The 57,671-nt window shown below is 41.4% G+C and carries 52 protein-coding genes and 1 riboswitch (2 of these 53 only partly in view); of the genes, 14 read left to right on the top strand and 38 right to left on the bottom strand.

All coding sequences use genetic code 11. The features are described 5' to 3' along the window. From AAYR28_RS18070 to AAYR28_RS18120, 11 genes are all read right to left on the bottom strand, one after another. Positions 1 to 521: the beginning of a glycoside hydrolase family 1 protein gene (locus AAYR28_RS18070; RefSeq protein ID WP_111926977.1), read on the bottom strand. It extends 898 nt beyond the left edge of the window; the window shows 521 of its 1,419 coding nt (coding positions 1–521); its start codon is at positions 519 to 521; its stop codon lies off the left edge, out of view. Next, positions 493 to 2,400, bottom strand: coding sequence for a beta-glucoside-specific PTS transporter subunit IIABC (locus AAYR28_RS18075; RefSeq protein WP_111926979.1), 1,908 nt, complete (start codon positions 2,398 to 2,400; stop codon positions 493 to 495). The genes AAYR28_RS18070 and AAYR28_RS18075 overlap by 29 nt, the downstream gene beginning before the upstream one ends. Positions 2,401 to 2,727: 327 nt before the next feature. After that, the gene (gene licT / locus AAYR28_RS18080) at positions 2,728 to 3,561 is read right to left on the bottom strand and encodes a BglG family transcription antiterminator LicT (protein WP_034281373.1); all 834 of its coding nucleotides are present in this window, start codon (positions 3,559 to 3,561) and stop codon (positions 2,728 to 2,730) included. Between the two features lie 235 nt (positions 3,562 to 3,796). Beyond that, positions 3,797 to 4,612, bottom strand: coding sequence for a YwqG family protein (locus AAYR28_RS18085; RefSeq protein WP_034281374.1), 816 nt, complete (start codon positions 4,610 to 4,612; stop codon positions 3,797 to 3,799). A 168-nt stretch (positions 4,613 to 4,780) separates the two neighbouring features. Next, positions 4,781 to 5,620 carry a methyl-accepting chemotaxis protein gene (locus AAYR28_RS18090; protein WP_034281375.1) on the bottom strand — a complete coding sequence of 280 codons (840 nt, stop codon included), beginning with the start codon at positions 5,618 to 5,620 and terminating at the stop codon, positions 4,781 to 4,783. Between the two features lie 150 nt (positions 5,621 to 5,770). After that, entirely contained in the window at positions 5,771 to 6,505 is a 735-nt protein-coding gene (locus AAYR28_RS18095; RefSeq protein WP_120207977.1) for an energy-coupling factor transporter transmembrane component T family protein, read from the bottom strand. After that, positions 6,495 to 8,093 carry an ABC transporter ATP-binding protein gene (locus AAYR28_RS18100; protein WP_061110278.1) on the bottom strand — a complete coding sequence of 533 codons (1,599 nt, stop codon included), beginning with the start codon at positions 8,091 to 8,093 and terminating at the stop codon, positions 6,495 to 6,497. The genes AAYR28_RS18095 and AAYR28_RS18100 overlap by 11 nt, the downstream gene beginning before the upstream one ends. Next, complete coding sequence (locus tag AAYR28_RS18105; protein ID WP_120207979.1) at positions 8,068 to 8,667, bottom strand: ECF transporter S component; 600 nt, start codon at positions 8,665 to 8,667, stop codon at positions 8,068 to 8,070. Before AAYR28_RS18105 ends, AAYR28_RS18100 begins: the two co-directional genes overlap by 26 nt. Next, positions 8,664 to 9,350, bottom strand: coding sequence for a thiaminase II (tenA, locus tag AAYR28_RS18110; RefSeq protein ID WP_106025428.1), 687 nt, complete (start codon positions 9,348 to 9,350; stop codon positions 8,664 to 8,666). The genes AAYR28_RS18105 and tenA overlap by 4 nt, the downstream gene beginning before the upstream one ends. Positions 9,351 to 9,437: 87 nt before the next feature. Further along, positions 9,438 to 9,541: riboswitch (TPP riboswitch) on the bottom strand. Positions 9,542 to 9,597: 56 nt separating this feature from the next. Then, positions 9,598 to 10,725 carry a hypothetical protein gene (locus tag AAYR28_RS18115; RefSeq protein ID WP_065214972.1) on the bottom strand — a complete coding sequence of 376 codons (1,128 nt, stop codon included), beginning with the start codon at positions 10,723 to 10,725 and terminating at the stop codon, positions 9,598 to 9,600. Positions 10,726 to 10,866: 141 nt separating this feature from the next. Then, on the bottom strand, positions 10,867 to 11,523 hold the full coding sequence (locus tag AAYR28_RS18120; RefSeq protein WP_034281379.1) for a type 1 glutamine amidotransferase domain-containing protein: 657 nt from the start codon (positions 11,521 to 11,523) through the stop codon (positions 10,867 to 10,869). A 255-nt stretch (positions 11,524 to 11,778) separates the two neighbouring features. Here AAYR28_RS18120 and AAYR28_RS18125 point away from each other — a divergent pair, with 255 nt between their 5' ends. Continuing rightward, entirely contained in the window at positions 11,779 to 11,943 is a 165-nt protein-coding gene (locus AAYR28_RS18125; protein ID WP_003214630.1) for a hypothetical protein, read from the top strand. A 34-nt stretch (positions 11,944 to 11,977) separates the two neighbouring features. Here AAYR28_RS18125 and AAYR28_RS18130 read toward each other — a convergent pair whose 3' ends face one another. The 11 genes from AAYR28_RS18130 to AAYR28_RS18180 all read right to left on the bottom strand — a co-directional run bounded on the left by AAYR28_RS18130 (position 11,978) and on the right by AAYR28_RS18180 (position 22,303). Next, positions 11,978 to 12,349: a DUF1304 domain-containing protein gene (locus AAYR28_RS18130; RefSeq protein WP_034281380.1), complete on the bottom strand. Its 372-nt coding sequence runs from the start codon at positions 12,347 to 12,349 to the stop codon at positions 11,978 to 11,980. A gap of 5 nt (positions 12,350 to 12,354) precedes the next feature. Then, the gene (locus tag AAYR28_RS18135; protein ID WP_012011773.1) at positions 12,355 to 12,609 is read right to left on the bottom strand and encodes an ORF6C domain-containing protein; all 255 of its coding nucleotides are present in this window, start codon (positions 12,607 to 12,609) and stop codon (positions 12,355 to 12,357) included. Between the two features lie 206 nt (positions 12,610 to 12,815). Then, the gene (locus AAYR28_RS18140) at positions 12,816 to 15,197 is read right to left on the bottom strand and encodes an immune inhibitor A domain-containing protein (RefSeq protein ID WP_061110283.1); all 2,382 of its coding nucleotides are present in this window, start codon (positions 15,195 to 15,197) and stop codon (positions 12,816 to 12,818) included. 189 nt (positions 15,198 to 15,386) lie between these two features. After that, a complete protein-coding gene (locus AAYR28_RS18145; RefSeq protein ID WP_024423933.1) occupies positions 15,387 to 15,680 on the bottom strand; it encodes a putative quinol monooxygenase in 294 nt (97 codons plus the stop codon). Positions 15,681 to 15,705: 25 nt separating this feature from the next. Further along, positions 15,706 to 16,344, bottom strand: a complete 639-nt coding sequence (locus AAYR28_RS18150) for a nitroreductase family protein (protein ID WP_041118286.1) — start codon at positions 16,342 to 16,344, stop codon at positions 15,706 to 15,708. A gap of 13 nt (positions 16,345 to 16,357) precedes the next feature. After that, positions 16,358 to 16,801 carry a MarR family winged helix-turn-helix transcriptional regulator gene (locus tag AAYR28_RS18155; RefSeq protein ID WP_080701179.1) on the bottom strand — a complete coding sequence of 148 codons (444 nt, stop codon included), beginning with the start codon at positions 16,799 to 16,801 and terminating at the stop codon, positions 16,358 to 16,360. Positions 16,802 to 16,992: 191 nt separating this feature from the next. Beyond that, entirely contained in the window at positions 16,993 to 18,294 is a 1,302-nt protein-coding gene (locus AAYR28_RS18160) for a pyrimidine-nucleoside phosphorylase (RefSeq protein WP_101676632.1), read from the bottom strand. A 25-nt stretch (positions 18,295 to 18,319) separates the two neighbouring features. After that, positions 18,320 to 19,501, bottom strand: coding sequence for a NupC/NupG family nucleoside CNT transporter (locus AAYR28_RS18165; RefSeq protein ID WP_034281385.1), 1,182 nt, complete (start codon positions 19,499 to 19,501; stop codon positions 18,320 to 18,322). A gap of 166 nt (positions 19,502 to 19,667) precedes the next feature. Beyond that, positions 19,668 to 20,339: a deoxyribose-phosphate aldolase gene (deoC, locus tag AAYR28_RS18170; protein ID WP_061110284.1), complete on the bottom strand. Its 672-nt coding sequence runs from the start codon at positions 20,337 to 20,339 to the stop codon at positions 19,668 to 19,670. Positions 20,340 to 20,423: 84 nt separating this feature from the next. After that, the gene (locus tag AAYR28_RS18175) at positions 20,424 to 21,368 is read right to left on the bottom strand and encodes a sugar-binding transcriptional regulator (RefSeq protein WP_041118292.1); all 945 of its coding nucleotides are present in this window, start codon (positions 21,366 to 21,368) and stop codon (positions 20,424 to 20,426) included. Positions 21,369 to 21,427: 59 nt separating this feature from the next. Further along, positions 21,428 to 22,303, bottom strand: coding sequence for an aldose 1-epimerase family protein (locus AAYR28_RS18180; RefSeq protein ID WP_034281388.1), 876 nt, complete (start codon positions 22,301 to 22,303; stop codon positions 21,428 to 21,430). A gap of 226 nt (positions 22,304 to 22,529) precedes the next feature. Between AAYR28_RS18180 and AAYR28_RS18185 the strand changes: the two genes are divergently transcribed. Beyond that, positions 22,530 to 24,353: an acyltransferase family protein gene (locus tag AAYR28_RS18185; RefSeq protein WP_345808988.1), complete on the top strand. Its 1,824-nt coding sequence runs from the start codon at positions 22,530 to 22,532 to the stop codon at positions 24,351 to 24,353. 27 nt (positions 24,354 to 24,380) lie between these two features. Here the strand turns inward: AAYR28_RS18185 and AAYR28_RS18190 are convergent, their stop codons facing one another. Together AAYR28_RS18190 and AAYR28_RS18195 are read right to left on the bottom strand one after the other, a co-directional pair. Continuing rightward, positions 24,381 to 25,478 (bottom strand): saccharopine dehydrogenase NADP-binding domain-containing protein, encoded by a 1,098-nt coding sequence (locus AAYR28_RS18190; RefSeq protein WP_345808894.1) that lies wholly within the window; start codon positions 25,476 to 25,478, stop codon positions 24,381 to 24,383. After that, entirely contained in the window at positions 25,475 to 26,182 is a 708-nt protein-coding gene (locus AAYR28_RS18195) for a class I SAM-dependent methyltransferase (RefSeq protein WP_034281390.1), read from the bottom strand. Before AAYR28_RS18195 ends, AAYR28_RS18190 begins: the two co-directional genes overlap by 4 nt. A 129-nt stretch (positions 26,183 to 26,311) precedes the next feature. On the opposite strand from AAYR28_RS18195, the gene AAYR28_RS18200 reads away from it, so the two are divergent. Continuing rightward, positions 26,312 to 27,319, top strand: a complete 1,008-nt coding sequence (locus AAYR28_RS18200) for a helix-turn-helix transcriptional regulator (protein ID WP_061110287.1) — start codon at positions 26,312 to 26,314, stop codon at positions 27,317 to 27,319. A gap of 35 nt (positions 27,320 to 27,354) precedes the next feature. On the opposite strand, the gene yidA is transcribed toward AAYR28_RS18200, so the two are convergent. Further along, on the bottom strand, positions 27,355 to 28,167 hold the full coding sequence (gene yidA, locus AAYR28_RS18205) for a sugar-phosphatase (RefSeq protein WP_061110288.1): 813 nt from the start codon (positions 28,165 to 28,167) through the stop codon (positions 27,355 to 27,357). A 301-nt stretch (positions 28,168 to 28,468) separates the two neighbouring features. On the opposite strand from yidA, the gene AAYR28_RS18210 reads away from it, so the two are divergent. After that, positions 28,469 to 28,828, top strand: coding sequence for a MerR family transcriptional regulator (locus AAYR28_RS18210; RefSeq protein WP_061110289.1), 360 nt, complete (start codon positions 28,469 to 28,471; stop codon positions 28,826 to 28,828). 129 nt (positions 28,829 to 28,957) lie between these two features. Further along, positions 28,958 to 29,941 (top strand): Gfo/Idh/MocA family protein, encoded by a 984-nt coding sequence (locus AAYR28_RS18215; protein ID WP_061110290.1) that lies wholly within the window; start codon positions 28,958 to 28,960, stop codon positions 29,939 to 29,941. A 40-nt stretch (positions 29,942 to 29,981) separates the two neighbouring features. Here the strand turns inward: AAYR28_RS18215 and AAYR28_RS18220 are convergent, their stop codons facing one another. Then, positions 29,982 to 31,496, bottom strand: coding sequence for a methyl-accepting chemotaxis protein (locus AAYR28_RS18220; protein WP_041118306.1), 1,515 nt, complete (start codon positions 31,494 to 31,496; stop codon positions 29,982 to 29,984). Positions 31,497 to 31,810: 314 nt separating this feature from the next. Between AAYR28_RS18220 and AAYR28_RS18225 the strand changes: the two genes are divergently transcribed. Next, positions 31,811 to 33,148 carry an amino acid permease gene (locus tag AAYR28_RS18225; protein ID WP_061110291.1) on the top strand — a complete coding sequence of 446 codons (1,338 nt, stop codon included), beginning with the start codon at positions 31,811 to 31,813 and terminating at the stop codon, positions 33,146 to 33,148. 31 nt (positions 33,149 to 33,179) lie between these two features. Here the strand turns inward: AAYR28_RS18225 and AAYR28_RS18230 are convergent, their stop codons facing one another. The 6 genes from AAYR28_RS18230 to AAYR28_RS18255 all read right to left on the bottom strand — a co-directional run bounded on the left by AAYR28_RS18230 (position 33,180) and on the right by AAYR28_RS18255 (position 39,281). Beyond that, the gene (locus AAYR28_RS18230; protein ID WP_061110292.1) at positions 33,180 to 34,268 is read right to left on the bottom strand and encodes a hypothetical protein; all 1,089 of its coding nucleotides are present in this window, start codon (positions 34,266 to 34,268) and stop codon (positions 33,180 to 33,182) included. A 110-nt stretch (positions 34,269 to 34,378) separates the two neighbouring features. After that, positions 34,379 to 35,707, bottom strand: a complete 1,329-nt coding sequence (locus AAYR28_RS18235; RefSeq protein WP_061110293.1) for a GntP family permease — start codon at positions 35,705 to 35,707, stop codon at positions 34,379 to 34,381. A 24-nt stretch (positions 35,708 to 35,731) separates the two neighbouring features. After that, positions 35,732 to 37,276, bottom strand: coding sequence for a gluconokinase (gene gntK, locus AAYR28_RS18240; RefSeq protein ID WP_024423954.1), 1,545 nt, complete (start codon positions 37,274 to 37,276; stop codon positions 35,732 to 35,734). A 185-nt stretch (positions 37,277 to 37,461) separates the two neighbouring features. Further along, complete coding sequence (locus tag AAYR28_RS18245) at positions 37,462 to 38,319, bottom strand: MurR/RpiR family transcriptional regulator (RefSeq protein WP_120207986.1); 858 nt, start codon at positions 38,317 to 38,319, stop codon at positions 37,462 to 37,464. A gap of 164 nt (positions 38,320 to 38,483) precedes the next feature. After that, on the bottom strand, positions 38,484 to 38,822 hold the full coding sequence (locus tag AAYR28_RS18250; RefSeq protein ID WP_098677071.1) for a DUF3969 family protein: 339 nt from the start codon (positions 38,820 to 38,822) through the stop codon (positions 38,484 to 38,486). Positions 38,823 to 38,825: 3 nt separating this feature from the next. Continuing rightward, the gene (locus tag AAYR28_RS18255; protein ID WP_120207988.1) at positions 38,826 to 39,281 is read right to left on the bottom strand and encodes a hypothetical protein; all 456 of its coding nucleotides are present in this window, start codon (positions 39,279 to 39,281) and stop codon (positions 38,826 to 38,828) included. Between the two features lie 398 nt (positions 39,282 to 39,679). Between AAYR28_RS18255 and AAYR28_RS18260 the strand changes: the two genes are divergently transcribed. Continuing rightward, positions 39,680 to 41,356 carry a hypothetical protein gene (locus tag AAYR28_RS18260; RefSeq protein WP_098677070.1) on the top strand — a complete coding sequence of 559 codons (1,677 nt, stop codon included), beginning with the start codon at positions 39,680 to 39,682 and terminating at the stop codon, positions 41,354 to 41,356. 15 nt (positions 41,357 to 41,371) lie between these two features. On the opposite strand, the gene AAYR28_RS18265 is transcribed toward AAYR28_RS18260, so the two are convergent. Then, positions 41,372 to 42,271 carry a LysR family transcriptional regulator gene (locus AAYR28_RS18265; protein WP_034281399.1) on the bottom strand — a complete coding sequence of 300 codons (900 nt, stop codon included), beginning with the start codon at positions 42,269 to 42,271 and terminating at the stop codon, positions 41,372 to 41,374. A 172-nt stretch (positions 42,272 to 42,443) separates the two neighbouring features. Between AAYR28_RS18265 and AAYR28_RS18270 the strand changes: the two genes are divergently transcribed. The 7 genes from AAYR28_RS18270 (at position 42,444) to AAYR28_RS18300 (ending at position 52,027) form a co-directional block, all read left to right on the top strand. Beyond that, positions 42,444 to 43,439, top strand: a complete 996-nt coding sequence (locus tag AAYR28_RS18270) for a LacI family DNA-binding transcriptional regulator (protein WP_044334886.1) — start codon at positions 42,444 to 42,446, stop codon at positions 43,437 to 43,439. Between the two features lie 172 nt (positions 43,440 to 43,611). Then, entirely contained in the window at positions 43,612 to 44,877 is a 1,266-nt protein-coding gene (locus AAYR28_RS18275) for an extracellular solute-binding protein (protein ID WP_345808895.1), read from the top strand. Positions 44,878 to 45,044: 167 nt separating this feature from the next. After that, positions 45,045 to 46,262 (top strand): carbohydrate ABC transporter permease, encoded by a 1,218-nt coding sequence (locus AAYR28_RS18280; protein ID WP_285854721.1) that lies wholly within the window; start codon positions 45,045 to 45,047, stop codon positions 46,260 to 46,262. 1 nt (position 46,263) lies between these two features. Beyond that, a complete protein-coding gene (locus AAYR28_RS18285) occupies positions 46,264 to 47,106 on the top strand; it encodes a sugar ABC transporter permease (RefSeq protein WP_012011808.1) in 843 nt (280 codons plus the stop codon). A gap of 11 nt (positions 47,107 to 47,117) precedes the next feature. Next, positions 47,118 to 48,326 carry a glycoside hydrolase family 53 protein gene (locus AAYR28_RS18290; RefSeq protein WP_061110302.1) on the top strand — a complete coding sequence of 403 codons (1,209 nt, stop codon included), beginning with the start codon at positions 47,118 to 47,120 and terminating at the stop codon, positions 48,324 to 48,326. Between the two features lie 23 nt (positions 48,327 to 48,349). Then, positions 48,350 to 50,419 carry a beta-galactosidase gene (locus tag AAYR28_RS18295; protein ID WP_345808896.1) on the top strand — a complete coding sequence of 690 codons (2,070 nt, stop codon included), beginning with the start codon at positions 48,350 to 48,352 and terminating at the stop codon, positions 50,417 to 50,419. Between the two features lie 279 nt (positions 50,420 to 50,698). After that, positions 50,699 to 52,027, top strand: coding sequence for a CitMHS family transporter (locus AAYR28_RS18300; protein WP_120207994.1), 1,329 nt, complete (start codon positions 50,699 to 50,701; stop codon positions 52,025 to 52,027). Positions 52,028 to 52,068: 41 nt separating this feature from the next. On the opposite strand, the gene AAYR28_RS18305 is transcribed toward AAYR28_RS18300, so the two are convergent. The 5 genes from AAYR28_RS18305 to AAYR28_RS18325 form a co-directional block, all read right to left on the bottom strand. Then, the gene (locus AAYR28_RS18305; RefSeq protein WP_120207996.1) at positions 52,069 to 52,497 is read right to left on the bottom strand and encodes a DUF4064 domain-containing protein; all 429 of its coding nucleotides are present in this window, start codon (positions 52,495 to 52,497) and stop codon (positions 52,069 to 52,071) included. Between the two features lie 24 nt (positions 52,498 to 52,521). Continuing rightward, positions 52,522 to 53,472: an ABC transporter permease gene (locus AAYR28_RS18310; RefSeq protein ID WP_087978092.1), complete on the bottom strand. Its 951-nt coding sequence runs from the start codon at positions 53,470 to 53,472 to the stop codon at positions 52,522 to 52,524. Next, positions 53,469 to 54,398 carry an ABC transporter ATP-binding protein gene (locus tag AAYR28_RS18315; protein WP_025093740.1) on the bottom strand — a complete coding sequence of 310 codons (930 nt, stop codon included), beginning with the start codon at positions 54,396 to 54,398 and terminating at the stop codon, positions 53,469 to 53,471. The genes AAYR28_RS18310 and AAYR28_RS18315 overlap by 4 nt, the downstream gene beginning before the upstream one ends. Positions 54,399 to 54,718: 320 nt before the next feature. Further along, the gene (locus AAYR28_RS18320) at positions 54,719 to 55,057 is read right to left on the bottom strand and encodes a zinc ribbon domain-containing protein YjdM (RefSeq protein WP_024423969.1); all 339 of its coding nucleotides are present in this window, start codon (positions 55,055 to 55,057) and stop codon (positions 54,719 to 54,721) included. A 67-nt stretch (positions 55,058 to 55,124) separates the two neighbouring features. Continuing rightward, a protein-coding gene (locus tag AAYR28_RS18325) for a CDP-glycerol glycerophosphotransferase family protein (protein ID WP_259455920.1) crosses the window boundary here: on the bottom strand, positions 55,125 to 57,671 show its 3' portion. The gene runs 564 nt beyond the window's last position; only the last 2,547 of its 3,111 coding nucleotides appear in the window; the start codon falls outside the window, past its right edge; the stop codon is at positions 55,125 to 55,127.

The following is a 57,671-nucleotide window of genomic DNA, read 5'->3' on the forward strand; positions in this document are numbered from 1 at the left end:
TTGAAGGTCATCCAATATTTTACTTTGTCTTTAAAGCGGGTGAACAATGTTTTCGCGTATGTTTCATAAAGATCCACAAGCTTACGGTTTCTCCATCCGCCGTAGTTTTTCACAAGTGCGAGCGGCATTTCATAGTGAGAGATGGTGACAACTGGCTCAATTCCATGCTTATGCAGTTCATCAAATACTTTTTCATAAAAAGCGAGGCCTGCTTCATTCGGTTCCGCATCGTCGCCATTTGGGAAAATACGCGGCCAAGAAATGGATAATCTGAAGCACTTGAATCCCATTTCTGCAAAGAGTGCAATATCTTCTTTATAGCGATGGTAGAAATCGATTGCATCATGATATAAGTTAAGGTCTTTCATTGATTCATCGAATGGGTGCATAATACCATTTGGTGATACATCAGCTGTCGATAAGCCTTTTCCATCTTGATTATATGCGCCTTCAACTTGGTTGGCTGCAACAGCGCCGCCCCATAAGAAACCTTTAGGAAATGTTTTTTCTAACTTGTTCATGTTGAATACCCTCCTCTTTTTCTTCAACACTGACTGTAAGCAGTGTCTCTTTCACTGTAATCGTTCCATCTGTTTTCGCATCAACTTGTGCAAAATCGTTTGTGTTGGTGACAATAACAGGTGTGGTGACATCATAGCCTTCTTGCTGAATGCCCTCGATATCAAAATCAATGAGTACATCTCCTGCTTGAATCAGATCACCTGACTGCACATGACTTGTAAAATACTTTCCGTCAAGTTTTACCGTGTCAATCCCCACATGAATGAGAAGTTCTGTACCTTGTTCACTCTTCAAACCAATGGCATGTTTTGTGTGGAAAATGGTTTCAACCTTGCCGTTGAAAGGTGCTACAACACGCCCAGCTGTTGGTACAATGGCTGCACCTTTACCCATGATTTCATTAGAGAATGTTGCATCATTTACTTGATTGAGCGGCTTTAGTTGACCTTCAAGCGGGCTTTGTACCACTTCATTTTGAAGTGCTGCTGTGTCTTTCTTTTCTTCTGGTTTGTCTGCTTTTGTATCATCTTTCACTGGTACATCTTTGAATCCGAGAACAAGTGTCATGATCGTTGCTACGACAAAGGCGATTACTAAGCCGATGATTGAGTAGACAAATGTTGGTCCAATGAATGTTGGGAGACCTGGAAGGCCTGCTGATCCAGATATCACATATGATTTTACTTTAAAGATTGACATGAACACGCCGCCTGCTGCTGCACCAATAAGGGCTGCAAGGAACGGTTTTTTCAATCGCATGTTCACACCATACATAGCAGGTTCAGTAATACCCATTAAGGCTGTGATACTTGTAGACATCGCCAATGATTTAAATGTTTTGTTTTTTGATCTTAAGAAGACACCGAATGCTGCGCCTGCTTGTGCCATATTTGCTACAAACATCATTGGAAGAATGAAGTCAAAACCGTTTAACGTAATGTTGTTGATCATGATTGGAAGCAGTGCATAGTGCATGCCCGTAATGATCAATGGTGACATGAAGCCGCCGATCAAGAGTCCGGCCAAAAGACCTGCATGTTTGAACAATAAATCAATTCCACCTGAAAGGCCACTTCCGATAATCCCGCCAAGCGGTCCAACCGCGATGAGCATAACTGGTACAACGACTAGAAGTGTGACTGTTGGAACAAGGATGATCTTTAATGATTTCGGACTATATTTTTCTGCGAATCTTTCAACATATGAACCGAGCCAGATGGTGAGCAGAATTGGAATCACCGATGAAGAGTACACAACGGCAACCACTGGCAAGCCTAGAAATTCTGTATTTCCCGCGCCCAGTAAAGCGGTTAACTGCGGGTGCAGTGCTGCTGCTGCAATGGCAGCCGCGATATACTGATTTGTGCCAATTTTTTTGGCTACGCTTACAGCAAGCAGAATCGGTAAGAAGTAAAAGGCTCCATCTCCAATGGCTGTTAAAATCGCATACGTACTGCTTTTATCTGATATCCACTGGAATGTGAGCATCAGTGCCAAAATCCCTTTGATCATACCGGCCCCAGCGATGGCTGGAAGAATCGGTGTGAAGACACCAGAGATAAAATCGAAAAGCTTTGATATCACATTTTGCTTTGACGCTTCTTCTGTACCGCCTGACTTTACATCAGATGATAGACCTGAGTCAGCGATCATCGCTTGATAGACATTTGAGACATCATTGCCGATAATGACATGATATTGGCCTCCGCTTTGATTCACGCCCATGACGCCGTCTGTTGATTGCAGCTTCTCTTTATCTGCCTTGCTTTCATCGTATAAGTTGAAGCGAAGTCTTGTCATACAATGCGTAACTTGCTTAACATTCTTTTCACCGCCGACAAGTTCTAGCACTTCTTTTGCTGTTTGTTTGTGGTTCATTGTATTACCCTCCAATCGTTGATTTCATCTTGATATAGAAAAAACCTAAACATCCATTAATGTCCGAGAAATAGCGATTCAGACATTAATCGATATTTAGGTTTTGCCTGCTTAACCAGTAACAATCCTTCATAGCGATTGATCGTTATTTAATTTTTATAAGTCTTTAGATATAAAAAAACCTAAATCACGCCTTATCATAGATAGGGACAATGATTTAGGTTTTGCCTGCTTGACCAGTAACAATCCTAAAAGATTGTGGTTATTTAGTTTATAGTTATAAATTATCATGTTAATTTTGTGATGTCAACGCTTTCTTTTTTGAATTTATTTTCTTTTTATTACTCTGTCTATATGCAAAGTTAAATATAGCATTTCATCTTCTATGAGACTTCGGTTGTATTCTTTTTGAACATAATCGTTAATTTTTTCTGCGCACTGAAAAGCTGCGGTGTTTTTCTCTTTTACCACTTCATACAGAAACTCGTTTTGATTTTCCATCTGTGTTTCGTTAAACAGACGCTGACCAAAAAACTTCAAATGCGTAACAAAACGGAAATAATTTAATGATTCCTCGTCCAAATCAATTTGAAAGTGATACTTAACGATGTTTAAAATGTCTTGAATGAGTTTGGTGATTTGAATAACGTTTGGCATTTCTTCATTGAGCTCTGCATTGACAATATGCATGGCAATAAAGCCGGCTTCATCCTCAGGAAGATGGATGCTCAGCTTGTCCTCAATGATCCGAATAGCTTCTAGACCGCATCTGAACTCATCTTTATACAGCCGTTTGATTTCCCAGAGCAAGGCATTTTTGATGTCCATTCCTTTTTGATGACGTTCAATGGCAAAGGTGATATGATCCGTCAGCGTCACATAGATGCTGTCATTTAAATTTTTGTTAAGGGTTGTTCTCGCATGCTCAATAATCGCCTCACACACTTGCATATACTCGATTGGAATATCATAAAGCAGGGTTTTGAATTTTTCTGATATATCTTTATTTTGAATAGAAAATACTTTTTCGATTCGTTCTTCGTCAATCGGGTCTCCGCTTTTCTTTTGAAACGCGATCCCTCTGCCCATAATGACCAGCTCATGCTGCTCGTCATCATACGCACTGACAACATTATTATTGATTACTTTAGAAATGATCAATTGATACCCCCCAGTACATTCCGCTTTTTCGAGCATTTTATCGTTGATTCATATGTCATGTTATTATTATTTTCAAAAAAGAGGACTTTAAGATGATTTTACATTTTTTTTTGATACGGTCAACTAGAAAGAATGACATATTACCTCTCAAAAATGACGAAATAGGGGCAAAAAAGTCTAAAAAAATACACAAAAACACTCTAAAAAGAGTGTTTAAAGTGTGTATTTTACAAAATCAAGAGCAGTCCCAATTATAGACGACATTCTCGAAATTTCTTCGTTTAAGGTCTTCTGGTTTGATAAAAAAGTTGGCAATACCGCAATCTCCCCACATCAGATCTACTTCATCATCTGAGTCAATTTGTAATAACAGAACGGTATGTTCTTGATCTACATAGGTACGCGGATCTTCTTGTGTAAACCCTGGATACCCGCCCAATTTGTGACCAAAGCCACTCGCTGTTTCATAAAACTCATCCAGCAGGGCATCTGCTTCATCGCCATTAACACCATCTGCATCTTCGAATAGGTCCCAGCTGTTCTTTCCTGTGACTTTTTCAAAGCGGAAATCTCCTACACTGATCGTTTCGCTTGATAATTCACCTGTGATCGCACCTTCCTTCGTCACAGGAAAATAAAAATCATCTGGAATTTCCACAAAAGAAAAATCAGTCATTAACTCTTCTTCTGCCAAGAAAGGTTCCTCAATAAATTTGATGCGAAAATCTTTTTGCTCTGTTTTATGGTCAATATTCATCCCATAAAGATCATCATGCACAGAAATAAATACTTGCAAAAGTCCTGTTTCTGGATAATCCTTCAGCTTGGGCAGCTGGCCGAAATTAATTTGGGCCAAAAGTTTCATAGGATGTCCTTCGCCGTCAACTGGATATTCGTCGTTTTTGGGGAAGTAAGGATCACCAGCTATTTTGCTGTCGTATGGTCCTGTTTTTCCTTGTTTCATCTGTAATTGAATCATTGGTTTTTCCGTTTCATCTAACAACGGACGGTAGGGTGCAAGTATTTCCTGCAGCTTCGCTGATTGTGTCACGATGATCTTCCTCCTTATGAATAGGTCTAATGCCAAAACTTGTCTCTCTTTTTCTATCATACAGAAGTGTACCCTGGCTGTCAGTGATAAATCGGTCAAAATCCTAACAAGTTTCTCTTCTTAAAATGTAAAAAAACCTCCGATTCAGCTGGAGGTTTTGTCGTTCTTTTATTTCACTTGATAGTTTACTAAGTCGTTTGCTAATGCTTTCATCGTTTCGTTTGTTTCGTGAAGACCTTCAATAATTTTTGTGAAAGTGCCTACTAGCTCTGCCTGATGCTCAGAGGAAGCGACAATTTGCGCAATTTCTTCTTCCATTCCTTTGATCGATCCCTGCACATCTTTTAGGGCTGTTTCAATATCAGTCGTCGCTTGTTTCGCGTGAGTTGACAGCTTTCTCACTTCTGTTGCGACCACTCCAAAACCTGCTCCTGCTTCCCCTACTCTTGCAGCTTCTATTGATGCGTTGAGTCCAAGTAAGTTCGTTTGATCAGAGATACCTTTGATGAGATTGGACACTTGATTGATTTTAGAGGAATTTTCGACAGTGGTTTTCGTATTTTGTAGAATTTGTTCACTTGTCGCTTGTAGTTCCTCTGAATGTGCGGCAACCTGCTGTACCATTGCGACTAGTTTTTCGGAAGCTTCGTTGCTCTCCGTCATGATGTGATCTAATCGTTGTTGATTCGTTTGGTCATATGCCACACAGAAGGCAGCAACCACTTGACCTGATTCATCAGAAATTGGAACGGCTACGATATCCATTGGAATCCCGTATACTTCTTTTGGAATTTGAATAAACGATGGTTCTCTCCCATTTTTCAACATCGCAAAGTTTTGGAATCCAGCATCTAGTGCATCACCAGCTTTAAATCCTAAATCAATATTCCCATGCTGCTGATAATAAAGAACCTTCTCTTTCCCTAAAACAGAAAAGGTTAGCTGCTCTCTCATAGCAAGTCCAATGATTGGTAAAGCGTCTATTATGTTATCAATTCTCTGTGACATTCGCTTACGTTCATCCTCTCTATTTCTCAGTACACCTTCTTTATCGGTTCGTTATATGATCTATTACAGCCTGTAATGTGCACTAATATCAATCAAATGACCTAAGACATATAAAAAGCCCACATTCTATCAAGAGAATGTGGGTGTTTTTTAAACAAAGTAAATGCACATGAAGACACTGATACCGATGAGAAAAAGATACATATAGTCAATCCATGAGGTGCTGATGTTATGATAATACGTTCGCTCTTTCGTCCCTATGAAGCCCCTGGCTTCCATCGCAATCGCTAAGCGCTCTGATTTTCGTACACCTTGTGTAAAAAGGGGCAAAGCATAACGCATAAAGGCTTTCCAGCTGTTTTTTTGTTTGTAGCCTCTGATTTTATGTGCAGCTTTCATTTGTTTTAATTCACTTTGAAATAACGGAATAAACCGGAAGCCGGCAAGCATGCCATACGCCCATTTTGGGGACAATCGGCATTGGTGAATCAGACTCATCATAAATGCCGTCAAATCTGTTGTGGACGTAAAAAGGAGACCAAATGTCACAAATCCAAGCATTCTAAAAGCGATGGTGAGCCCATTTCTTAAACTCTCCTCTGTGATATGAAACCACGCCCACTTCCAAACGGTATGATCCCCCTTGCCGAAGGCCGCCATCATCCAGAACACGAGAATAAAAAAGAGCAGATAAGGGACAAGCCTTGTAACGAGATACTTCATATTCCATCCACCTAAAACAACTCCAATGCCAAGAGCAAACAGCCAAATGATAAAGGTTGTTTTAGGGTCAGAAATCGCCATAAGACAGCCCATCGCAAGCAGATGAGCGAGTAATTTCATGACTGGATTCACAGTAGAAAGAAAGGAATGATTACTTTGCAATCGTCAGCACGTCCTTTCTTTCTGCCACATAGCGATAATGCAAAGGAGCTCTTAGCCGATATGTATCAACAAGTTCCTGATTTGAAAATAAATCATAAGGAGTGCCATCATACACATGCTTCCCTTGATGAAACAGAAGCACTTGATCGGCACACTCATCGACAAGCTCCATATCATGTGTGACCATCACAATGGTAGTGCCTTGGCGCTGACGCTCTTTTAAACGCCTCATTAATTCCTTCGCCGTTTTTTCATCCTGCCCGAAAGTCGGTTCATCTAACAGCAATACATCTTGATCAAAGAGGAGCATCGTGGCAACACTCAATCTTCTTTTTTGCCCTAAACTTAAGGTGAAGGGATGTGCTTTTGCATGCTTCTCTAAACCGAACTCTTCCAGCAGCTGAACCGTTTTTTCTTGTACGACAGATTCTGGCCAGTTTCGCTGTCTGCCGCCAAAGGCAATTTCATCGAATACTGTGTCTTGTATAAATTGAAGCTCTGGATTTTGAAACACAAAGCCTGCTTTTTCATAAAGTAGTCGGTCAGACCATTTTTTAAGGTCTGTTTCTTTTAAGAAAATATGACCTTTTTTAGCTGGCTCTAAGCGGATCAAATGTTTGAGACACGTACTTTTACCGCTTCCATTTTCTCCAATAATCGCCACCCAATCTCCTGCTTTGATATCCAGCTGAAGGTTACTCATAATCCTCTTTTTCCCGTAGCTTAATTGAAGATTTTCTGTACGAATCATTGTCTCTCGACTGATTGACGACATTTCTTCATGTTGCTCTTTTCTTGTTTCAAAGGTTTGCATAAGGGTTTGACTCAGTGGGTGAAATGGATCTTGAATGATCGTGGACCATTTCTCGGGAAATAATTTTGGCCGCCAAATTCCTGCCTCTTTCATTTCTTCCTCATATGCCGCGAGCACATCATTTGGAGCTCCATCTGCTAAAATGCTGCCTTGATCATCTAATAAAATCACCCGGTCCATCCATTCGATGACACCATCAAGCACATGCTCTACAACAATCATGGTCTGATGCTGATCGGCTGCAAGCTGCTGCAGCAGTTGAAATATGTCCATTCTACCTGCCGGGTCAAGCTGTGCGGTCGGTTCATCAAAGAATAGAACATTCGGCTGTAATGCGAGTAGACAAGCAAGTGCCAATCGCTGCTTCATGCCGCCAGATAAAGTGTGAATCTCTGTATGCGGATCGACATTCAGTTGGACTTTTTGCATGAGCTGCTGAATGATGTCATCCATCTCTTCACGAGGGACGGAACGGTTCTCTAAGCTAAAAGCAATTTCTTCATTGACGCGGTGCATACAAAACTGAGAGTCTGGATCTTGAAACATGACGCCTGTATGTCTTTGCAGCACCACTTCACCCTGCATGTCTGCTTCCACATGCTCTGGAATGATTCCAGCCAGAACCGAAATGAGCGTGGATTTCCCGCTTCCGCTCGGTCCTAAAATAAGCACCTTTTCCCCTTTTTGAATCGTAAGGGAGATTTGATGCAAAACGGGCTTAGGCTGTTCATAAAAACGGACAGAGAGTTCATTGCACGCGAGAAATGAATTCATGCTGTTCACCTTTGTTTCGTTTTTCTTTCATGATGGCATATTGATTCAGTACACCTGTTTTGGATAGTGCGTCCACCACCACTTTCGCAAGGCAGCCGCCAAGTATCATTCCACTAATGATTTGAGTCACAAGCGTCATAAGTAAAACTTGAGGCGTGTAATATCCAAAGCCTTTTGCCACGAAACTGTAAGACATCGCTCCGATAGCGGCAAAGGCACCAGAGAGCATCAGTGTCCACATGCGATACCGTTTATAACCAAAAAGAGCAAAGGCGATTTCTGCCCCAAGCCCTTGGCATACACCAATCAGCAGAGCTGAAAGTCCAAAGTGGCTTCCTGTCAATAATTCCACAGCAGCGGCGGCTGTTTCCGCAATCAGAGCAGCTCCCGGCTTTTGAATGATATATGCAACGATTGGACTGGCAATGACCCATATTCCAAACATGATGTTGCCTCCTGCTGGGCCCACAAGTGCTGTAATCGGTAAGTATAGCGTGGACCATCCTAAATAGATCACACCGCACGCAACGGATAAAATCACTGCAAGGACGACTTCTTTCATCTTCCATGTCATGATGTATGCACCTCCAGTTGAACTGGCCACTCTTCAACAGTAAAGGCCATTTCCCAAAACTTGTACTCGAGCTGGCAGCTTAAGATAAAATGCTGTTTCATTTTTTCCTTTTCCTTCTCACTTGCTGCTTCCGCCAACTGATCGAGCCGCTTGCAAAGCTCACCTGTAACAGAATCGGTTAATCCTCCATAAAACGTGATCCACTCATAAAACGGATGTGACGGGTCTGGCTGCACATCTGTAAGCATTCGTTTCCCTATTTCCCAATATGTCCAAGGACATGGAAGCAGGACAGCGATGATTTCACCAAGCGTGCCTTCTTGCGCGACTTGCAGCATGTGATGAATATAGTGATGAGCACTCGGAGCCAAAGAAGCACCTTGGAGCTCATCATATGCTACTCCTGCCACTCGGCAAAGGTTTTGATGAGGATGCGTCTCACTATCTAGTACAAACGCAATCTGCTGATGAAAAAACGCAATATCCTCTCTGTCTGTACATCTGCTGAGCGCTGCTGCATAAATTTTAATGAATGCTTGTAAGTATTCTGCATCTTGTTTGACGTAATGAATGATTTGTTCCTTTTCCAGCTTTCCTGCTGCCAGGCCTCTGACGAACGGATGCTGATAAATGGCTTCAAATAACGGTTCTGCTTCTTTCCTTAATTGCGTAGAAAATGTCATAAAAAAAGCCTCCTCTTCTTCAGTTGAATAAATGAAAAAGCCACCCCAAATGGAGCGGCCTTCTTATCAATTCAATCATGAATAAGACAAGGTCCAGCTCCACTTCCCTCCGCTAGTACGAACTAGATCAGGTTCAAAGGGTCCAAGATTTTCTCTTGTCTCAGTCATACATGACTCCCCTAGTGGACTTTTGTCATTTAATTATCTTTACTCTACACATGTGGCGATTTGATGTCAACCGCCTTTCTTAATTCAACGTTCTGATTGTTGGCAGCTTCTCGATCCCTGCAGCATAGTAGAAATTCAGCACACTGAAGAAATCAATCGGCTTTCCTGTTTTTAAATCTACAGCTAAAATATGATCACCGTAATTTGTCATATCATCAATATCTAAGCGTCTTGGTGTTGTCTTCCCGAGTGTATCAACAAAGGTATCATGGTAATATTGCCCGCTTGCATATGATGATTGATGGTACATAAACAATGTCTCAACATCTAAGTAAACGAGGATGGCTTCTGAGGAGCTCGCATAAGGAGCTGAGTATGACACAGGAGCCGAAATGTTTTTTACTTTCACACTTGAGATTGAATGAGTTCTTTGCTCGTATTTTCCATCATAAGAGAAATAAAAAACACGCTCCCATTCATAATTTGCTGTCTTTGTTTGCTTATTGTATACTTTTGTACCATTTGCAAATACATCACCGTTTGCATACTCAGCTACAAAATATTGCAAGGTGGACGAAAGAGATACAGCCCCCGTGAAATTGGGCGGGTTTTTTGCATTTACTTGTATCGTGTAGGAATCTCCAAATTCTCCGCCGCTTGTAATACCGAATGCATAATCACCTGCTGGTAAGTTGGTCAATCCAAGCAGGCTGCCTGCCGGTTGAATCAAATCTGTCGGGTAGGCTTGTCCTGTTTCATAATCAACAACAAATAATTGAACAAAATAATCAGGGTTTGAAGAGGTAATCCGGCTGATGAGTGCCTGAGGTGAAGATGTGCTTAAAAACCATAAATCAACTGGGTCGTCCTCTGTTAAGACAGCCGATTGATTAATAGCTAGTCCATCAATGGAGCGAACGGCAGACGTGCGCATTTTGCCTTCTTTAGCAGCTTTTCGTTTGATACTGATTCCTTTCTTCTTATTCACTTTAAATGATTTTTTCACTTGCTTCTGTTGAATAGCGGTTCCTTCATCCTGCTTTTCAAACGATTCTTGCACTTGCTGAATCGCTTTTTCCGTCAGTGGTGATATTTTCCCTTCTGATTTCGGTGCTTCTTCTGCTTTTAATGCTGGTGACAACAAACCTGTTGCGACGAGTAAAACAGATAGTAAAGCTGCGGTGATTTTGACATAAAATGCTCTCACAGGAACATCCCCTTTTTCCTCATTTGGGTTTTTTACCCTGTGATTATTTTACCATTATTCTAATTACTGTTTTGGTCTTTTTTGGGACATTTTTATAACAAAAAAACCAGCCGCATGAGTCACGACTGGTTTTTGATCGTTTTATGCAATAGTTTTGACAAACAAGCGTGCTGTTTCTGCACTTGATCCCGGGTTTTGTCCAGTGATGATTTGTCCGTCAACGACAGCAAATGGCGCAAAGGCGTCTCCTTTTTCAAACGCTGCCCCCTGCTCACGAAGTTTTGTTTCCAATAAAAATGGAACTTTTGATGTCAGCTGCACGGCTTCCTCTTCTTCGTTTGTGAAGCCTGTGATTTTTTTGCCTTCGATAAATGATTTGCCATTTTCATCCTTCACATCAACGAATGCTGAAACGCCATGACAAACGGCTCCGATCGCACCATTTTTATCTGAAACTGCTAAGATCGCATCCGCTACCAGTTGATTAGACGCAAAGTCGATCATAGGGCCGTGCCCTCCAGCAAAGAAAATTCCGTCATAATCAGCGGGATTCACATCTGTAAGCGCCTTTGTGTCTTGAAGTAATTCATATACATCTTGATATTGCGCTGGGACACCTTCAGGAATTGAATTTTTGTCAATTGGTACAGTGCCACCTTGAATAGAGACAATTTGTACTTCTAGTTCATTTTCTTTAAAGATATGAAATGGCTCTGCCAACTCTTCTAGCCATAAGCCTGTTGGATGTCCATTCATTTCTGGGCTGCTTGTCGATACTAATAACACTTTCTTACTCATCTTGATCATCCTTTCGATTTATCCTGTGGTTATTTTATATTTTGCACAATTAAATATCAAGCAATATGACTTTAGGCCAGCTCATTATGTTATACCCGATTTTCTAAAAAATATGGTATGACTCGAAATCTAATCAATATGTCACATTCTATTGGTAGGGAATTTCATGTAAAATTGTCATTGAGTGATATAATATGAGGAAAGATTGACAGATCTCTCGTCACATGAGGGGATTTTTAAAGGAGTGGAAAAGAGATGAAAACCTATTCGATTGTGATGATCATCATCACGCTCTGTATTATATTGGCCGTCTTTTTGATGAACCTAACGGGGGTCATGTACGGAAAAATCATTTTGGCCGTTGCCGTTGCCCTTTGTCTAACATCCATTATTCGTTTGATGGGTCTTCGAAAAAGATAAAAGCCGCCCTCACCAAGGGCGGCTTTATTTAAGATTAGATCGCCAGCATCAGTGCAATGAGTGCAAGCAGTGCTGGTACTCCTTGTTTGATGATAATTGATTTATTGGATGTTACACCGCCAAATACTGCTGCGATGATCACACAAAGAATGAAAAACAGCTGAATCATATATCCAACGGTATTCGATCCAAGAATGAGCCCCCAAATGAGTCCTGCAGCTAAAAACCCGTTATAAAGCCCCTGATTGGCAAACATTACTTTGACATTTGGATCTTTTTGCAAGTGTTCTGGCAGCTTAAAAGATCGCTTCGCCATCTTTGATTCCATAAAAAACATTTCTAATAACATGATGACAATGTGTTCTAATGCGACAATTCCTACTAAAATCATTGCTAAAATATTCAATTTAGTTAATTCCTTTCTGATAGACGGTCACGAATCTCTATTTTGTCCGTGTATAAATCAAAGTCTTGTATTAATTCTAGCGCTTCTGTAAAGCGACTTTGTGGAATGTCTTTCATTTTTCTCACGCCGAATTCCTTTTTAATAAAAGCCATGATGGTATTGATATGAAGCTTACCGTGGCCATCATACTCCAAATGGCTGCAAAAAGTCTGCATCGTCCCTCGAATCACCTTTAATTGCTTGGCAGTGACACAACTCATTGGTAACGCTCATCCTTTCCTTTGTTTTAACAGCTAAAAAGAATCATGGTTGAAAGAAAAACCTTCCAGTGTCTATTATATAATGGTTTCATTCGGATATCAAAATAAAAAAGAACAGACATTCGATTTAAAAAACAATCGTGCCCTCACAATCCTTTTCTCACATATCAAAAAGCCGGATTCAATGGTAGAATCCGGCTTTCTATTTAGTTACTTTTCGAAATTAATACCTTTCCAACAGAACGATCCTTACTTTGTCCAACGACTTTAAAGGATAACCCATATGTCGGTACATCGCGTCCTGCATCTGGGTTGTTTGGATTCACATAGTTCTTTTTATCACTAAATGTACGAGCCGGTCGAATGTAGCGATCTTGCAAAGTTAAGCCCGTTGTTGCTGTATAATCTATATTCAGCTTCGTACTTGGATTCAAAGAGAATGCTGCATCATGTACTTGGAACCCTGTGGCGGCAATGGAACCGTCACTCCATTTTAATACTTGCTGATCTGCATCTACTACGCCAAGGAATCCGTTCCCCGGATGTTTTCCTACCCAGTTATCACTGTATGATTGATCGACATACCAAACGACCAACCCGTTATTATAGCTCATCAGACTTGCCCCGCGTTTAATATGCTTTAAGCCTTTATCGACATCAGCATAAGAGCGCCACTCTAGTAAATAGTATTGTGCTGCATATTGTTTTCCATTAGATTTTGAGAATCCATTAAAGGTAAAAGTAGACGTGCCCTCGGCATCATCTGACCATACTTTCGCTCCATCTGCGGTGATGTTCAGGTCATCTACGAATAAGCCTGGAAGTGCATAGCCTGCATCAGTTGTGTAACGGAATTGCAGGTCGATTTTCTTCCCTGCATAAGCAGACAGGTCAAAGGCTGCATCTACCCAGCCGTCTGATTTTCCGTCGATGCCATTGCCTTCGTTTGCACCTGCTTCATTTCGATCATTCGTGATGTTACCCGCGATGGTCTTCCATTGATCAGTCCCTGTTTCACGCACTTCGACATACGCATAATCATAATCTTCTTCAATATCGTACCATGCTTTAAATGTCAGCTCTGCTTTGCTTCCTTTTGACAAATCAATACCTGTTGTCGTCATGGTTGCATTCAAATTGTCACCCGTTCCGCTGAAGTACGAATATTTCCCTTGAGCAGGTGTCGTGACGACAATCTCTTTATCTGGTAAATCGACTCGAACGGCATCATGGTTCGTTCCTTTTGTTGCTGCTTCATCAATTAATACTGTTTTGCTTTTCTTTAATGTTTTACCATCGATGGTTTGTCCAGAAAGCCAGTTGCCCCCATGCAGATTTTGAAGCATTTCTTTCGCATATGGGCTAAAGCCTGTTGGTTCCGTACCAGGAACTTTACCTGCCCAGCTTCCGCTTGACATGATCGACCAGTAAGAAACGGGCTCTCCTCTGCCTGTGTACTGTGTATCGTACTCGTCAGGAAGACCAAGATCATGTCCGAATTCATGTGTGAACACACCTGCTGCGCCATCTTCAGGCTCAATGGTGTAATCCAAAGCACCTAATTTCCCGCCTTGTCCGACTTCAGATTCAGTATCCGGAATTTCAAATACATCACCAAGTGACCAGCGGTGTGACCAAATCGCATCAGCGCCAAGTTGACCGCCGCCTGCTTCTTCACCTACGCCGGCGTGAACGACCATCAGATGGTCAATGATGCCGTCTGGCTCGTTATAAACCCCGTCGCCATCAATATCATAGCGATCCCATTGATCATACTCGCTGAGATCAATATTCGGATCTTTTGCTGCTGCTTCGAGTGCTTCTTTCACCAATTCGCGCGGTCTGCCGTCACTGCCTGAATCGTCAGGTACGTTCCCGCCGTAATAAGCTGCTTCATGCTTCGCTGTATACCAACCTGCAACTGTTCCACTAACTGTGTAACTGCCGCCAGACTGCTTTTCATAATATTGCTTCATGGATACTTTCCGTTTCCCATCTGGACCGATGTAGCCATTTTTTCCGAAAAGCATATCTTGATAGTGCTGTTGATCGTACTTGTCATAGTACATATCAGTCTCTTCTTTTTTGATACTATTATGCTTATAATCTTTAAAATCTACTAATAAAACCAATACTTTATCATTGCGGACGTCACCTTTATACTTTTCCTTTTTGACCGGTTTTACTTGATTGCCTTCTTTTCCTTTATGCTTCTTTAATTTTTTCTTTTTGGCAAGTTTGTTATGTACCTCTTGTTTGTATTCTTTCAGGAATTCAGGCTCTTCTGTTAAGGTGCTGGCACTTTGTTTCATTGCCGATTCTTCTTTTTTCTTTAGATAGTTCTTTAATGCTTTTTGGGTTTCTGCCTCATTGGCATTCTTTTTGATCTTTCCTTGTTTTTTCAAGGCTTTGATAAGACGGTCTTCATTCACGACACTTGAGTCAAATGGAATACCTGAATAATGACCGCCATCTGAGGATGTTGATTTTTCTGTGGTGTGGGCAGATAGAGGGGTGCTGAAAGCTGTCAATGTGCCTAAACTTAGGACAGCGGTTAGTGCAATTTTCGTCCATTTCCCTTTTTTCATATTGGTTCCTCCCTATTTTGGTAATAAATAATATCTAATTCTAGCATATTCCAATATAGTTAAGTCGAAAAACATTTTATTTTCAGAAATTTTGTGGAAAATGCACAATACGTGAATGAAATGGGTGGAACCATTTGTCGAAAATAAAAGAACCCTAGGCGATAACCGCCTAGGGTGTTTGTTGTTTTTCTATGAAAGCTGCTGGCCTTGAAAGGCAACCACGTCAAGTGGAGCGGCTAAGAATTCTTTTGCCTTCGCTACGAAAGCCTGGAAATGAGCACTTGCATTATGGCTCTGAACCGCAGCGTCATCTTTCCACACTTCTACCATTAAAAATGTATTTTCCTTTTCTGTATCCTTGAACAGCTTGTAGGAAACATTGCCTTCTTCAGCCTGTGAAGCTTTCATTAATTCGTTGATTTCTTCTAAAAATACGTTTTCTTTTTCTGGATGAATGGTCATCCCTGCATGAATAATGATCATGTGATCGTCTCCCTTTTTTTAAAAATTATTTCCACTCTGTGATACGGTCGATCGGTAAACGGTAAGATGCATAACCTTCGTCAGCCGCTTTCCCAATGGACAGAAGCATGACTGGTACATAACGTTCTTTATCCCATCCAAATGTTTCAGCGATGACTTCTTTATCATATCCGCCAATTGGATTTGTATCATAACCGTGTGCACGTGCAGCAAGCATAAGCTGCATAGACACAAGTCCACCGTCAATTAAGATTGTTTCACGATTCACTTGTTCTGGAAGAGCTTCAAAATGTGCAGTTAATGCAGCAATTTGTCTTTCTTTCACTTCTTGCGGCATGTAGCCATTTTCTACTGCTTTTGAATAAATTTCTTCTAAGTATTCATTGTTTTTCATATCTGCAAAAACTGCAATGACAGCTGCTGATGTTGACACTTGAGTTTGGTTGAATTTTGCAAGTGGTGCAAGCTTTTCTTTTCCTTCTGGGCTGTCAATCACCATGAAGCGCCATGGTTGTGCATTTACTGATGATGGTGCAGTTGTTGCTTCTTCTAAAATCTCTGTCATTTCTTCTTTGCTGATTTTCACAGATGGATCATAGTTACGAATAGAGCGGCGCCCTTTCATAATTTCCATAAAATCGTTTGTTTTTAATGTTGTAGCCATGTGTAACACTCCTTTAGGTTGTTTGAATCTTTTCGATGTTTTGTTGTATACGGATGAGCACATCAGTGAGAAGCCTTCGTTCTTCTTCACTTACGTTTTCAAGCATTTCTGAGATAAATCGTTCTTTTTCTATTTTAGAAGCTTCGATTCTCGTTCTGCCTTCCTCTGTTAAGCGGACAAGTGTGACTCGATTATCTTCTGGTTTTCTTCTGCGTGTGACCATTCCTTTTGTTTCCAGCTGTTTTAAATGACGCGTCACAGCTGCACTATCAATATTTACTTTTTTCTGCAAATCTGATTGGCTGATTTCATCGGCTTGGAATAACAGCGATAGCAACTCAAGTCTTGATTGGCTGATGCCCGTACATGCTTCGAACTTCACGCCCATCATACGGTTCACGCACTGCAAACGATATAATATCTCTGCCTCTTCAGAGCAAAATGCAGTCAATGCCATCCCCTCTTTTCTATTCAGAAATCAATTGCTTGATATATCAATCATTGACTCGTCAATTAATATACACCCATTGTTTGATGATTGCAAGAGGTTTGTTTCATAAAGTGAATTTTTTTATTTCAATAGAAAAAGACGAGCTAAAATGACCATAAAAAAAGACAAAAGCGACGAATCGCTTTTGTCCTTTTTCTTTATTCAGTAATGACCGTGTGGATCAATGTTGGTGCATCGGCATGATCAGCAATGCGGATGTTGTCATAAATTTTCTCCATGACATTTGCAACATCTTCACGATTCGCATGCAGAGTCACAAGTGAATCTCCTTTTTCAACACGATCTCCCACTTTTTTGTTCAGCATGATGCCGACAGATAGGTCGATATCGTCCTCTTTTGTTGCGCGTCCTGCTCCAAGGATCATCGCTGCAACACCAATTTCATCCGCGACGATTTCAGCTACGACACCTGATTCTTTGGCAGGTACTTCAATTTTGTAAGGTGCTTGCGGCAGTTTTTCTGGTTGATCTACAATCGAGCCGTCTCCACCTTGGTTTTCTAAGAATTCCTTGAATTTCTCAAGTGCTTTACCGTTTTTCATGACTTCAATTAGCTTTTCTCTTGCTTCATCAAGCGTTTCTGCTTTTTTCGCAAGAACGACCATTTGACTTCCTAATGTGAGCACAAGCTCGTTTAAGTCTTCAGGGCCTTCGCCTTTAAGTGTGTCAATCGCTTCTTTCACTTCAAGGGAATTCCCAATCGCTAATCCTAGCGGCTGAGACATATCAGAGATGACCGCCATTGTTTGTCTGCCTACGTTGTTACCGATGCGAACCATGGCTTTTGCAAGCTTTTCTGAGTCTTCTGGTGTTTTCATGAAAGCACCTGCGCCTGTTTTCACATCAAGTACAATCGCATCTGCACCAGCAGCGATTTTCTTACTCATAATGGAGCTTGCAATAAGCGGAATTGAGTTAACAGTTCCTGTCACATCACGAAGAGCATACAGCTTTTTATCAGCTGGTGTCAGGTTGCCTGATTGCCCAATGACCGCTACTTTATGACGGTTCACGAGCTCGATGAATTCGTCTTTTGTAATTTCTACGTGGAAGCCTTTCACCGCTTCAAGCTTGTCCACTGTACCGCCTGTATGCCCAAGGCCGCGCCCAGACATTTTCGCAACAGGTACATCTAGTGCTGCAACAAGAGGGGCGAGTACAAGCGTTGTTGTATCGCCTACTCCGCCTGTTGAGTGCTTGTCTACTTTAATACCGTCAATGGCAGACAGGTCAATTGTATCTCCTGAGTTCGCCATAGCGAGTGTTAAGTCTGCACGTTCTTGATCCGTCATATCTTGGAAGAAAATTGCCATAGCCAAGGCACTTGCTTGGTAGTCAGGAATTGTTCCATCCGTATAACCTTTGACAAAGAAAGAAATTTCCTCTGAAGATAATTCTTTTCCGTCACGTTTTTTCGCAATGATATCTACCATTCTCATTGTTTTCACCATTCCTTTTTTTAAATTAGAAAATTAAACCGACTACACCTGCTGTTAAGAAGCTGACAAGAGTTGCACCGAATAACAGCTTTAATCCAAATCGTGCGACGACGTTCCCTTGCTTTTCGTTTAAGCCTTTGACTGCTCCAGCAATGATACCGATAGAAGAGAAGTTCGCAAATGATACAAGGAATACAGAAATGATCGCTTCTGTACGAGCAGTGAAATGCAGACCGTCTCCAGATAGAGCGAGCATCGCAACAAATTCGTTCGATACCATTTTGGTTGCCATAATGCTTCCTGCTTGTACCGCTTCGCTCCAAGGTACACCAACAAGGAACGCAAATGGAGCAAAGACATATCCAAGTACATCTTGGAAAGAAACACCAATGACTGCTGTAAAGATACCGTTAATCATCGCAATTAATGCAACGAATCCAATCAACATTGCAGCAACAACAATCGCTACTTTGAAACCATCCATAATGTATTCGCCAAGCATTTCGAAGAAGGATTGTCTTTCTTCCTCGACGACTTCAAGCATGTCTTCGTCCTTAGACACTTCATATGGATTGATGATCGATGCGATAATAAATCCACCAAATAGGTTCAGCACAAGTGCTGTAACCACGTACTCTGGTTTAATCATTTGCATGTATGCACCAACAATCGACATCGATACCGTCGACATTGCAGATGCACATAATGTATAAAGACGCTGCTGAGGTAATAATCCAAGCTGTTTCTTAATAGAAATAAAGACTTCTGATTGACCTAAAATCGCAGACGCTACTGCGTTGTAAGATTCTAGTTTCCCCATACCGTTTACTTTACTAAGCAAATATCCGATTCCGCGTACGATAAGCGGAAGAATCCGCCAATGCTGCAGGATACCGATTAACGCCGAGATAAAGACGATCGGCAGTAAGACGTTGATGAAGAAAGTGGACGCTTTATCATTCATTAACCCGCCAAATACAAAGTTGATTCCTTCACCGGCATAGCCTAGAAGCATTTGGAATCCTTTTGCAAAGCCTCCGACTAGGAAGTTTCCAACACCTGTATTGAGCAGAATATAACCTAAAATAAATTGCAGTACAATCATGACAATTACTGGACGGAATTTCACTCGTTTTTTCCCATTACTAGCCAGCCATGCAATGGCGAGAATCACTAGCAAACCGATGATACCAATCACGTATTTCATGTTTTTCCTCCTTGAATGAATTCGTTTACATTAATGCGCTTGTATAGAACAAACCCTATTTTGTAAACAAAACGCGGAAGAAATTCCCAGAAGTGAGATCCTTCCGCATATGACTTTTTCATCATTTATGAGTCATGAATGTTATCCTACCATAGGATCGTATGAATTAATAGTCTTTCGAAGGAGCTGATTGATCCCCTTTGATAATGGAAACGCCTGCACTAGCGCCAATACGGGTAGCACCTGCTGCTGTCATTGCCTCAACGTCTTCTTTTGTTCTCACGCCGCCTGATGCTTTCACACCGATGTCAGGCCCTACTGTTTTACGCATTAATGCGATGTCCTCAGCAGTCGCACCGCCTGTACTAAATCCAGTCGATGTTTTCACAAAATCAGCGCCGGCTTTCACTGAAAGCTCACAAGCTTTGACTTTCTCTTCATCAGTAAGTAAACATGTTTCAATAATGACTTTCACTAATGCTTTGCCTTTTGCTGCGTCTACAACTGCACGAATATCTTGTTCAACCACATCATATTCGCCGTCTTTCAATGCCGCAACATTGATGACCATGTCCACTTCTGTAGCACCGTTTTCAATGGCATCCTTTGTTTCGAATGCTTTTACCGCTGTTGTGTTTGCGCCTAACGGGAAACCGATGACTGTACATACATCTACACCTGTTCCTGCTAGTTCTTTCGACGCTAGAGATACCCAAGTTGGGTTTACGCAAACAGATGCAAATTGATGAGTCTTTGCTTCTTCAATTAACTGCATAATTGCAGCTCTAGTTGTATCTGGTTTTAGTGCTGTATGATCAATGAGCTTTGCTATCGTCATGCTTCACACTTCCTTTTAATTATGATACTTTCATCATATATGACGAGTGAACAATTGTAAACATAGTTATGAAATTTTGTTCATCTATTTTGTGACATTTAAAAGAGCCCTCGCTGTGTGCTGATCGATGATCAATACATTCGCATATTTTCCTCTTAGTGCGCCATGTATAGAAGCCACCTTTCGATGACCGCCAGCGACAAGAATGGATCGTTCTTTTGTCCTTAAATCATCTAACTCCACGCCAATTGTGCGATTGTTAATGGCTTCACTGCAAATGCGTCCATCTTGATCATAAAAGCGCGAGCAAATGTCTCCGACACTGGATTGCTTGAGGAGCGCTTTTTCTTCTTCACGGAAATAACCTAGTCTAAACAATAGCGCCTCATCTCTTACCGTTCCAACAGTAAACACAGCGATATTCGCCTGCTTGCCCATTTCAATAATTCGCTGAATATGTCTGTCCTGCTCAACCATTTCCTTGACGGCAGCACTATCAAATACAACAGGAAGCGGCAAATAGCGCGGTGCTGTTTGAAAGGCCTCAGCAAACAGCTGGATGGTTTCCGCAGAATATGTATTCACATGAGAATGGCTGATTCCACCCTTGAGCTGGACAACCTCTACACCTTTTACCTGTTTAGGTTGCATCTTTTGTGCAATTTGATACATAGTCGTTCCCCAGCTCACGCCAACGATATCACCGTCTTTCACCGTTTCTTGCAAGTAATCTGCACCAAATCGGCTCAAATAATCGGTGATGGTTGGATAGTCGTCCTTCGGCGAAAACACCACATGAGCTTCGAGCAGGTCATATTTTTCCTTGAGCAATGAAGAAAGCTCATTTAAATCTTCAAACGGATCCATCACCGTAATCTGGACGTACCCCTTCTCTTTCGCATATTGAAGCAGCCGAGATACAGTCGGTCTCGACAGGTCGAGCTGTTTGGCAATTTCCTGCTGGCTGTAATCAGACAAATAGTAAAGCCTTGCCGCTTCAATACTCAGCTGTTGTTTCTCTCGATCCATTCATACGCCCCCTTTTTCTTCTATCATAACAAATTGTTCACCTCATCATGCACAAATGTTCATTTGAAGAAAATCGTATAAGCGGCATGAAAGGTCTCATTCTTTTCTAATGTTTGAATACCAAACTTCTCTTTATACTGCCCATTCGTCCCTTCCATATCGGCGATGCCATACCAAGGCTCAATACAAACAAAAGGAGCCATCGTTCCTTTTTCTTGATCAAAAGGTGACCAAATGCCAACGAAAGGAAAGCCAGTGAGATCAACCTCAACCCCGTGACCTCCTTTGGAAGTCAATGACACTCGATTGATATGGCTAAAAATCATCGCATCATGCTGAAAAAGCTCTGGCCGAAGCTGGATCGGCTCAAGCTGAATGCCTTTTTCTTTCTCCCTGACAAGTGAATTCCGCAGTTCATATTGCACAGGGAGATGATCAGTGGAAGGTGTCAATGTGAGTGAATAATCTGCTGTTTGCTCGCCTTCAACAAGAGGAATGCGAAATGCTGGGTGCCCTCCAATGGAGAAATACATCGTATCCTCTCCGTCATGATCAATTTCCCAGGAAATCTTCAGTCCATTTTCCAATAGTTCATAACGAATTCGCGCTGTAAATTCATACGGGTATTGCTTCACATGCCGGCCTCTTGATTCATATTGAAAGGTCACCGAATGCTTCGTTTCTTCATATAAATCAAAATTGACATCACGCAAAAATCCATGCTGCGTGAGCTCAAAGGTTTGATCGTCAATCTTGTATTGGTCATTCATTAATCGCCCAACAATCGGAAATAAGACAGGCGACACCCTGCCCCAATAAGCTGGATCACCAGACCACATATAGTGACGCCCGCTTTCCTTGTCAAGCACCTCCCTGACCTCCGCTCCCTTTTCATGAATCTGAACCAATAACTGATCATTTTCGATCGTTCTCATTCAACACATCCCCTTTCCTTCTTCATTTATTATGACAGGGATTTTGGTTTTGAGTATCAAATTCGACATCTCTTAACCCATCAATTAAAAAAATTTTAAAAAAGACAGAAATTCGCCAACAAAATGTAATGCTGATTCGTCTAATCTTATATAAAATAAAAGAATCGTTGCTCTTTTGAATGAACAACAAAAAGAAGCGTTTGACATTGATGGGGGATTCATTTTCATAAACAGCAAGAAAAATCGTTTTCGTTATATTTTAGGATTAGATGGACTAAGAGCCGTTGCTGTATTGGCAGTCATTGCTTATCACTTACATATCGGACCCGCAAGCGGTGGGTTTCTTGGCGTTGATTTATTTTTTGTCATTTCTGGTTACTTGATTACAACGATCTTGTTACATAAGCAGGATTTAGGCTATCAAGAGCTTTTGCCATTTTGGATGGGACGGATCAGGAGGCTTCTTCCAGCCGCTTACATCATGATTTTTATAACCGTCAGCTGGTGCGCGATTGCTGGATCAAATGCATTATTGTCCATTCGTGGCGATGCCATATCGTCCTTTTTTTATGTCAGTAACTGGTGGTACATTTTTCACCAGCTTTCATATTTTGATAGCTTCAATGCCTTATCTCCACTGAAAAATTTGTGGTCTCTGGCAATAGAAGAGCAATTTTATATCATTTGGCCGGTACTGTTGATTGCAGGGCTGAAATGGGTAAAAAACAGATCCCATCTGCCTATGATCACCTTTGGACTTGCACTTGTCTCTGCCTTATGGATGGCGATTCTTTATTCACCAGATACCGATCCAAGCAGGGTTTATTATGGAACAGATACTCGTGCATTTGCGCTCCTGATTGGATGCAGCCTGGCATTTGTGTGGCCTATGCAAAGACTATCCAGCAAAAGATTACTTCCTGTTGGCAGACGTATTTTACATATTGCCGGTTTCGGTTCGTTTGCGATTTTCCTTTTTTGTGTTTATGCAGTGGACGATTTCGATGCCTTTCTCTATCAGGGCGGCATGCTTTTATTCTGTCTGAATGCGGCCATCTTAATTGGGTGCGTCTGCCACCCTGCAAGTCTTATAGGGAAATGGCTGTCCTTTCAGCCGCTCGTCTGGCTAGGTAAGCGGTCTTATGGTATTTATCTGTGGCATTACCCCATTATCGTACTGACCACACCGGTCATTGAAATTGGACAGCCTTCCATAGCGCGTGTCACATTACAGCTCATCGCCATTTTACTAGTTGCTGAGGCTTCCTATCGCTTCATCGAACAGCCGATCCGCCAGCATGGCTTCAGACAATATTTTTCTTCTTGGTCTATTTGGAAAAAAGGAATCAAACAGTGGTCTACATCTAATAAGGTGTTCCTTGGAATCACCGCAGCTCTTTTGATCTTATTTATCATTGGCATGTCTAACTCGTCCACTTCCTCCCCACATGTGAAGGAAGTGACGCAAATTAAGACAGCACCGAAAAAAACAGCCGAACCACCGGAATCAAAAGTGAAGAAAAAGAAAGAAAAGCACGAGAAAAAAGCAGCTGACCAAAAACAATTTCACCAAGTTCTTGCCATTGGTGATTCTGTCATGTTAGACATTGCGCCGAATCTCGAAAAAGCATATAAACAAATCACCATCGATGGGAAAGTTGGCAGACAAATGAACGAAGCCGTCAGCATTGCCCCTCAATACAAATCATTTAATCAATCTGATGCCGCTGTTATCATTGAACTCGGCACAAATGGTTATTTTACTGAGGACACGCTGAAAGCATTCATTCAAAACTTTTCTAAGGCACATATTTTCCTAGTGAATACGAGGGTTCCAAGGTCATGGGAAAATGATGTGAATGCGGTCATTCAGCGAGTGGCTGATCAAGATCAAAATGTCACCTTGGTCGATTGGCATTCAGCCGCTACTGGACAGCCATCCTATTTTCAGTCCGATGGTGTCCACCTTTCAAAAAAAGGTTCTGACACACTGACACAGCTCATCACAGCAAGCATTAAGAAAAAAGGGGATGTGTCAACGTCATCATAAAAAGACTAGCAGAATGCTAGTCTTCTTTTATGCCGTCAAAAGGCTGGCCCTTATCGCTAATGTCTGCTCTTCCCTTGTTTTTTGATCCACCAAAGCAAAATGCCCGTTCTCATATGCTAGTGAAAATAATTCTTCAATATGAAAAATCCCTGGCTGAAAACGCTTGTTCAATAAATTCAGGGCCGCAGCACAGGCGACTTGAGCTGTTGCTTGAGACTCGTCGTGTCCTTTTATTCCAAGCGCTGCATGATGAACCTTTTTCCCATCCGTCCCTGCCGCTTCCACTTTGACCGCATATTGATCTGTTCCCACTTGAGAAGATTGTATCATTGAAATGGCTCGATCCTTCATTTTCGGTAATGTAAGGAACGACGTCAGTCCAAGGCTCCTTGTGAAGGCCAATGCACCCGTCGCTAGACGTGAATCAAAACAAAGCCTTGTCGTCACAGATGGCACATGAATTGTGGAAGGCAATGTCTGTTGATCAGAGAAGGGGAATCGATAGGCATACCGCTTTCCAAGCTGTCCACCAAAGTTGACCGGTCTGCCTCCAGTAAAGCTTTTCACTCTTTTCTGCTGATCATGTTCAGTGAGTTCATATTCAGTATGGACATGATCAATCGTCCATTCAATCGCGGCTTTTCCATGCTGATCCCCCAATCCAAGCATAATACCAATATCTATTTGATCCACTGATGAAAGCATAGAAGCCGCTTTCGCAGCTAATAAATTTGTAAGACCGGGCGCGAGGCCTACACTGAGCAAAGCCGTTGCACTGATTTGCTGCTGATCCAGCTGTGCCATTTGCTCCATATACGCCCCTTTTGCAGAAATATCGATATAATCAATGCCTGCCCGCAGAACGGTTTCAGCAAATGACGTGTCTTCTTGATCGAGACACATGATCACCAGCTTTGTTTCATTCATCCAGTCAGAATCTAATGGCTTTCTAACATCTAGTTTGTAAGGACGGACTCTGCCTTTGGTCTGCTGTGAAAATTGTTCAGCCTTCTCATAGCTTCTCCCCTCCGCAACAATTTGCCCTTTATACACTTCACTTAACTGAAGACATATTTGCTGTCCGACATGTCCATAGCCGCCAATTACCATTACCTGTGATCTCATCTCTCATCCGCCTTTCTACGACCTCGCTTGCAAACAAGCCCTTTGATCATTCCTGCCTGAAAATAAGGTCTGATGTCTCGAAACCCCGCCTCAATTAAATGTCCCCTCATTTCCTCCTCAGGCACAGGATATGTTGCACGTCCCAGTCTGTCATGAAAGGACGAAAACACTTCTTTTCCTAGACCTTGCCGCTTCATGAAAAGAGACAGCATATGAAGCTCTTGCTGAAATGCGCTGGAATTCATCTCTCCTTGTATAAATGCGAGTACAAACGGGGCCCCTGGTTGAAGCCTTTGTGCAATCTCCTGTAAAAATGGCAGCCGATTTTCTACAAAATGAATCACGAGCAGGCTCACTGCGGCATCGTAAACAGCTTCAGCAGACACCTTGTTTAATGCGGTCTCATACCATGTGACACGCGTCTCCATATGGAGCTTTGAAACCCGCTGTTTCGCCATATCCAGCATAGATGCAGAGGGATCGACTCCTGTGATGAGCCAGTCTTCTTTTCTCTGAAGCATGTTGATGATCTCTTCGCCCCCACCCGCTCCGACAGTTAGAATACGAGAGGCCGCTCCCTTTATTTCAGTTTCTAATACATCTACTGTTAACTCATGCAAAAGGTGATAGCCGGGTACTTTATGTGAAATCGTTGCTGCGTATGATTCAGCAACAGGGTCGTGCCAATGCTGGTTTCCTTTCATATGATTCTCCTCCAGTTCCTTTCCGCTTTCCATCGTTTCCTGTACACTAACGATATGACATCTTTATTGTAAAAAGAGGCACCAGAAAAAACGATCCCTAAAAGTGGGGGTTTTTGAGGAGGAGATCCTGTGGTCAATCCAGCCACTCATTTTCAGCAGCTAAGGCAGCACATTCGGGACGAGCTTGCTGCTGTCATTGATTTTGATGCCGCCTGTATCACAACCATCGATCCAGCCACTCTCCTCTCGACAGGTTCCTACACTGATGAACCGATTGAAGAAATTCATGACCAGCTCTTTCAAAATGAATTTTTAAAAAAGGACGTGCATCAGCATGAGTTTCTAGCCAAAGGCCCTATTCATGCTGCGAGTCTCGTCCAAAGCGGAGAATATCTGAGCAGCGAGCGCTATCTGCATATTTTGATACCTAACGGTTGGTCTGATGAATTGCGGGCAGCCCTTGTGATCCAAGGAGAATGCTGGGGTATCGCCAGCCTTTATCGTCAACAGGGCAAGGAACCTTTTCAGAAGCGAGATATACAAGCAGTCATCGATCTAACACCGTCACTTGCAGCCAAGCTGAGAGATGAGATTTTCAAAAAAAGGGACACTGAAAATGATGATGCGGCGGAGCAGCAAGGATTTCTCATTCTTACAACTCATTACAAGCTTCTTTATGGAAATGAGACAGGGCTCCATTGGCTTCATACATTTCAAGTCTTTGAGCAAATCCATGACCAAGCCGTCATGCCCCGGCCGTTCAGAGCATTAGGCGCTAAACTTTTATACGGCGGTACCGATCAAACAGCAGCAAGCATCACAAGAATGCCTACGGGGGTCTTTCTTTCCCTTCAAGCCTTTCGATTGGCGCAGGCTGACAGGCAGGAGAAGGCTGTCATGATTCACATCAAACGAGCCCAAACAAATGATATTCTTCCTTATGCAGCGAAAACGTACAGGCTGACAGAAAGAGAGATGAACGTCCTCGACTGCTTATTAAAGGGCCAGTCGACAAAGGAAATTGCGAGTACGTTATATATTTCACCCCATACCGTTCATGATCATGTGAAAGCGATGCTGCAAAAGACGAATTTAAGCAGCAGACGTATGCTTGTTTACTTTTTCTCCAATATATAAAAAAGCGGCTACCGCACTGGCAGACCGCTCTTTTCTTATTTTCCTAAAACCAGCTCATCCAGGACATGTGCTACTCCGGCTTCATTATTAGATTTTGTTACAACATCTGCTACGGCTTTGACATCATCAATGGCATTTCCCATAGCGACGCCGCAGCCCGCAAACTCTAGCATTGAGACGTCGTTCCCGTTATCACCAATAGCCATGACTTCTTCACGAGGAATTCCCAGCTCCTTCGCTAGAAGCTTCACGGCATTTCCCTTACTCACATCAGGATGCAGGATTTCAAGGAAGAAATCTGTACTTTTCACCATCATATACTTTTCCTTCACTTCAGATGGGATGGCTTGTATCGTTTTTTCCAAACGTTCTGGCTGATCAATATACATCATCTTCGGAAGCCTCATAGATGAATCTGCCTCTTCGACAGGTAAATACTTAAGCGGCAGTTTTGTTAAATAGGATTCAAGAACTGTGTATTCACTAATATCGCGATTCGGTGTGTATAAATTGGCTGAATCGAAATAATGCATCGGTGTATCCAGCTGACGGCTCAATTCATATAAAGAAGCTAAGTCATCATAGGATAATGTCAGCTCTGACACCACTTCATTTGTATGGCTGTTTTGAACAAGTGCTCCATTATACGCGATCACATAATCTCCCTCTTGATTAAGCTGAAGATCAGCTAAATAGCGATTTACCCCGCCAATCGGCCGGCCTGTACATAAGACAATTTTAATTCCTTCTGCCTTAGCCTGTTGAATGGCTTCAAACACTTCATCCGGCACCATATGTTGATCATTTAATAACGTACCATCCATATCAATTGCGACTAATTTATACATTCACTGGTCCCCTTTTCTCAGCAAAAACGTGCTGTCACTATTTTGAGCCACCATTACGATGATGACAGGTTATTTCATTACTATTTACCTATTTTAGCCTATCGTTTTTTCTTCACGCTGTCTACTTGTTCATATCTGTAACAAATATCACATGAGTCTACTCTATTATAACGCATTCTATTCATCGCGCTGATCCCCCATTTGAAACTAGTAAAACAGAACAATTGTCCACCACTATAGAATGTTTTGAAACGAGTAAATCTAATTGTATGATGGATAGCAAAGAAAGGAGGTGCAGGGAATGATTACGTTTACGAGAGGTAAATTGTCAAAAATGTCTGGTGTACATATTGAAACCATTCGTTTTTACGAAAATGAGGGAGTGCTCCCAGAGCCAAAGAGAGCACATAACGGCTATCGTCTATATGATAAAAAATATGTACTCATGCTGTCATTTATCACGGAAGCGAGAAAGCTAGATTTCTCGCTTAAAGAAATTCGTGAAATTATCAAATCACTTTTCGAAAGAAAGTCAAAAACAGAAGCTGAACAGCTGCTCGAGCAAAAAGTTGAAGATATCCAGCACTCTATTCAAGAGTTAAAAAAAAGGAAGGCAGCTATTCAATTGTTAACAAAGCAAACATTAGCAAATATCAGCTGATTGTAAGGGCTGCCAAAGGTGTGCCGGTGTTGATCACTGGCACACCTTCGCTCAGGTATCTCAGTACACGTTCAATGAAAACATCGGTTATACTAGAGTCAGCTTAAACGAGTGGAAGGGGTTTTGAGAATGAACATCGCAGCCATCGGAACAGGTATCATTGTGGAAGGCTTCCTGCAAGCGGTTGAACAGCTCGACGGTGCTTCTTGTCACGCTGTCTATTCAAGAAAGGAAGCAACGGCAAAGAAGCTCGCAGACAAATTTGGGGTGCAGACAACTTATACGGATCTAACTGCTATGCTAGAAGATCCCCACGTAGAAGCCGTTTACATCGCATCACCGAATCGTTTACATAGCGAGCATGCAACGAAAGCATTGAAACACGGAAAACATGTGATATGCGAAAAGCCTTTCACCTCTAATGTGAAAGAGCTGGAAGCCTTAATCGCTCTCGCAAAGGAAAAGCAGCTTCTCCTATTTGAAGCCATTACGACCGTTCATATGCCAAACTATCATTTGATCAAAAAGCACCTTCATCAATTAGGTAAAATCAAACTGGTTCAATGCAACTATAGTCAATATTCAAGCAAATATAATCAGCTGCTAGCCGGCGAAACGCCAAATGTCTTTAACCCTGAGTTCTCTGGAGGAGCGCTGATGGATATTAACATCTATAATGTCCATTTCATCATGAACCTCTTTGGATCACCAGAGCAAGTCCGATATCAGGCAAACCGCCATCCAAACGGTATTGACACATCTGGTGTTTTGACGTTCACTTACAATGATTTTATTGCGACAAGTGTCGGCAGTAAGGATACAAGCAGCATGAACTTTGCATTGATTCAAGGAGAAAAAGGCTTCATTCATGTGAAAAATGGGGCGAATGGGTGCGAAGAAGTGCTGCTGCATGTTGATGACAGGGTCATCTCACTCAATGCACAAACGAATCCAAACCGTCTGTATTATGAGGCAGAAGCTTTCCAGCAGATCATTGAAACAAAAAATCATGAACAGTGCTATGCATGGCTTGATGAAAGTCTCTCCGTGATGAAAGTTCTTGATGCCGCAAGAAAAGATGCAAGTATTGTTTTCCCAGCAGATCAAATTTAATGAAAAAAACCGCCTTCTATGAGAGGGCGGTTTTTCACGATTAAATACTCTTTGAATACGCCACAAGACGCTGAGACATGTGATTCACTTCATCGACTGCAGCATTCACTTGCTCTGTTAAAGCAGCCTGTGTTTGCGTAAGAGCTGTCATATTCGAGATATTTTCAAGAATTTCATCAATTTGTGTTTTCATTTCCGTTAAACTAGATTCGATATTTTCCGTTGCATTGGCACTATGCAGCGCCAGCTTCCGTACTTCATCTGCAACAACAGAGAATCCGCGGCCCTGTTCACCAGCTCTAGCTGCTTCGATTGCAGCATTCAGACCAAGCAGGTTCGTTTGGTTCGCCACTTCTTTGATTAAGTCAGAAATGTTTTTCGTCTCATCTGCACTATTTTTTGCTAGATTTGCGGCAGACGTTGACTGCTCTTGAGCAACAGCAAGCTCCTGTGCTTGATTTGTCACAGAGCTAATGCCCGATACCATCTCGCTAATAGAACTTGAAAGCTGTTCTACTTGTGAAGCCATTTCATTCGCTGTTTTCTCTTTGTTTTTTTCTAACGTGATGTCACGAATGGTTCCTGCTACACGAAGAGGAACACCTTTTTCATCACGAATGGTTTCACCACCCGCATGATACCAGCGGTACTCCCCATTTTTGCGCTGCAATCTGTAATCAATATCAAACGGTGTGCGTCCAGAGTGGTCATTTAAATGATCTTCAAATGCTTGAAGAGCCATTTCTTGATCTTCAGGATGCAGACGGTCGCTCCAGCTGCTTAACACGTTCGGGAAATCTTTTTCGTCTGTAAAACCAAGCGTTTTTCTGAACTGCGGAGACCACCAAAATTCGTTATTTGGATTGACTGGATCACCGGCCTCTACCACCATGTCCCAAGGAGCTTCGACAAGCGCACGGTTGATTAAGTCATATCTTGTGACGAATGCTTGCAGCTCTTCTTCTTTCAATTTCTGATCATGGATATCAAAAAGAGCTCCCGCCACACGAAGAGGGACACCATTTCGATCACGAACGGTCGTTCCAGTTGCTTTGAACCAGCGATAATCTCCATTTTTCAACTTCAATCGATATTCGATATCATATGGCGTACGCCCTGAATGATCCAATAAATGCGAAGAAAATGCATCTAATGTATATTCTTGTTCATCTGGATGTATTCGAGATGCCCAGCTGTCTAATAGATTTGGAAAATCGTGCTCATTTTGAAAGCCGAGCATTCTGCGGAATTCATCCGTCCATGTGAATTCATTTTTTGGATTGACCGGGTCTCCAGCGATGACGACCATATCCCATAAGCCAACTTGAATGGCTTTTGTCACTAATTCCACCCGCATTTGAATATTTTCATGTGCTTCCTGCATCTTTTGCAGCGCTTCATTCATTTGTGCCACTGCTTCTATTGTTTGGCTAGAAGAAAATGCAGCAGTATCTAATCTTGCTGAAAGGTCTCCCTTTTCGATTCGTTCTATTAATTGGCTGCTTTCACTCAGAAGGATTCCAGCCGATGAATCATTTGCTTTTTTCATAAACATCTTTCATAACTCCTTTCAACTCTTACATTTTTGAAATATTTTACAGTTATAAACAATTCTTTATTAGGACTTTAGTAATACAAAAGATATATCGACAAAAACTGAAAATTGTTTATGTCATAAATAAGGCAAATGTTCATTTATTTGAAGTTTCATTTTTAGAATATGGATGAAATAAGGGAATTATGGATATAAGTATATGTTTTGATAGAATCAACCACTATTTTTGTCTGAAAAATCTCTTTTTTTATATTGACACTGACGTCTTGAAAAAAGAAAATGGAACATAAGCATTTTTAAAAAAGGAGAACGTCATGAGCGCGAATCAGGAGCAACAAGAATTAAAAAAGCTTTTATCACCGCGTCACATTCGCATGATTGCGATGGGCGGGGTCATTGGTACAGGAATCTTTAAAGGAAGTGCCGATACAATTGGTTTAGCAGGCCCTGGGGTCATTTTTTCCTATGTATTTGCTGGATTGCTGCTCCTCATTGTGATGGCAGCATTAGCCGAAATGGCCATTGTGTATCCGGGAAATAATCTTCGCGACCTTATACAAATTGCGCTTGGTCAACGTTTTTCATTTGTCGTCGGCTGGGTTTACTGTTTTATGTGGCTCACTGTATGTGTCATTGAGATTATTGCAGCTGGCAGTCTGCTTCAATACTGGCTGCCGAACGTGCCGCTATGGTCACTATGTTTACTTTGTTCACTCTTAGTCATCGGAATTAACTTAAATAATGTAAAATACTTTGGTGAAATTGAGTTTTGGTTCGCTGGAATGAAGATTTTCGTTATTATTGTCTTTATTATTCTTGGTGCAGCATTATTATTTGGGATCATTCCAAACGAACAAAGCACACCAGCCTTTACCAACTATCAAAACTTCGTCCCGAACGGATGGGGTGCGATCTTTGCATCACTTTTAGTGGTTATTTTCTCTTATGGAGGCTCTGAATTGATCGGGCTGACCATTACTGAAACAAAGGATGCGGAGAAGGTCCTGCCTGGAGTAGTCAAAAGTATGATGTGGCGGATTATCTTATTTTACACATTGCCGATTTTGATCATCTGCGGCCTTATTCCTTGGAATCAAATTGACCCAAATAACAGTCCTTTTGTCCAAGTCTTTTCTGCTGCTGGTATGCAAGGCGCCTCTCACTTCATTAATTTCGTCTTGATTACAGCCGTTCTATCTGCGGCTAATTCCGGAATTTATGGAACGACGAGAATGATTCATTCTCTGGCTAAATCAGACGGCGGTCCGAAAAAACTGGCACGGGTCAACAAAAGAGGCGTACCCATTTTAAGTTTATGGGTTACCGTTCTATTTCTTCTTATCGGAACATTTTTTGCTTACTTATATCCGGACCAAATTTTCAGCTATATGCTGGCTATTCCTGGTTTTGCTGTTTCACTCATTTGGATCAGCATTTGTCTGGCACATCTGAAACTGCGTCCAAAATATCCACAGGAGCCGTATTTCAAGGTGTGGCTGTTTCCGTATCTAACTTTATTTGCAGGTCTTGTACTCAGTTTGAGCTTTGTTTTGTTCCTATTCAGACAAGAAAACCTGCCTAGCTCCATTATCAGCATTGGTTTCTTAGCCGCTGCCATCATCGCTTCATTCTTAATGAAAAAGAAGGCTTAAACGCCAAAACCCGCCGAATTGGCGGTTTTTTTTATGAGCTGCTATCTTCTGTTACCTCAAAATCAATCGACGCTTTTGGAATGCCGTTGATAATAATCGTTAAAGTATGGGTTCCCTCATAGTGCTTTCTCGTCGTCATATTTTGAAAGGACTGAGACCTGATAAATTCTCTATGTAACGCTGAACTTGTTTCAAACTCTGTGATTTTAAATACCTTTTGATTGCGGGTACCCCGAGCTTTGACATAGTCTATGGCATACTCTACACGCAGCTTTAGTGGCTTAGCGGCCTGAAGTGTAAATTGAAAGGTCATTTTCTCTCCAATACGAATAGGGTCCTGCACTACCTTCAAATCTGTTACTTGAACAGATGGATCATCCCCATAGCCAAACAAAGCCATGATATCTGGATCGCCTTTTTTTAGTAAGGTACGAGATGCATGTTTGATGATCCAGTTCGTATGTTCATTCGTTCCATACCAGCTTTTAGCCGTCTTCTTCATCAAATCAGGCTGAATTGCAGAAATATCATTTAGGTGGTTCGCTACACTTTTTTGCACATAGCGCGCTGGGTCCGACTTCAAGTTTTCTAAAATAGGCAGCGTAACCGAAGGATTCTTTTTAAGCGCAGGAACAGTTAATCCCCATGGCAAACGTGGTCTGCATCCTTCACTAGCCAGCCGCCGAATATGCTCATTTTGATTCTGTGACCATACAAGCATTTGCGCCAGCATTTTGTCTTGATCCTGAATCAGAAAAGGCCGAACGGCAAATTCAGAAGTGGAAAAAGGCGTAAAGAATTCGAGCGCCTTGATCGAGATATCCCAATGTGCTAGGCCATATGTTTCGACGTAGTCTGGAAATACAAGCGCACTAAGTCCTGAAAAATGCGGGGCTGTCTGACGCAGCACTTCAATGGCCTTCTCATAATCCTTAGGCAGACAGGCATGCATCGATTCAGTGACTCTTCTCATTCTGCCTTTTAACTCAAGCTGCTGCCAATCCTTTTGAAACACAAGCCGCTGGAATTCTTCAGCATCAAACCCAGTCGACGCTTGTGCAAGTTTCTCCGCTAATTCTTCAATAAATAATTCATGATAAACGTGTTTTAATGGTTCGATCGTGTCCGCCTCCCGCTTCTCAATATCTTTATTTTACCCCAATCTGACAAAGGTGGTATTGCCAAAAGCAAAAACAGCCCAATTCCGAAGAATAAGGCTGTTGCGTTTCACTATATAAACATATTAATGATCATAATAAATGCAATAGCACTAACAGAAATGATCGTCTCCATAGCCGTCCATGTCAAAAACGTTTCTTTAATGGTCATACCAAAATACTCTTTGATCAGCCAAAAACCAGAGTCATTGACGTGAGACAAAATCAACGAACCCGCCCCTGTTGCTAACACAAGAAGCTCTCTGCTCACATCCGGCATAGATGCAGCAATCGGTGCGACAATACCAGCTGCGGTCATCATGGAGACCGTAGCAGAACCTGTTGCCACACGAATAACCGCAGCAATCAGCCAGCTAAGCAAAATTGGCGAGATTGGCGAATGCTTGGCTAAATCCGCAATATATTCACCAACACCCGAATCGATGAGCACATTATTGAAAGCCCCGCCTGCTCCAATGACAAGCAAAATGGAAGCAATCGGTCCTAAACACTCATTACTAAAGGAAAGCACCCGGTCACGGCTCATTCCTTGCACAAAGCCAAGACTGAAGAAAGAATACACCGTTGCAATCAGCAGTGCTGTAATTGGATCTCCAATGTACTTAAATACCTGATACCAAATATTGTCCTCTGGTAAAATAATATCCGCCAGTGTGGCAAGAAGCATTAGAATCACTGGCACCAAAATCGTAAACATCGTATTTGCAAAGCCGGGAAGTTTTCGATCTTCATTGCGTTCAGTAAATTGCTTTCTCAGCAGCTCTGGAACTGGTTTATGAATCCGCTTTCCAATCCACTTTCCATACAGCGGTCCAGCAATAATAGCTGTCGGCAAACCGACAATAATGGAAAAGAAAATGGTTTTCCCCACGTTGGCATGATAGATGCCGACAGCTGCCATGGCAGCTGGATGAGGCGGCACAAGACCATGAACGACAGACAATCCAGCAATGAGCGAAATCCCAATTGTCACGAGCGAGATGCCCGTTTCAATCGCAATCGTAAACAATAAAGGAATGAGAAGAACGAATCCGACCTGGAAAAAGACAGGTATTCCCACAATAAAGGCAACAAACATCATCGCCCAATGCACATTTTTCGTCCCAAACCGGCCGATTAATGTGTGAGCAATCCGCTCAGCTCCACCTGATTCAGCCATCATTTTCCCAAGCATGGTTCCAAGCGCTAGAACTATGGCCAGCAATGATAACGTATTGCCTAACCCCGTTTTGATGGATTGAATGATTTCCTGCAGGTCCATCCCTGTGGCAAAGCCGACTAACATAGAGGTAATAATTAAACTCACAAACGGATTCAACTTAGCAACTGTTATGAGGATGAGTAAAAGGACAATTGCGGCAATCACGATGAATAAAAGCATGCTCTCCCACCTTTTCCCTGATGTTTAATGATTTTGTTTTAATTGAAGCGCACTAATGACATCAAATTCATCCTTGAGTTTGTCATAGAGACGCTCATATAAGTAAAACAGTTCTATGTATGTTTCATTGTTCTCCATATTGGGTTCATGACGGGCAGAGATTCGAATCCAATCTTGAACCTCTTCTATCTCTTCCATATAACCTAAACTATGAAGTGCGAGCACAGCCGCCCCAAGTGCTGATGCCTCGTAGCTTTCTGGAACAAGTACTTCCCTGCCCATCGTATCCGCTAAAATTTGCCGCCACAGCGGAGATCGCGCAAATCCGCCCGACGCCCTGACATCCTTTGCTGAACCGGTTAAATCCCTTAAGGCCACACCGATTGAGAAAACACTCATAATGACGCCTTCTAACACAGCTCTGATAAAATGCTCACGCTTATGCTGAAGACCAATCCCAAAGAAAGTGCCTCTCGCATTTGGATTCCAATAAGGTGCTCGCTCACCTGTTAAAAATGGCAGAAACAGCAGCCCCTCTGAGCCGGCTGGAACTTTTTTCGCAATGTCAATCATCAGGTCGTAAGGGTCCACTCCAAGGCGCTTTGCTACCTCTACCTCCGAGGATCCAAATTCATCCTTCAGCCATCTCAGCATGATCCCGCCATTATTCGTCGGTCCTCCAACCACCCAATGCTTATCAGTCAGCGCATAGCAAAACGTTCTTGATTGTTCATCTGTTATTGGTTTGTCCACGACCGTACGGACTGCACCGCTTGTCCCAATCGTGACAGCCACCTCACCTTTTCCAATCGCTCCCACACCTAAGTTCGCTAGAACCCCATCATTCGCACCAACCACAAATGGTGTATCTTCCGCAATGCCCATTCGCAGGGCGATCTCTGGCTGAAGCCCTCTCAGCTGATACGTCGTGGGAACAAGTTCAGACAATTGATCAGCTTCAATTCCAGCAATACGCAGCGCCTGCTCATCCCATTGAAGCGTTTCCAAACGGAACAGTCCCGTTGCTGAAGCGATTGAATAATCGACGACATACTGACCGAAGAAATGATAAAGAATATATTCTTTGATGGAAATGAATTTCGCTGCCTTCTTAAAGACATCAGGTGCCATTTCCTTGATCCACCGTATTTTTGAAAGCGGTGACATTGGATGAATCGGCGTGCCGGTTCTTTTATACACTTGGAAGCCGTCCATGTCTGAAGTGATTCGCTTGGCTTGTTCTGCACTTCTGTTATCTGCCCATATGATACTGTTCGTTAACGCCTTGCCATCCTTATCCATCACAATCAAGGAATGCATCGCTGTACTAATCCCGACGCCTATGAGATGTTTTGCATCAAATGCTGCTTTTGTCAACGCACCTCTTACACTTGCAATGACGGCTTCTAATATATGTTCAGGGTCCTGTTCAACCCATGCTGGCTGGGGCTGAATGAGATCATAAGGAACCGAATGCTTTGCTATCACTTTCCCCTGTGGTCCAAACAGAACCGCCTTTGTACTTGTTGTTCCAATATCCAAACCAATTACCGCCTGGTTTCCCTTCATCTGTATCACGCCCAATCATTGATTTGAAATCATATTTTATTGTTTTGATATACCTGTTAAATCCCATTATAGGAATAATTTTTTCGACATTCAACGACTAAAAAGAAAATTATTTTCACTTAAAAGCTCAAAATCGTTACCACAACGGCATTTTTCACTAATAGAAAAATTTATTTTTGAAACCATTACACCCTTTTTTGTGAAATGGTTTCTCTCATTTGTTTTAAATTTGTTAAAGTTTCCTGCTGTCTTAAGTGAGCAAGTGCAAAGTATAGTACGTCAATGACAGTGAGCTGAGCAAGTCTTGCAGACATCGCTTCTGTTCGAAAAGCCGTTTCTTGCGTCGAAGTATACAACGTGACATCAGCAAGCTGGCTCAATGGAGAGCGTTGATAACTTGTAATACCGATGGTTTTCGCTCCTTTTTCCTTTGCTGTTTTCATTGCATCGAGTAAATCTTTATTACGGCCAGAATGAGATATACCAATCACTGTACTGTGCTGGTCGAGAAGACCGGCAGACATCGCTTGAAAATGAGAATCGGTGTGAACAATGCAGTTGATGCCTGTCCTCATAAATTTATGAAAAGCATCTGTTGCAATGAGTCCGGACCCGCCACTCCCATAAAACTCTAAGCGCTTTGCTTCATGAATGATTTGTATGGCTTTTTCTACATCTTCTGGATTCAACAATTGAAAGCTATCCTTTAATGCGGTTATATTCGCCTGAAAAACCTTTTGCATAAAAATGGCCGTATCATCATCAAGACTCATTTCTTCATCTACATAATCAGGCTTTGTTTGATCTATTTCCTGGGCAATTGCAATCTTCAAATCTTGAAAGCCCTCAAATCCAAGCCTTTTACAAAGACGAAAAATCGTTGCCTCTGAACTCGCTGTTTTTTTGGCAAGCTCGACAATTGATAAATGAATAATGTCGCCAGGTTCACTTGTAATATGTTCTGCAATTCCTTTCAGCTTTGGCGGCAATCCTCTGCTTGCTGCTCGTATTTTTTCAATACTACTTAAACTGACAGAAGCCAATTGACTTCACTCCTTCCTTATTCATGTGAACGCATACATTTCCTCATGTTCCCATCTTATAAAAAAGAAGCCTGTTTGCACAGACTTCTTTTTTTATGAATTCATCGTTTTGATCAATAGATCAAAACAGATTTACTCAAAATTTTATAATATACACTTTTAGCTCAATAATCTACCACATTATTTTTAACTTCATTTTCTGTATTTCTTTCCAGGAATCTTAAGCATTTTACCCTTATTTCTTCTAAACTATCACTTAATTCTTGTGGTATTAAACTTTCTACATCTTCAAGTTCTGTTCCCAAATGAAGTATATTTATCAGTTCTTCATTTATCCCTTTCTTCTTTAAAACATCGATTGTTCGTGGACTGAACATGAGCTTTTCCGCTTCTTCTATAGTGATTAAACCTTCTTTTAGCGACATGATTATACCAATGATATTTATAACAATAATCCTATCTAAATCTTCATGTGAAGAATATCTTAGTTCTATTTTATTCATAAATCATTTCACACTCCAACCTTTTTTAACTTTCACATCATACACCAAACCAGATTTACTTTGAAAATAATGTACAGAAACCTTTTTTCCGTCTTTATAGCCGTCTTTATAGCCATCTTTATATACTTTTTTCCAAGTCCCTCCTTCAATCTGTTTTAACTCGGATAACAACTTCTTATTATTTACTGTAACTTTTTTAGTCCCATTTTGAACAGCTTTAAAACCAGCAGGATATTTAGGGGCATATTTTATTGATTTATACAAATGTTTACTTGCTTTCACCCCGTTTACAAAAATAGTTCGAATGACAAGACCCCATACAGCATCGGCTTCTTTATAACCAATTTGGACACTTTTGTCTCTTGAAGAAGCCTCTCGATTAATATTGAATGTTACAGACGGTGAAAATAACGATACAATTAAAGTAAAAATAATGAGAAAAGGGATACGTCTTTTCAATTTAAATTACCTCCTAATATTAACCATATAAAAAATAATATAACATAATAGGAATGTTATAACTATTTCATTCTGTAGAAAATTAAAATGAATCTTTATACTGTTTAAAAGATATCTCTGTCTTTTAACATCTTATTTATTACAATATAAATTCATAAAGTAATGAATAAAAAGAATATACACTCCTCGGAGATAAAAATTAATGTTTACGTCCACAAAATATTCACTAAAATCTAATCATCTAGCGCAAGGACAATATCATTTAACCTACCGAAATATTAAAAGGCCCTTTTCAACTCATTTTTTCATAAAATCGAATTGGTATGATTCTTCTGAATCTTTTCCCCCTCACACTCGTATATACTAAAAGAGTGATTGATTTGAAAGGAGATCTGTTTGTGGGATATATTCTGTTATTTTCGGTTGTGATCGGTCTTGTCTTGACCCTTTTGCTCACACCGCTCAGGTTGATCGTTAGAAAGAAAGGGACAAAGCAGCAGGTGCCGCTCATGTGGATTGCAGGCCTTGCTTTGCTGTTCATGATCGGTATTTTTGTTTTCTATTACATCACCAATTTAGACCGGAACCCTTCATCCCTATGGCTGATTGGACTTGTTGTGACAGCAGCAGGCGCCTTTTTATCAGTTGGATTGGAGCGTAAAATCAAAGGCGTGCTATTTCTTATTCTATTGCTGCTCGGTGTTTACATGGCGACAGCTTTTCTATTCAATGCGAATGAGAAATTCGATGTCTCCAAAATGGAGCAAAAAGTAGAAATCAAAGCATTTGATGAAAAAGAAACACCTGCGAGTGTGCCGCCTCAATTTGCCCGGAACAAAATGAAGAAATCGTTCGGACAGGTGCCAAACACAAGCTACTATGAGCTTGGCAGCTTGCAAATTCAGAAGGTCAACGGTGAGTATGTATACATCGCTCCAGTGGAGTTCTCGGACTTCTTTAAATGGATTCGTGCAGGCAGCACGCCGGGTTACTTCACATTAAGTGCGACCGACTCCTCTGCTAATCCAAAGTTCGTGAAAACGGAGATGGTCTATACGCCTTCCTCCTATTTCAACAAAGAAATTGAGCGGCATATCCGTCTCCAGTACCCAGATTTGATTTTCTACGGCGGTACACAGCTGGAAATCAATGATGACGGCAAGCCTTATTACATTCAAACGTATGGCGATTTCATCTCTGCCCGAAACGGCTTTAAAGCTTCCGGTGTCGTCGTTGTTGATGCCAAAACGGGTGCAACGAAGAAATATGCTCTAGATCAAGTACCTGCCTTTATCGACGGTGCTGTTTCACCAGAGGCAGTCAGTCTGCAAAACAGCTATTTCGGAAACTATATTCACGGGTTCTGGAATAGTATGTTTGGAAAGTCAGATGTAAAGCTGCCTTCAGATGAAGGAACGGAAGCCAATGTGAGCCCGGTATTTGATTCAAAAGGAGATATGTATTACTTCACAGATTTCACAAGTCCGAAAGAGGGCGTTGATTCCATGCTCGGATATGCCCTGACCAATGCCCGAACAGGAAAAGCGACTTATTATACTGGAAATCTTGAAGAATCCTATATGGATTCTCAGGGCGCTCTGCAAATTATTGAGAAACGATTCATCGAGAAGAAATGGAAAGGGCGCATGCCGATTCTCTATAATTTCTATGGAGAAGCCAGCTGGCTCACACCGGTTCTCGATTCAAATGGATTCCTGCAAAATTACTTTATCGTTTCTGCAGCCAATCCAGAAATCGCTGCGTATGCTTCTACACCAAACGAAGCACTGAGAGCCTATAAGACAGCTCTTCAAAAAGGCGGCGGTACCGTTAACAGTTCCTCTAAGCAGGAAAAGAAAGAAGCGGCAGGGAAGGTCAAACGAGTCTACAAAGAAAAGACCGGTGATTATACAACCGTCACCTTCCTGCTAGACGATGGAAAAAGCTACACTATGTCATCTGAAAAGGAACCTCTCGTCATTTATTTAAAAGAAGGCGATCAGGTCACCATGAAATATACAGATACAGGTGAGATTTTCCTTCCAGTCGATGAAATCAAAATTAAAGGGTTATAAAAAAAGACGTTTCTCCTACTGAGGAGAAGCGTCCTTTTTCTCTTTCCTTAACAATTCAACGAGCAATTCCTTATTTTTATTTCCCCCGGTCATCGGTGACTCGACATAGGAGAACTTTCGTTTGAAATCCATGCCTCTGACAGAAATAACAGCCAATTCACCGCCAATGCTGCCTCGCTGGAGGACATATTTAGATAAAACAGAAAGACCCATTCCATGGATCACAGCTTCTTTAATCGCTTGATTGCTGCTAAAGGTCACAAAGGTTCGTGCTTTCAGTCCATTTGATTTCAGGACATGCTGTAAATATTCTCCTGTCCCTGATCCCTCTTCTCTCGTAATCCATGTTTCGTTTTGTAATTGATCAATGGTGACATCTTTTTTCTTAGCAAAAGGATGATCTAATGGCGCCACAATATAAAGTTCGTCCTCTAGAAAAGTTTCTACAGAAAGCTCCTTGTCATTGGTCTGTCCCTCGATCAAACCGATGTCGACATGGAATAAACGGACATGTCTGGCGATCGCCTCTGTATTATCAATGACCACCTCAATATCAACATGCGGATAGAGCTGATGAAACTCTGCCAATATTTGCGGCAGCACATACTCACCAATTGTGAAGCTCGCTCCGATGGTCAGCTTTCCTCTTGCCAAATGATGATGCTCATAAATGTCCTGCTTCGCCTGTTCATAGAGACGAATGATTTGTTTTGATCGATGGTACAGCATATCCCCAGTTGGTGTAACGGTTAATTGCTTTGGTGAACGATTCAGCAGAACGGTCTGGAATTCCTGCTCCAAGTTCTTAATATGAAGACTGACACTCGGCTGAGAAATTCGCAGCTTTTGGGCTGCTTTTGTAAAGTTCTTCTCCTCCACCACTGTCACAAATGTCTTCAGTGCATCGTAATACATCGGTCCCTCTCCTATCAGAAATCTTAATCCAACACCTTACCTATATATATCTTACTAATTCCTCTCCAGCACGTAAAGAACCGCCTAAACGAAAACAATTTAATAAAAATATTTACTAATTTTTTTAAAGACTCTATACTAAGAGGAGATATTTTCTATAGGAGGTGCTGATTTGGCAGCTAAAATAAAGGACATTGCAGAAAAAGCAGGCTTATCCATTGCAACGGTATCTCGCGTACTGAACCAAGATCCCAACCTATCCGTCACCGATCAAACACGCGAAAAAGTATATGCCGCCGCAGAAGCTTTGTCCTACCAAAAGAAGACATTCAAACATTCATTAAAAAAAATCGCCTTTCTCTATTGGATGACCGAAAAGGAAGAGCTTGAAGATATTTATTTTAAATCCATTCGACTCGGCATTGAGGAACTCACCAATACTCGGAGCTTAAATGTCACCGCTTACAATCCGTCTGATGGGCTTCATTCCATTGATTCTGCTACAGAAGGAATCATCGCCATCGGCCGCTTTAAAACGTCAGAGCTTGACCAATTATATGCGATCACTCCGCATATTGTCTTTATTGATACAACGCCAGATGAAGACCGTTTTGATTCTGTAAAGCCGAACCTGAAACGAATTGTTGAAAAGATCATCGATTCCTTTATCGAAAAAGAGCACCAATCCATCGGATTCATTGGCGGTACAGACCTTGATCTCAATACGAACGTGCACATTCCAGATATTCGTGAAACGACTTTCCGTGAATACATGCTGGCCCGCCATATGCTTGATGAGCGATTGGTCTATATCGGCCACCATTTCTCAGTAGATGAAGGCTATTCGCTGATGATGAAGGCGATCGACGAGCTTGGTGATGATCTGCCCACCGCTTTTTGTGTCGCTAGTGACCCTCTTGCCATCGGCTGCCTACAAGCATTAAATGAGCGCGGATTTTCTCTGCCGAACCGCGTCAGCGTCTTTAGTATCAACGATATTCATGTGTCTCAATATGTGTCGCCGCCGCTCACCACGTATCACATCCATACGTCATTACTTTGTGAGACAGCGATCGATTTACTTTTAGAAAGACTTGTGGACGGCAGAACATTGCCTAAGACTGTCCTGATTGCCTCAGAGCCTGTCTTTCGAAAAAGCACCATATAAACAAACTAGAAGTCCTGCCAAAGTGGAGGGCTTCTTTTCTCTCTATATGAGTAAAAAATTTTACTTAATAAATTTAATAAAATGTGTTTACTTTTTTTACTTAAGTTGATATTCTCACATTAAGAAAGCGTTTTCTTATCATCTGTGAAAAAAGAACGAGAGGGGATTACCAATGAAAAAGGGAAAATGGGCGACATTATCAGCAGTCGTTGGTACTGCTGTGCTTCTGCTTTCAGCATGCGGGCCAGGAGATGACAATTCAAGCGGGACACAGCCAGCATCTACAGGTACAAAGACCTTGCTAGTATGGGAGGATGTCAAAAAGTCTGATGGGATTCAAGACGCTGTAAAAGAATTTGAAAAACAAAACGATGTGAAAATCAAAGTGGTCGAAAAAGCGTATGCCGACCAAATCGAAGCTCTCCGCCTTGATGGAGCAGCCGGGACAGGCCCAGACGTCATCACGATGCCTCACGATCAAATTGGATCAGCCGTCACTGAGGGGCTATTACAGGAAATCAAGCCTGATCAAAAAGTGATCAATTCCTTTACAGACGAATCCATTCAATCACAAACGATAGACGGCAAGCTGTATGGCCTTCCTAAATCCGTTGAAACGACAGTGCTTTTCTATAACAAAGACCTTGTCAAAAAGGCACCAACTACACTTGATGGCTGGTATGACCTTTCGAAAAAGCTGACAAAAGACGGGAAATACGGTTTTGTAGCGAAATGGGATGAAATTTACTATGCCCAAAGTGTGTTAGGCGGATCAGGAGGCTATATTTTCAAACAGAAAAGCGATGGCTCCTATGATGTGAATGATATTGGCCTGAACAACGATGGCGCCATCGAAGGCGGAAAATACATTCAAACATTCTTTAGCGAAGGACTTTTCCCGAAAGGCATCATTGGTGAACAAGGAATCAATGTCCTCAACTCCTTATTCACAGAGAAAAAGGCCGCAGCTGTCATTTCTGGTCCATGGTCATTTGGTCCATATAAAGAAGCTGGAATTGACTATGGCGTAACAGAGCTGCCAACTCTCCCGAACGGAAAGCATATGAGCTCATTCTTAGGTGTAAAGAGCTACAACGTCTCCTCTTATTCTAAAAATAAAGACCTTGCTGAGAAATTTGTTGAGTTTATCACGAATGAAAAAAATTCGAAGAAGCGATTCGAAGTGACAGAGGAAATTCCACCAGTGAAAAAGCTGATGAAAGATCCAATCATTACTAAAAACGCAAATGCGGATGCTGTTTCAAAACAAACAAAATATGCCACGCTGACACCGAATACCCCTGAAATGGCAGAGGTGTGGAAGCCGATTGACAGCGCATTAGGTCTCATTGCAACCGGCCGGACAGATGTGAAAAAGGCATTTGATGATGCCGTCAATCAAATCGACTCTCAAATTAAAGCAAACCATTCTAAATAATCATCAAACACGGGTAGCCTTTAAGTCTATCAAGCTGCCCGTATTTGAGCTAATTTCATATGAAGTAGGTGTTAGACGTGACGGGTAACCTTGAACTAGACCGCACACACATAGTGGAATCAAAGACACACCGGAGACGGGCGCTAATGTTCTCTCTTATACCCGGGATGGGGCAGATGTACAACAAGCAGTACGGCAAAGGGGCACTTTTTTTCCTGTTCGGTGTTTCTTTTTTCATCGTATTTTATGATTTATTCAATATTGGCTTCTGGGGGCTGTTCACACTTGGGACGATGCTGCCTCGTGACAACTCTGTTTTTCTTTTGGCAAAAGGGATTATTGCGCTGTTAACAGCTGGTTTTGGTATCGGCTTTTACGTACTCATGATGCGTGATGCTTTTATGAACGGAAAGAAACGTGATCAAGGGGTTCCGCTCCATTCCATCCGAGCTCAATATCATCAGCTGATCGACCAAGGCTTTCCTTACTTAATGAGCACTCCTGCTTTCTTTTTACTTCTTTTTTCTGTTGTCTTTCCTATTATGTTCAGCTTTGCGCTTGCCTTTACGAACTACGATTTATACCACTCGCCTCCTGCCAATCTGATCGATTGGGTAGGGATCAAGAACTTTCAAAATATCTTTTCAATTGATATTTGGAGAGACACTTTCATTGATGTACTTGGCTGGACCGTCGTATGGACGCTGGCTGCTTCGACCCTTCAATGTGCTGTCGGCATCTTTCTAGCGGTTCTGCTCAATCAGAAGGATTTAAAAGGAAAACGGTTTTTTAGAACCATTTTGATTCTCCCTTGGGCTGTTCCGGGTTTTGTGACCATTTTGGTGTTTGCCGGACTGTTCAACGATACATTTGGAGCCATTAACAACACACTTTTTGCATCGATTGGAATTGATCCAAAACCATGGCTGACAGATCCATTTTGGAGCAAAATTGCCCTCATTGCGATGCAGACTTGGCTTGGATTTCCTTTTGTTTTCATTATGACAACCGGTGTTCTGCAGGCGATTCCAGAGGATCTATACGAAGCTGCGACCATTGATGGGGCAAACTTCTTTCAGAAATTCCGGTCCATCACGTTACCGCTTGTCCTTTATTCCATTGCGCCTATATTAATCACGCAATATACGTTTAACTTTAACAACTTTAATATCATCTACTTATTTAATGGCGGAGGACCGCCTGTGGCTGGCTCAACTGCTGGGGGAACGGACATCTTGGTTTCTTGGATTTACAAACTCACGATGCAGTCTTCTCAATATGCACTCGCTGCCGCTGTCACGATCTTACTTTCAATCTTTGTCATCGCCATTGCACTCTGGCAGTTTAAGAGAACGAATTCATTCAAAGAGGAGGACATGATGTGATATGGGATCAAAACAAAACAAGCTCATTCGCTTGAGCATCACTTATTTTATCCTTTTCATTGCCTCCATTTGTATTCTATATCCACTGCTTTGGACGATCGGTGCTTCCTTTAACCCTGGGAACAGCCTCATGAGTACAAGCATGTTTCCGAAGAATCCAACGTTCAGCCACTTCACAGAACTCTTCTTCGGTCAGGGGGCACTTTATGCAAAATGGTATTGGAACTCAATGAAGATCAGCATTGCGACTATGCTCTTAACGTTGATACTTGTCAGCTTTACAGGTTATGCCTTTTCTAGGTTCCGATTCAAAGGACGCAAGAATGGACTGATGCTCTTTTTGCTGCTGCAAATGATTCCTCAATTTTCAGCGCTGATAGCGATTTTTGTTCTTGCTCAAATGCTTGGACTCATTAACAGCCACCTCGCATTGATTTTGATTTATGCAGGCGGACAAATTCCGATGAATACGTATTTAATGAAAGGCTATCTTGATGCGATTCCAAAGGATCTCGATGAATCAGCCAGAATGGATGGCGCAGGGCATTTCCGGATTTTCATCCAAATTATTATGCCGCTTGCCAAGCCGATTTTAGCCGTTGTTGCCATCAACTCATTTACAGGACCACTGGGTGATTTCATCATCTCCAGTGTCATTGTCCGCTCACCCGAAATGTATACGCTCCCAATCGGTCTGTACAATCTTGTGTCAGATAAAATGGGTGCCAGCTACACGACCTTTGCAGCCGGGGCTTTACTCATTGCGATTCCAGTTGCTTTATTGTTTCTTGTTTTACAAAAACAATTTGTATCCGGCCTTACACAAGGCGGCACAAAAGGATAAGGGGAGATTTGATGAAGAAATGGTTGCTTGTCACTGTTGTCGTTTTCTTTCTGATGGGATTAGGTATTCTGCCTGAAGCAAGGGCCGATACGATTTCTGTGAAACCGATCAATGGCCTGCAAGGTGATTTCATCAAGGGAGCCGATATCTCTATGCTTGCAGAAGTAGAGAAAAGCGGCGGCAAATACTACAACCAGAACGGACAGCAGGTTGATCCGCTCAAGCTATTAAAGGATAAAGGCGTCAACTATGTGCGTATCAGACTGTGGAACCATCCATATGACAATCAAGGCCGAGCCTATAACGGCGGCACAAATGATCTCAATACAGCCATCGCTTTATCGAAACGTGCAAAAGCACAAAACATGAAAGTGCTGCTTGATTTTCACTACAGTGATTTCTGGACTGACCCCGGTAAACAATTCAAACCGAAAGCGTGGGCATCCCTCTCACAAAACGATTTAGAAAAAGCGGTCGGCACTTACACAGGCGATGTGCTCAAAGCGATGAGAGCGCAAAATGCCTTGCCGAATATGGTTCAGGTTGGGAATGAGTTGAACTCAGGTATGCTGTGGCCAAACGGAAAAAGCTGGGGTGAAGGCGGTGGTGAATTTGACCGGCTCGCTGCTCTGCTAAAAGCTGGCACAAATGCCGTCCGCTCTGTCGATTCAAACATCAAAATCATGCTTCACCTTGCGCATGGCGGAGACAATGGTGCATCCCGCTGGTGGTTTGATGAAATCACAAAACGAGGTGTCTCATTCGATACGATCGGTTTATCTTATTACCCGTATTGGGACGGCGGCTTTAGCGGTCTTACGTCCAATATGAATGATATTAGTGCCCGCTATAACAAAGACGTGATCGTGGTGGAAACTGCTTACGGCTTTACGACAGCAAACGGTGACAACCTAGATAACTCATTTAACCAAGACTCTGTCAATACAGCCGGTTATCCAGCCTCACCTCAAGGCCAGGCATCTTTTATACGAGATCTATCCGAAAAAATTTCACAAGTAAACAACAACCGCGGGAAGGGGTTCTTTTATTGGGAGCCGCTTTGGATTCCAGCGAAAGGTGCTCCGTGGTCTAGTCAATACGGGCTGGCTTACATTCAAACAACCGGTACTGTCGGAAATGCGTGGGAAAATCAAGCGATGTTTGATTTCAACGGAAAAGCACTGCCATCTCTTGATGTATTTAAACAAATGACACCGTAACTAAAAGGATAGGACGTGACAAAATGGGAAAGCGTTACCCACTCGTTCACCCAAATGTGAAAGGCTTTTTGCATGGTGGCGATTACAATCCAGATCAATGGCTCCATATGCCAGAGATCATAGACGAAGATTTTCGATTAATGAAGCTTGCACACTGTCAAACATTCTCCATCAACATTTTCGCATGGAGTAAGCTAGAGCCAAAAGAAGGTCAGTATGACTTTGCATGGCTGGATGACATCATGGACCGCTTAGCAGCGCAGGGGGCACACGCCATTCTCGCAACGCCAAGCGGAGCAAGACCTGCTTGGCTGTCACAAACATATCCAGAAGTATTGCGCGTCGAAGCGAATCGTCAGCGTAACTTACATGGACTGCGCCATAATCATTGCTTCACCTCTCCGGTTTATCGAGAAAAAACGAATACACTCAACCGGCTGCTTGCGGAACGCTACAAGGATCATCCAGCACTGATCATGTGGCACATTTCGAATGAGTACGGCGGCGAGTGTCATTGCGAGCTGTGCCAGGAAGCATTTCGAGACTATTTGAAGGACAAATACAACCACGATCTTGAGGCTTTGAATCAAGCATGGTGGACGGGATTTTGGAGCCACACGTATAGCGATTGGTCACAAATCGAGTCACCCGCACCACACGGGGAGCACATGATTCACGGCATGAACCTGGATTGGAAGCGCTTTGTCACAGCACAAACGATCAATTTTTATCAAAATGAAATTAAGCCGCTGCGGGAATTGACGCCTCATATCCCAGTAACCACGAACTTTATGGGCGACTATCCGCATATGCGTCCATTTCTTGGGCTGGATTATCATCAATTTGCAAAAGAGGTCGATGTGATCTCATGGGATAGCTATCCTGCTTGGCACAGCGGCAGAGAAACAACGGCCGAATTAGCATCGAACGTTGCCTTTGTACATGATTTGTATCGTTCCTTAAAGGACGGACAGCCGTTTCTCGTCATGGAGAGTACGCCGAGCCTTGTAAACTGGCATGAAGTGAACAAGGTCAAACATAAAGGCATGGCACACCTTTCTGCCATGCAGGCAATTGCCCACGGATCAGACTCCGTGCTTTATTTCCAGTGGCGGCAAGGCCGAGGCGCCTCTGAGAAATTCCACGGTGCCGTTGTCGATCATTCTGGTCATGAACATACGCGCGTGTTTCAAGAGGTAGCTGATCTAGGGAAACAACTGGAGCAGCTGCACCCAATTGCGGGCACATCCGTTCAGCCAGAGGTCGCCATCATTTATGATTGGGAAAATCACTGGGCCATTGATGATGCGCAAGGCTTAAATAATACAAACAAACGCTATGTAGAGGCTTGTCAAACTCACTATCGAAGCTTTTGGAAAAAAGGTATCTCTGTTGACATAGTCGGGATGGAAAAGGATTTCTCATCCTATCGTGTGCTCATCGGGCCAATGCTCTACATGATCAAACCAGGCGTTGCAGAAAAAATTGAAGCCTTTGTCAAAGCGGGCGGCATTTTTATCGCGACTTACTGGAGCGGCATAGTCGACGAAAATGATCTCTGTTTCCTCGGCGGTTTTCCTGGCCCTCTCCGCCATGTACTTGGCATTTGGGCAGAGGAAATCAACACATTGATGCCTGATGAACATGTGTTAATGACCACAGGGAATGGACGCACCTATCATGTCGGACAATATTGCGAATCTATACATCCTGAAACGGCCTCTGTGTTAGGGCATTTTGAAAATGGCTGCTACGAAGGACAGCCAGCCCTGACTGTCCGTTCATTAGAAAAAGGGAAAGCATACTATATGGCCTCAGAAAATGAGCAGTCTTTTTATGATGAGTTTTACGAAGACCTTATCGCAGGTATTGGCATACAGCCCGTCCTATCCACTGCAATTCCAGAAGGAGTCAGTGTACAAAAACGAACAGACGGGTCGCAGGACTATGTGTTTTTGATGAATTTTACAGAAGAGCAGCAGAACATGTCACTAGATTCAGAGGCAAGCTATGAGAATATGCTGACTGGACAGCAAGTGCCTGAGCAGCTTCAACTTGATCCTTACGAGTATGTCATCTTGAAAAATCGTTGAAAGAAGCGTCCATTTAATGGGCGCTTTTTAATTTAATAAGTCTAAATACCCATATTAATTATTGTGAACTTTAATCGTTATTTTTATCTAAATTTTTTTACAATATTTGATGCCGCGCCATGACTGGTCTCTCCATCCTTTTTTACCATTGTATAGGTATGAAAGCGGTTGCTTAATACTCATAAATTTGATACCCTTTTTTTTCAATGCACCTGTGAGAATGCATTGAATGAAAAGTATAGACAAATGTAAACGTTTTATTTGTAGGGGGAGGGGCTTATGTTAACGTTTGTTGGGTTGATGATTATTTTAACGATTGTTGTGCTGCTGATTTGGGGGAAAGCAAGTCCAATTGTCGCCATGGTCATGGTGCCTTTAATAGGGGCGCTCATTGCGGGATTTGGGATCAATGACATTCAAACCTTCTTTGAGGAAGGGATTATCAAAGTATTGCCGGTGGCGACCATGTTTATCTTCGCCATTTTATTTTTTGGTATTTTGCAAGATACAGGGTTCTTTGAACCTGTAATTAAGACTTTAATCAAGCTGACAAAAGGAAATGTTGTCACAGTTGCAATGGGAACTGCTTTGATTGGGGTGATCGCACACTTAGACGGAGCAGGGGCTACGACCTTTTTATTAACTGTACCTGCACTGCTTCCGCTTTATAAAAAATTACATATGAGCCCTTATTTACTGCTGTTATTAATCGGGACGAGTGCTGGATTAACCAATATGATTCCATGGGCTGGACCGACTGGACGGGCAGCAAGTGTCCTGAATATGGACCCCTCTGAACTCTGGGTGCCGCTCATTCCAATTCAGCTCATTGGCGTTGTACTCGTGTTAGGTATGGCATTCATTTTAGGAAAGAGGGAAGAAAAGCGAATTCGGGTGAAAATTGCTGCAAATGAAATAGCCGCGGTTCAACTAGAAGGTGCAGATTGGGATCGTGCCATTCAGTCTATTAGTGAAACGGGAGACGCCTCTTTAAAGCGTTACCATCTCATTTGGGTGAACCTTGTTCTGTTTTTGTGTGTTGTGGTGCTTCTCGTGTTGAACGTGATGCCTGCTAGCTTTATGTTTATGATTGGCCTGTCTCTCGCTCTATTAATTAACTTTCCGAATGTGAATCTGCAAATGGAAAGGGTCAAGGCACACGCACCTAGTGCGCTGATGATGGCGGCTGTGATTTTTTCCGCAGGGTCATTTTTAGGAATTCTTGAAGGCACAGGGATGCTGAAAGCCATTGCTGTTGACAGTATTCACATTTTACCAGCCTTCTTGCTGCCATTTTTACATATCATTGTTGGGATGCTTGGAGTGCCGCTTGATATGCTGACAAGTACAGACGCCTATTATTACGCCCTTCTGCCAATTGTTGAATCCATTACATCTGAAGTTGGCGTACCAGGCACTTCTGCGGCATATGCCATGATGATTGGGAACATCATCGGAACCTTTGTCAGCCCGCTTGCTCCCGCTGTTTGGCTCGCTGTAGGTCTTGCAGGGGTTGATATGGGGAAACACATCCGCTACTCCTTCTTTTGGATGTGGGGATTCAGTATTATCCTTTTGTTCGTGGCGATGCTGATTGGCATCATTTAAAAAGAAAGACATGCGCGGATATGCGCATGTCTTTTCTTTCATTATGAAGGATATTCACTTGTGTGAATGTCTGATTTCGGCTTTCTAATAAGAGACATTAATCCAATGATAAACAATAGAACCATTGGAGCGAATGCAAGGCCAACTGTTCCAATTAAAAGAGTCACAGCAGAAACCAAGAAAAGAATACCTGAAAGCACGGCACGACGGTCGGTTTTCAAGAAAATCACACCTACAATCGACAGCACAGCCGCAATTGCGGAAACGACCATGAACTGAGTACCAAATGCATGAACCGAAGCCTGAAGCGTTTCAATCGGCAATGTTTCCCCTTCCTCTTTTAACACTTCATTGATTTCATCATAAAATGATGGACCCACAGAAAGGATTAATGCCCCAAACCCGACACCAATGGCATTGAGGACAATACTAATAATCCCCATAATTTTTTCACCTTTACGTTTAATCATGTGTAAACCTCCTAAAAAATTAAATTAACCTGTTTTTACTTCTCGTTTTTGGAAGACGATTAAGGCAATAGCTAAGAAAATAGCCCAATAGATGACTAGGACGGTTAGTGAGAATCCTAGAGACATACCATCGATAATAGTAACCTGTTCCATAAAGTATTGAGATGGATCGTTTGCAAATAACAGATATTTTGACCAATCAAAGAAGAGCATTAAAATACCTGTGACTGATCCACCCACAATATACGCTAAAACACTAATGGCAATGGAGATAGCTTCACTTCTAAATACTGTAGAAATGGCGAACGAAAGGGTTCCCAAAACGACAAACATTGCACAATGAGCAAGATAATAATAGACCATATTTGCAAACTGCGAACGTTCAATCACTTCACCATTTTGATACACCAAATTCACATAATCAGTGTTAAGTCCAAAGAAAATAGCACCCAATATGAATGACAAGATAAATAGCACCACAACAAGTAAAAGAGCATACAGCTGCACCGTAATATATTTAGATATTAGGATCTTTAGCCTTGATGGTGGACGAATCAATAATAATTTAATTGTACCATGCTTGTATTCAGCCGATACAATGGTGGAAGCAATAATGATCACAAACACACCGACTAGCTGAAGTAAATTGGCGTTTGTTTTCACATAGTCCCATACACTGTCTCTAAACTGATCAGCTGGCGGCAAGTTATGCTTGATTCGATAATCATTAATAGTGATCTCTTTTTCAAGCTCTCTTTTAAAGAAACCATTCTCTGTCTCTTTGAGCTCCTTCTTGTTTTCCTTATTCATCATTTCTAGCTGGGTTTTCCAATCACCTGAAGCTTGATCTTTGTCATTTGTTTTCACTACAAAGATCAACGTGGCAACCATACCTAAAACAAGAAGCCCAACCATAATCCAAGTACCAACACGATAACTAATCTTCATCCACTCGTTTTGAATGAGGCGAATCATACGTCTGCCTCCTTTTTACCTGTTAAGCTTAAGAACTTATCTTCTAAGGTTTGTTTTTCAATTTTGATCTCGTACAAATGAATAGACGCGCTGCTCAAATGACGGATTAATTCTGGCATTTTTTGTTCTGGCATAGAGAAAAATAAGTACTGCTCCTCTTCTCTTACAGTGACGCCTTCCTCAAATGCATCAATGAGCTTCTGTGCTTCTTCAAGCTCCCCGGCTGCTACCTTCATTCGATAATTAACCAAATCATCCTGCTTCGTCTCAGCACGCTGATCCTCAATCGCAATCAGCTTTCCGGTTTGGATAATTGCAAAGCGATCACACATCAATTCCATCTCTGACATGAGGTGACTTGAAACAATTACAGCCAGCCCTTCTTCCTTCGCAAGCCTTCTCAAGTAATCTCGTATCATTCGAATCCCCTCAGGATCAAGTCCATTGGTCGGCTCATCTAAGATTAGCAGTTTCGGTCTATGTATGAGTGCCTGCGCAATGCCCAATCGCTGTTTCATTCCTAATGAAAATGTACGCACACGCTTATGCTTCACATGCTGCAAGCTGACTAGCTCTAACAGCTCATCAATTCGCGCTTCATCCACTTTCCCATTCATTCTGGCAAAGTGAACAAGATTTTGTCTTGCCGTTAAATGATTATACATTTCTGGATTTTCAATAATCGCACCGACATGTTGGATGGCATGCTGATAGGATGTTTGAATACTATGGCCATTAATCAGAATGTCACCAGATGTAATGGGAGAAAGACCGACCATCATACGAATGGTTGTTGTTTTCCCTGCACCATTAGGTCCTAAGAAGCCAAAGACTTCGCCCGCTTGGACAGAAAAGCTCAAGTCTTGAACAATCTTTTTCCCGCTAATATGTCTAGATACATTATGCAGTTCTAAAACGTTCGTCACGTTACCTCTCCTTCTTTGTCTAAGTATCATCTATCATTCTATTTCCTGATAAACACCATGATCCGTCAAAAATAGAAGAACACTTCCATATGGTACAGCAATGCCCAAAAGTTGTGAAGGGGATTAGCCAAAATTTAGCGAATCATCTGCCTTTTTTAAGGTAGAGTTAAGAAAACTGCGGATTTTTATGTGAAAAGAGGCTTGATTTTTTTTAAAAATGAACCTTTTTCAACAGGTATATATGTATGGAATTTTGTTTGAGATTATTCCTTTCACCTAAAAATAAAGAAAAGAGGCCTCTTACAGCCTCTTTTCATACATTATATCTTTTTCACAAACTCTGATTTTAATTTCATTGCGCCGAAGCTAGGAATTTTACAATCAATGTTATGATCGCCTTCAACTAAACGAATGCCTTTGACCTTTGTTCCTATTTTCAAAACGGATGAAGAACCTTTTACTTTTAGGTCTTTAATGACAGAGACCGTGTCCCCATCACTTAACAGATTCCCATTCGCATCTTTGACCACAAGCTGTTCCTCTGCCGCTTGTTCTTGTTCAAGTGACCATTCATGCGCACACTCAGGACAAACCAGCAGGCTGCCGTCCTCGTAAGTATAAGGTGAGCTGCACGAAGGACAATTCGGTAGATTAGACATTTTTGTTTCCTCCACAAGAATAATGGTCGGAAAGACACTTTATAGATGACCTTCCGATTTCTGCAAATTAAACTTTAAATACATTCGATATATTCTTCAGTATTTTTTTATTTCTAGCCATTCTGTTTCTTATTCTCTTTTGAATTTTCTCAAAATATTTCTTTTCTAACCTGTGTAAAAATTTGATTCCTTTAGATGACCTTGCCAGTGACATTCTCATATTTTTTGTCTCTAAATCAATCGGTTTGCCGACTAATTTAGGCATGACCTTTTTTAACGTTATTTCAGGAGCGTATTCAACTTCTGGCTCGTATAATCTTACTGAATCTTTCAAGGGAGCAAAAACATTCAGAATGTAATGATCTGTTGGATGCACTCTGAAATAATCAACCGCATAATCGTATAAGCTTCTTTCAATATTATCCTCATCTGTTAGAGGAAGTGAATAGAAATGTTTAATAAATTCTACAGTATGTTCTTTAATAGCATCATGAAGTTTTGTTTCATATGTTCTCGATTTAATTACAGGTTTAATTATACCATCTTTTTCATAATATCCTGTAATACTTTGATATGGTATATTAGCAAAAATTGACTCTATAAATATTAGAGAGGTCATTTTAGAAGTATAATTATATCTAACTGAAGTACCTGTAGTTGGATAAATACTTCTTGCATAATAGAATATTGTCTCTATTTTACTTCCATATGCATCGTTTAGTAATCGATCTAAGCAATCTTGGGTATAACCCCTTCCCCAATATTCCACAAATGCAAAACGCTCACTAAAATCAATTTCTTGTTTCAAATATTTTGTAATGATTTCTCTATCTTCTTTTGCCTTATTTAATAAATATTCTTCATACTTTAGAGAGTTCTTTGCAGTGGTTTTTATTGCTTCTTTTGTGTTCTTATCAATCTTATTAATGTTTTTTAGATGGCTTAGTTCTGGGAATATTTCATCGAATATAGATTCATTCATTGATAGTGCGTCTAGTACACTACTAAAATCGGTCATGCCTTCGAAATTTCCGAAAACGGAATAGAATTCTTCATCCACTTTATCTATGAAAGATGGAATTCTCCATGCCTTCCTTGAACCATAAATATATTTCGTCTTTATATCATACTTATTTGCTTCGATTATTGAATCTGCTACAAGTTTGAGATAATATCCATCTCTTGAAATAAAATAGAGTGTATCAATTCCTTTTCTCATAGCATGTTTAATTGCCCAATGAATATAAGGGACAAAATACATACTTACATAAGAATAAGCATAATAATTAGTTGCATCATTATTTGTCTCTCTAAATCTAGCCAATAAATTTGAAGCTAAGTAAGAATCATAGGTTCTAGTTCTATTTACTAACTGCTTCTCATACGCGTTAAATTTTGTCATATGGTGATGTACAGCTTGTATATTTAGAGATTTTGCTGCCTTTAAATCTGCTGCTTGATTATCTCCATAATGTACCCACTTACTGTAATTATAGTTCATTTCCTCAAATACTCTTAAATAGAGTTTTCTTGTTGTTTTCTGGTCACCGTAATCACTAGATAAGAATAGAGGTAATTCCGCCAGACGTTCATCCGCATTCTTTAACATCTCTAAGATAACTTCTTTAGGTAAATACATATCACTAATTAACACAACGTCATTTCCTTGATTAACCAGTTCTACAACGTATTCTACTCTATCTTTCATAGGTTCTATATTTTCTATTTCAGCTTTAAATTCTTCTGCTTTTAAAAATTCTACTTGCTGATCTGTTAAATGATATAAATCCTGTAATCTCAGCATAATATCATCAAAAAAGATTTCTAATCTATCATCTTCTCGAATGATTAAGGATTTTCTATAGTAATCCCTAACATAAGATTCCGCCTGGGCTCTTACACGTGGATAGTTCTCAACTAAATATGAAGGGAATTTTAGTCCACTGTATTTAGCCGCCTCTCCAACATAGAAAAATATACCTACCGGTTCCAACGTTTTTCTTTGAATAAGTGTATCAAAAAGATCAAAACTATATAAAGTAGGGAAATCTCTTTTTTCAGGACTAAACTTTAGCGTTTTTTCAATAATTTCCTCAAAAGAATTGTCGTTAGTGTATTCCCAAAAAAGATCATAAATTTCTTCTCTTCTATCTTCTTCCACCTTATCTTCATAAGAACTCAGATATTCTAATAACTCCTCGAAGTTATTTGTTATTTGTCCAAAAGTCATCTCTTTATAATCAAAAACGAAATCACGCAAATTATTATATTCATCATAATCAAAGATATAACGTGTGAAATGTTTGACACCAGCTGCAAGCAGGTCGTAAAATATCGATGAATAATCCATAATAGCGATATCAATTTTATTGAAAATTTCATAAACATCATTATCCTCATTCCAGAATAGCAAATGTGGACAATCTTTGTATTTCTCTTTTAAAAGATTATATTGATAATCATTATTTACCAAATAGTGCATTTTAAAGATCATTAGCATATTATTTTCTTTTAATATTTCTACTAATTTATCCATATCAGGTATCGCTTTTCCAAAAAATGCAGTGGTTGATCCATCCCTAAATGTTGGAGCATATAACGCGATTTTCGTATC

The sequence above is a fragment of the Bacillus safensis genome, assembly GCF_039619585.1.
In the GTDB taxonomy this organism is placed as follows: Bacteria; Bacillota; Bacilli; order Bacillales; family Bacillaceae; genus Bacillus; species Bacillus safensis.

What these genes read in the sequence shown, in the direction of transcription:
- AAYR28_RS18145 (WP_024423933.1), bottom strand. Translation starts at nt 15,680, where the DNA reads ATGATCATTATTCATGCAGGGATGACCATTCATCCAGAAAAAGAAAAC.
- AAYR28_RS18160 (WP_101676632.1), bottom strand. Translation starts at nt 18,294, where the DNA reads ATGAGAATGGTAGATATCATTGCGAAAAAACGTGACGGAAAAGAATTA.
- AAYR28_RS18140 (WP_061110283.1), bottom strand. Translation starts at nt 15,197, where the DNA reads ATGAAAAAAGGGAAATGGACGAAAATTGCACTAACCGCTGTCCTAAGT.
- AAYR28_RS18285 (WP_012011808.1), top strand. Translation starts at nt 46,264, where the DNA reads ATGGGATCAAAACAAAACAAGCTCATTCGCTTGAGCATCACTTATTTT.
- AAYR28_RS18295 (WP_345808896.1), top strand. Translation starts at nt 48,350, where the DNA reads ATGGGAAAGCGTTACCCACTCGTTCACCCAAATGTGAAAGGCTTTTTG.
- AAYR28_RS18280 (WP_285854721.1), top strand. Translation starts at nt 45,045, where the DNA reads ATGGGGCAGATGTACAACAAGCAGTACGGCAAAGGGGCACTTTTTTTC.
- AAYR28_RS18300 (WP_120207994.1), top strand. Translation starts at nt 50,699, where the DNA reads ATGTTAACGTTTGTTGGGTTGATGATTATTTTAACGATTGTTGTGCTG.
- AAYR28_RS18265 (WP_034281399.1), bottom strand. Translation starts at nt 42,271, where the DNA reads ATGTATTACGATGCACTGAAGACATTTGTGACAGTGGTGGAGGAGAAG.
- AAYR28_RS18150 (WP_041118286.1), bottom strand. Translation starts at nt 16,344, where the DNA reads ATGGCTACAACATTAAAAACAAACGATTTTATGGAAATTATGAAAGGG.
- AAYR28_RS18135 (WP_012011773.1), bottom strand. Translation starts at nt 12,609, where the DNA reads ATGAGTTGTGTCACTGCCAAGCAATTAAAGGTGATTCGAGGGACGATG.
- AAYR28_RS18210 (WP_061110289.1), top strand. Translation starts at nt 28,469, where the DNA reads ATGATTACGTTTACGAGAGGTAAATTGTCAAAAATGTCTGGTGTACAT.
- AAYR28_RS18290 (WP_061110302.1), top strand. Translation starts at nt 47,118, where the DNA reads ATGAAGAAATGGTTGCTTGTCACTGTTGTCGTTTTCTTTCTGATGGGA.
- AAYR28_RS18190 (WP_345808894.1), bottom strand. Translation starts at nt 25,478, where the DNA reads ATGAGATCACAGGTAATGGTAATTGGCGGCTATGGACATGTCGGACAG.
- AAYR28_RS18225 (WP_061110291.1), top strand. Translation starts at nt 31,811, where the DNA reads ATGAGCGCGAATCAGGAGCAACAAGAATTAAAAAAGCTTTTATCACCG.
- AAYR28_RS18075 (WP_111926979.1), bottom strand. Translation starts at nt 2,400, where the DNA reads ATGAACCACAAACAAACAGCAAAAGAAGTGCTAGAACTTGTCGGCGGT.
- AAYR28_RS18275 (WP_345808895.1), top strand. Translation starts at nt 43,612, where the DNA reads ATGAAAAAGGGAAAATGGGCGACATTATCAGCAGTCGTTGGTACTGCT.
- AAYR28_RS18320 (WP_024423969.1), bottom strand. Translation starts at nt 55,057, where the DNA reads ATGTCTAATCTACCGAATTGTCCTTCGTGCAGCTCACCTTATACTTAC.
- AAYR28_RS18250 (WP_098677071.1), bottom strand. Translation starts at nt 38,822, where the DNA reads ATGAATAAAATAGAACTAAGATATTCTTCACATGAAGATTTAGATAGG.
- yidA (WP_061110288.1), bottom strand. Translation starts at nt 28,167, where the DNA reads ATGTATAAATTAGTCGCAATTGATATGGATGGTACGTTATTAAATGAT.
- AAYR28_RS18100 (WP_061110278.1), bottom strand. Translation starts at nt 8,093, where the DNA reads ATGAATTCATTTCTCGCGTGCAATGAACTCTCTGTCCGTTTTTATGAA.
- AAYR28_RS18120 (WP_034281379.1), bottom strand. Translation starts at nt 11,523, where the DNA reads ATGAGTAAGAAAGTGTTATTAGTATCGACAAGCAGCCCAGAAATGAAT.
- AAYR28_RS18235 (WP_061110293.1), bottom strand. Translation starts at nt 35,707, where the DNA reads ATGCTTTTATTCATCGTGATTGCCGCAATTGTCCTTTTACTCATCCTC.
- AAYR28_RS18165 (WP_034281385.1), bottom strand. Translation starts at nt 19,501, where the DNA reads ATGAAATACGTGATTGGTATCATCGGTTTGCTAGTGATTCTCGCCATT.
- AAYR28_RS18195 (WP_034281390.1), bottom strand. Translation starts at nt 26,182, where the DNA reads ATGAAAGGAAACCAGCATTGGCACGACCCTGTTGCTGAATCATACGCA.
- AAYR28_RS18090 (WP_034281375.1), bottom strand. Translation starts at nt 5,620, where the DNA reads ATGTCACAGAGAATTGATAACATAATAGACGCTTTACCAATCATTGGA.
- gntK (WP_024423954.1), bottom strand. Translation starts at nt 37,276, where the DNA reads ATGAAGGGAAACCAGGCGGTAATTGGTTTGGATATTGGAACAACAAGT.
- tenA (WP_106025428.1), bottom strand. Translation starts at nt 9,350, where the DNA reads ATGACATTTTCTACGCAATTAAGGAAAGAAGCAGAACCGTTATTTGAA.
- AAYR28_RS18305 (WP_120207996.1), bottom strand. Translation starts at nt 52,497, where the DNA reads ATGATTAAACGTAAAGGTGAAAAAATTATGGGGATTATTAGTATTGTC.
- AAYR28_RS18220 (WP_041118306.1), bottom strand. Translation starts at nt 31,496, where the DNA reads ATGTTTATGAAAAAAGCAAATGATTCATCGGCTGGAATCCTTCTGAGT.
- AAYR28_RS18155 (WP_080701179.1), bottom strand. Translation starts at nt 16,801, where the DNA reads ATGGCATTGACTGCATTTTGCTCTGAAGAGGCAGAGATATTATATCGT.
- AAYR28_RS18180 (WP_034281388.1), bottom strand. Translation starts at nt 22,303, where the DNA reads ATGAGAACGATCGAAAATGATCAGTTATTGGTTCAGATTCATGAAAAG.
- AAYR28_RS18310 (WP_087978092.1), bottom strand. Translation starts at nt 53,472, where the DNA reads ATGATTCGCCTCATTCAAAACGAGTGGATGAAGATTAGTTATCGTGTT.
- AAYR28_RS18105 (WP_120207979.1), bottom strand. Translation starts at nt 8,667, where the DNA reads ATGACATGGAAGATGAAAGAAGTCGTCCTTGCAGTGATTTTATCCGTT.
- AAYR28_RS18125 (WP_003214630.1), top strand. Translation starts at nt 11,779, where the DNA reads ATGAAAACCTATTCGATTGTGATGATCATCATCACGCTCTGTATTATA.
- AAYR28_RS18215 (WP_061110290.1), top strand. Translation starts at nt 28,958, where the DNA reads ATGAACATCGCAGCCATCGGAACAGGTATCATTGTGGAAGGCTTCCTG.
- AAYR28_RS18175 (WP_041118292.1), bottom strand. Translation starts at nt 21,368, where the DNA reads ATGGATCGAGAGAAACAACAGCTGAGTATTGAAGCGGCAAGGCTTTAC.
- deoC (WP_061110284.1), bottom strand. Translation starts at nt 20,339, where the DNA reads ATGACGATAGCAAAGCTCATTGATCATACAGCACTAAAACCAGATACA.